Origin of the sequence: Empedobacter sp. R750, assembly GCF_030324345.1 — a bacterium.
In the GTDB taxonomy this organism is placed as follows: domain Bacteria; phylum Bacteroidota; class Bacteroidia; order Flavobacteriales; family Weeksellaceae; genus Empedobacter; species Empedobacter falsenii_C.
The window spans coordinates 55660-113057 of record NZ_JACAGF010000010.1; the positions used below are offsets into that span (position 1 = coordinate 55660).

62 protein-coding genes and 1 tRNA gene (1 of these 63 running past the window's edge) are annotated in these 57398 nt (G+C 31.3%); 32 read left to right on the top strand and 31 right to left on the bottom strand.

The features are described 5' to 3' along the window. The 12 genes from HXZ74_RS11265 to HXZ74_RS11320 all read left to right on the top strand — a co-directional run. Nucleotides 1-1712 carry the 3' portion of a SusC/RagA family TonB-linked outer membrane protein gene (locus HXZ74_RS11265; RefSeq protein ID WP_286475501.1) on the top strand. The gene continues 1492 nt to the left of window position 1, outside the view, so the window shows 1712 of its 3204 coding nt (coding positions 1493-3204); its start codon lies off the left edge, out of view; it ends in the stop codon at nt 1710-1712. A gap of 23 nt (nt 1713-1735) precedes the next feature. After that, the gene (locus HXZ74_RS11270; protein ID WP_280037062.1) at nt 1736-3187 is read left to right on the top strand and encodes a SusD/RagB family nutrient-binding outer membrane lipoprotein; all 1452 of its coding nucleotides are present in this window, start codon (nt 1736-1738) and stop codon (nt 3185-3187) included. A gap of 83 nt (nt 3188-3270) precedes the next feature. Further along, entirely contained in the window at nt 3271-3624 is a 354-nt protein-coding gene (locus HXZ74_RS11275; RefSeq protein ID WP_038333636.1) for an MmcQ/YjbR family DNA-binding protein, read from the top strand. A gap of 182 nt (nt 3625-3806) precedes the next feature. Then, on the top strand, nt 3807-4394 hold the full coding sequence (gene pnuC / locus HXZ74_RS11280) for a nicotinamide riboside transporter PnuC (protein ID WP_286475566.1): 588 nt from the start codon (nt 3807-3809) through the stop codon (nt 4392-4394). After that, on the top strand, nt 4387-5403 hold the full coding sequence (locus HXZ74_RS11285; protein WP_286475503.1) for an acyl-CoA dehydrogenase family protein: 1017 nt from the start codon (nt 4387-4389) through the stop codon (nt 5401-5403). Before pnuC ends, HXZ74_RS11285 begins: the two co-directional genes overlap by 8 nt. A 28-nt stretch (nt 5404-5431) precedes the next feature. Further along, a tRNA-Arg gene (locus HXZ74_RS11290) sits at nt 5432-5503 on the top strand. A 71-nt stretch (nt 5504-5574) separates the two neighbouring features. Continuing rightward, a complete protein-coding gene (locus HXZ74_RS11295; protein WP_286475505.1) occupies nt 5575-6891 on the top strand; it encodes a beta propeller repeat protein in 1317 nt (438 codons plus the stop codon). A gap of 81 nt (nt 6892-6972) precedes the next feature. Further along, nucleotides 6973-7740 (top strand): sulfite exporter TauE/SafE family protein, encoded by a 768-nt coding sequence (locus HXZ74_RS11300; protein WP_114999905.1) that lies wholly within the window; start codon nt 6973-6975, stop codon nt 7738-7740. Then, nucleotides 7740-8531, top strand: coding sequence for a hypothetical protein (locus tag HXZ74_RS11305; protein WP_286475507.1), 792 nt, complete (start codon nt 7740-7742; stop codon nt 8529-8531). Before HXZ74_RS11300 ends, HXZ74_RS11305 begins: the two co-directional genes overlap by 1 nt. 190 nt (nt 8532-8721) lie before the next feature. Next, the gene (locus tag HXZ74_RS11310; protein ID WP_038333632.1) at nt 8722-9336 is read left to right on the top strand and encodes a deoxynucleoside kinase; all 615 of its coding nucleotides are present in this window, start codon (nt 8722-8724) and stop codon (nt 9334-9336) included. Between the two features lie 71 nt (nt 9337-9407). Then, complete coding sequence (locus HXZ74_RS11315; RefSeq protein WP_286475509.1) at nt 9408-10361, top strand: EamA family transporter; 954 nt, start codon at nt 9408-9410, stop codon at nt 10359-10361. Nucleotides 10362-10443: 82 nt separating this feature from the next. Continuing rightward, nucleotides 10444-10836, top strand: coding sequence for a GIY-YIG nuclease family protein (locus HXZ74_RS11320; RefSeq protein ID WP_286475512.1), 393 nt, complete (start codon nt 10444-10446; stop codon nt 10834-10836). Between the two features lie 52 nt (nt 10837-10888). Here HXZ74_RS11320 and HXZ74_RS11325 read toward each other — a convergent pair whose 3' ends face one another. The 6 genes from HXZ74_RS11325 to HXZ74_RS11350 all read right to left on the bottom strand — a co-directional run bounded on the left by HXZ74_RS11325 (nt 10889) and on the right by HXZ74_RS11350 (nt 18850). After that, nucleotides 10889-12157, bottom strand: a complete 1269-nt coding sequence (locus HXZ74_RS11325) for an alkaline phosphatase family protein (RefSeq protein WP_286475514.1) — start codon at nt 12155-12157, stop codon at nt 10889-10891. Nucleotides 12158-12264: 107 nt separating this feature from the next. Continuing rightward, nucleotides 12265-12819, bottom strand: coding sequence for a biliverdin-producing heme oxygenase (locus HXZ74_RS11330; protein ID WP_286475516.1), 555 nt, complete (start codon nt 12817-12819; stop codon nt 12265-12267). A 12-nt stretch (nt 12820-12831) separates the two neighbouring features. Further along, the gene (locus tag HXZ74_RS11335) at nt 12832-15000 is read right to left on the bottom strand and encodes an ATP-binding protein (RefSeq protein ID WP_286475517.1); all 2169 of its coding nucleotides are present in this window, start codon (nt 14998-15000) and stop codon (nt 12832-12834) included. Between the two features lie 60 nt (nt 15001-15060). Next, a complete protein-coding gene (locus HXZ74_RS11340; protein WP_114999896.1) occupies nt 15061-15762 on the bottom strand; it encodes a hypothetical protein in 702 nt (233 codons plus the stop codon). 177 nt (nt 15763-15939) lie between these two features. Then, nucleotides 15940-17826, bottom strand: a complete 1887-nt coding sequence (locus HXZ74_RS11345) for a S9 family peptidase (protein ID WP_181816291.1) — start codon at nt 17824-17826, stop codon at nt 15940-15942. A 184-nt stretch (nt 17827-18010) separates the two neighbouring features. Beyond that, nucleotides 18011-18850 carry a hypothetical protein gene (locus HXZ74_RS11350; protein WP_236688191.1) on the bottom strand — a complete coding sequence of 280 codons (840 nt, stop codon included), beginning with the start codon at nt 18848-18850 and terminating at the stop codon, nt 18011-18013. Nucleotides 18851-19039: 189 nt separating this feature from the next. Here HXZ74_RS11350 and HXZ74_RS11355 point away from each other — a divergent pair, with 189 nt between their 5' ends. The 3 genes from HXZ74_RS11355 (at nt 19040) to HXZ74_RS11365 (ending at nt 21734) form a co-directional block, all read left to right on the top strand. Continuing rightward, nucleotides 19040-19399 (top strand): hypothetical protein, encoded by a 360-nt coding sequence (locus HXZ74_RS11355; protein ID WP_180906316.1) that lies wholly within the window; start codon nt 19040-19042, stop codon nt 19397-19399. Nucleotides 19400-19503: 104 nt separating this feature from the next. Continuing rightward, nucleotides 19504-21048: a SulP family inorganic anion transporter gene (locus tag HXZ74_RS11360; protein ID WP_286475519.1), complete on the top strand. Its 1545-nt coding sequence runs from the start codon at nt 19504-19506 to the stop codon at nt 21046-21048. A 50-nt stretch (nt 21049-21098) separates the two neighbouring features. After that, nucleotides 21099-21734, top strand: coding sequence for a carbonic anhydrase (locus HXZ74_RS11365; RefSeq protein ID WP_280051755.1), 636 nt, complete (start codon nt 21099-21101; stop codon nt 21732-21734). A 60-nt stretch (nt 21735-21794) separates the two neighbouring features. Here HXZ74_RS11365 and HXZ74_RS11370 read toward each other — a convergent pair whose 3' ends face one another. From HXZ74_RS11370 to HXZ74_RS11380, 3 genes are read right to left on the bottom strand one after another with little or no spacing between them, the layout of a single operon-like run. Continuing rightward, entirely contained in the window at nt 21795-22211 is a 417-nt protein-coding gene (locus tag HXZ74_RS11370; RefSeq protein ID WP_038333623.1) for a hypothetical protein, read from the bottom strand. A 20-nt stretch (nt 22212-22231) separates the two neighbouring features. Next, nucleotides 22232-22996: a hypothetical protein gene (locus tag HXZ74_RS11375; RefSeq protein ID WP_286475521.1), complete on the bottom strand. Its 765-nt coding sequence runs from the start codon at nt 22994-22996 to the stop codon at nt 22232-22234. Nucleotides 22997-23056: 60 nt separating this feature from the next. After that, on the bottom strand, nt 23057-23509 hold the full coding sequence (locus tag HXZ74_RS11380) for a type I restriction enzyme HsdR N-terminal domain-containing protein (protein ID WP_038333621.1): 453 nt from the start codon (nt 23507-23509) through the stop codon (nt 23057-23059). A gap of 3 nt (nt 23510-23512) precedes the next feature. Between HXZ74_RS11380 and holA the strand changes: the two genes are divergently transcribed. Further along, a complete protein-coding gene (gene holA, locus HXZ74_RS11385) occupies nt 23513-24523 on the top strand; it encodes a DNA polymerase III subunit delta (protein ID WP_038333619.1) in 1011 nt (336 codons plus the stop codon). 71 nt (nt 24524-24594) lie between these two features. Then, the gene (gene trxB / locus HXZ74_RS11390) at nt 24595-25542 is read left to right on the top strand and encodes a thioredoxin-disulfide reductase (protein WP_038333617.1); all 948 of its coding nucleotides are present in this window, start codon (nt 24595-24597) and stop codon (nt 25540-25542) included. Nucleotides 25543-25599: 57 nt separating this feature from the next. Here the strand turns inward: trxB and HXZ74_RS11395 are convergent, their stop codons facing one another. From HXZ74_RS11395 to HXZ74_RS11410, 4 genes are all read right to left on the bottom strand, one after another. After that, a complete protein-coding gene (locus HXZ74_RS11395) occupies nt 25600-26682 on the bottom strand; it encodes a DUF695 domain-containing protein (RefSeq protein WP_038333616.1) in 1083 nt (360 codons plus the stop codon). A 130-nt stretch (nt 26683-26812) separates the two neighbouring features. Further along, entirely contained in the window at nt 26813-27460 is a 648-nt protein-coding gene (locus HXZ74_RS11400; protein WP_038333614.1) for a 2OG-Fe(II) oxygenase, read from the bottom strand. A gap of 124 nt (nt 27461-27584) precedes the next feature. After that, nucleotides 27585-28121, bottom strand: coding sequence for a GNAT family N-acetyltransferase (locus HXZ74_RS11405; protein WP_353619256.1), 537 nt, complete (start codon nt 28119-28121; stop codon nt 27585-27587). Next, the gene (locus tag HXZ74_RS11410) at nt 28122-29078 is read right to left on the bottom strand and encodes a hypothetical protein (protein WP_236688190.1); all 957 of its coding nucleotides are present in this window, start codon (nt 29076-29078) and stop codon (nt 28122-28124) included. Between the two features lie 43 nt (nt 29079-29121). On the opposite strand from HXZ74_RS11410, the gene HXZ74_RS11415 reads away from it, so the two are divergent. Both HXZ74_RS11415 and HXZ74_RS11420 read left to right on the top strand, forming a co-directional pair. Then, nucleotides 29122-29733: an NADPH-dependent FMN reductase gene (locus tag HXZ74_RS11415; protein WP_236688189.1), complete on the top strand. Its 612-nt coding sequence runs from the start codon at nt 29122-29124 to the stop codon at nt 29731-29733. 54 nt (nt 29734-29787) lie between these two features. Continuing rightward, nucleotides 29788-30243, top strand: a complete 456-nt coding sequence (locus HXZ74_RS11420) for a DUF1569 domain-containing protein (RefSeq protein WP_038333609.1) — start codon at nt 29788-29790, stop codon at nt 30241-30243. Nucleotides 30244-30284: 41 nt separating this feature from the next. Here the strand turns inward: HXZ74_RS11420 and HXZ74_RS11425 are convergent, their stop codons facing one another. Beyond that, a complete protein-coding gene (locus HXZ74_RS11425; RefSeq protein WP_038333607.1) occupies nt 30285-30797 on the bottom strand; it encodes a gamma carbonic anhydrase family protein in 513 nt (170 codons plus the stop codon). Between the two features lie 59 nt (nt 30798-30856). Between HXZ74_RS11425 and HXZ74_RS11430 the strand changes: the two genes are divergently transcribed. Next, a complete protein-coding gene (locus tag HXZ74_RS11430) occupies nt 30857-31738 on the top strand; it encodes a NifU family protein (protein WP_038333605.1) in 882 nt (293 codons plus the stop codon). A gap of 64 nt (nt 31739-31802) precedes the next feature. Here the strand turns inward: HXZ74_RS11430 and HXZ74_RS11435 are convergent, their stop codons facing one another. After that, on the bottom strand, nt 31803-34199 hold the full coding sequence (locus HXZ74_RS11435; protein ID WP_286475523.1) for a TonB-dependent receptor: 2397 nt from the start codon (nt 34197-34199) through the stop codon (nt 31803-31805). Between the two features lie 125 nt (nt 34200-34324). Between HXZ74_RS11435 and HXZ74_RS11440 the strand changes: the two genes are divergently transcribed. Continuing rightward, on the top strand, nt 34325-34930 hold the full coding sequence (locus HXZ74_RS11440; RefSeq protein WP_114999893.1) for an N-acetylmuramoyl-L-alanine amidase: 606 nt from the start codon (nt 34325-34327) through the stop codon (nt 34928-34930). Nucleotides 34931-34986: 56 nt separating this feature from the next. Here the strand turns inward: HXZ74_RS11440 and HXZ74_RS11445 are convergent, their stop codons facing one another. Then, nucleotides 34987-35676 (bottom strand): DsbA family oxidoreductase, encoded by a 690-nt coding sequence (locus tag HXZ74_RS11445; protein ID WP_286475525.1) that lies wholly within the window; start codon nt 35674-35676, stop codon nt 34987-34989. 229 nt (nt 35677-35905) lie between these two features. On the opposite strand from HXZ74_RS11445, the gene HXZ74_RS11450 reads away from it, so the two are divergent. The 4 genes from HXZ74_RS11450 (at nt 35906) to HXZ74_RS11465 (ending at nt 40713) form a co-directional block, all read left to right on the top strand. After that, on the top strand, nt 35906-37195 hold the full coding sequence (locus HXZ74_RS11450) for an adenylosuccinate synthase (RefSeq protein ID WP_114999889.1): 1290 nt from the start codon (nt 35906-35908) through the stop codon (nt 37193-37195). Between the two features lie 58 nt (nt 37196-37253). Next, nucleotides 37254-38108, top strand: coding sequence for a fructosamine kinase family protein (locus tag HXZ74_RS11455; protein WP_114999887.1), 855 nt, complete (start codon nt 37254-37256; stop codon nt 38106-38108). A gap of 21 nt (nt 38109-38129) precedes the next feature. Next, the gene (gene purB / locus HXZ74_RS11460) at nt 38130-39557 is read left to right on the top strand and encodes an adenylosuccinate lyase (RefSeq protein WP_038333596.1); all 1428 of its coding nucleotides are present in this window, start codon (nt 38130-38132) and stop codon (nt 39555-39557) included. Between the two features lie 88 nt (nt 39558-39645). Beyond that, the gene (locus HXZ74_RS11465) at nt 39646-40713 is read left to right on the top strand and encodes an SGNH/GDSL hydrolase family protein (protein WP_286475527.1); all 1068 of its coding nucleotides are present in this window, start codon (nt 39646-39648) and stop codon (nt 40711-40713) included. A gap of 1 nt (nt 40714) precedes the next feature. Here the strand turns inward: HXZ74_RS11465 and HXZ74_RS11470 are convergent, their stop codons facing one another. Next, the gene (locus HXZ74_RS11470) at nt 40715-41188 is read right to left on the bottom strand and encodes an Mpo1 family 2-hydroxy fatty acid dioxygenase (RefSeq protein ID WP_280062011.1); all 474 of its coding nucleotides are present in this window, start codon (nt 41186-41188) and stop codon (nt 40715-40717) included. Nucleotides 41189-41316: 128 nt separating this feature from the next. Between HXZ74_RS11470 and HXZ74_RS11475 the strand changes: the two genes are divergently transcribed. Beyond that, on the top strand, nt 41317-41784 hold the full coding sequence (locus HXZ74_RS11475; RefSeq protein ID WP_286475528.1) for a GNAT family N-acetyltransferase: 468 nt from the start codon (nt 41317-41319) through the stop codon (nt 41782-41784). 108 nt (nt 41785-41892) lie between these two features. Here the strand turns inward: HXZ74_RS11475 and HXZ74_RS11480 are convergent, their stop codons facing one another. The 3 genes from HXZ74_RS11480 to dnaA are packed head-to-tail and all read right to left on the bottom strand — an operon-like array spanning nt 41893 to nt 44502. Continuing rightward, a complete protein-coding gene (locus HXZ74_RS11480) occupies nt 41893-42600 on the bottom strand; it encodes an SAM-dependent methyltransferase (protein WP_280045733.1) in 708 nt (235 codons plus the stop codon). Nucleotides 42601-42609: 9 nt separating this feature from the next. Beyond that, a complete protein-coding gene (locus tag HXZ74_RS11485) occupies nt 42610-43056 on the bottom strand; it encodes a low molecular weight protein-tyrosine-phosphatase (RefSeq protein ID WP_280045732.1) in 447 nt (148 codons plus the stop codon). Nucleotides 43057-43074: 18 nt separating this feature from the next. Continuing rightward, nucleotides 43075-44502, bottom strand: coding sequence for a chromosomal replication initiator protein DnaA (gene dnaA, locus HXZ74_RS11490; protein WP_038333589.1), 1428 nt, complete (start codon nt 44500-44502; stop codon nt 43075-43077). Nucleotides 44503-44757: 255 nt separating this feature from the next. Here dnaA and HXZ74_RS11495 point away from each other — a divergent pair, with 255 nt between their 5' ends. From HXZ74_RS11495 to HXZ74_RS11505, 3 genes are all read left to right on the top strand, one after another. Continuing rightward, entirely contained in the window at nt 44758-45018 is a 261-nt protein-coding gene (locus HXZ74_RS11495) for a hypothetical protein (RefSeq protein WP_114999876.1), read from the top strand. 84 nt (nt 45019-45102) lie between these two features. After that, the gene (locus HXZ74_RS11500; RefSeq protein ID WP_114999874.1) at nt 45103-45531 is read left to right on the top strand and encodes an acyl-CoA thioesterase; all 429 of its coding nucleotides are present in this window, start codon (nt 45103-45105) and stop codon (nt 45529-45531) included. Between the two features lie 93 nt (nt 45532-45624). Next, on the top strand, nt 45625-46155 hold the full coding sequence (locus HXZ74_RS11505; RefSeq protein ID WP_114999872.1) for an adenine phosphoribosyltransferase: 531 nt from the start codon (nt 45625-45627) through the stop codon (nt 46153-46155). A 37-nt stretch (nt 46156-46192) separates the two neighbouring features. Here the strand turns inward: HXZ74_RS11505 and HXZ74_RS11510 are convergent, their stop codons facing one another. Further along, nucleotides 46193-46840: a SanA/YdcF family protein gene (locus HXZ74_RS11510; protein WP_147279974.1), complete on the bottom strand. Its 648-nt coding sequence runs from the start codon at nt 46838-46840 to the stop codon at nt 46193-46195. A gap of 109 nt (nt 46841-46949) precedes the next feature. Here HXZ74_RS11510 and HXZ74_RS11515 point away from each other — a divergent pair, with 109 nt between their 5' ends. The 3 genes from HXZ74_RS11515 (at nt 46950) to HXZ74_RS11525 (ending at nt 48509) form a co-directional block, all read left to right on the top strand. After that, the gene (locus HXZ74_RS11515) at nt 46950-47741 is read left to right on the top strand and encodes a HipA family kinase (RefSeq protein WP_286475530.1); all 792 of its coding nucleotides are present in this window, start codon (nt 46950-46952) and stop codon (nt 47739-47741) included. Then, entirely contained in the window at nt 47719-48102 is a 384-nt protein-coding gene (locus HXZ74_RS11520; RefSeq protein WP_038333583.1) for a DUF3037 domain-containing protein, read from the top strand. The genes HXZ74_RS11515 and HXZ74_RS11520 overlap by 23 nt, the downstream gene beginning before the upstream one ends. 80 nt (nt 48103-48182) lie before the next feature. Then, on the top strand, nt 48183-48509 hold the full coding sequence (locus tag HXZ74_RS11525) for a single-stranded DNA-binding protein (RefSeq protein ID WP_038333582.1): 327 nt from the start codon (nt 48183-48185) through the stop codon (nt 48507-48509). Between the two features lie 55 nt (nt 48510-48564). Here the strand turns inward: HXZ74_RS11525 and HXZ74_RS11530 are convergent, their stop codons facing one another. The 10 genes from HXZ74_RS11530 to trpS all read right to left on the bottom strand — a co-directional run bounded on the left by HXZ74_RS11530 (nt 48565) and on the right by trpS (nt 57386). Continuing rightward, nucleotides 48565-49356 carry a DUF3667 domain-containing protein gene (locus tag HXZ74_RS11530; protein WP_180906277.1) on the bottom strand — a complete coding sequence of 264 codons (792 nt, stop codon included), beginning with the start codon at nt 49354-49356 and terminating at the stop codon, nt 48565-48567. 14 nt (nt 49357-49370) lie between these two features. Next, on the bottom strand, nt 49371-49619 hold the full coding sequence (locus tag HXZ74_RS11535; protein WP_114999861.1) for a hypothetical protein: 249 nt from the start codon (nt 49617-49619) through the stop codon (nt 49371-49373). 81 nt (nt 49620-49700) lie between these two features. Further along, entirely contained in the window at nt 49701-50924 is a 1224-nt protein-coding gene (locus HXZ74_RS11540) for an aminotransferase class V-fold PLP-dependent enzyme (protein WP_038333581.1), read from the bottom strand. A 136-nt stretch (nt 50925-51060) separates the two neighbouring features. Next, the gene (sufD, locus tag HXZ74_RS11545; RefSeq protein ID WP_181816290.1) at nt 51061-52380 is read right to left on the bottom strand and encodes a Fe-S cluster assembly protein SufD; all 1320 of its coding nucleotides are present in this window, start codon (nt 52378-52380) and stop codon (nt 51061-51063) included. A 78-nt stretch (nt 52381-52458) separates the two neighbouring features. Continuing rightward, complete coding sequence (sufC, locus tag HXZ74_RS11550) at nt 52459-53214, bottom strand: Fe-S cluster assembly ATPase SufC (RefSeq protein WP_038333580.1); 756 nt, start codon at nt 53212-53214, stop codon at nt 52459-52461. Nucleotides 53215-53253: 39 nt separating this feature from the next. Next, on the bottom strand, nt 53254-53598 hold the full coding sequence (locus HXZ74_RS11555) for a four helix bundle protein (protein WP_114999859.1): 345 nt from the start codon (nt 53596-53598) through the stop codon (nt 53254-53256). Nucleotides 53599-53647: 49 nt separating this feature from the next. Further along, on the bottom strand, nt 53648-55105 hold the full coding sequence (sufB, locus tag HXZ74_RS11560; RefSeq protein WP_038333579.1) for a Fe-S cluster assembly protein SufB: 1458 nt from the start codon (nt 55103-55105) through the stop codon (nt 53648-53650). 4 nt (nt 55106-55109) lie between these two features. Next, entirely contained in the window at nt 55110-55964 is an 855-nt protein-coding gene (locus HXZ74_RS11565; RefSeq protein WP_280062490.1) for a hypothetical protein, read from the bottom strand. A gap of 1 nt (nt 55965) precedes the next feature. Further along, complete coding sequence (locus HXZ74_RS11570) at nt 55966-56295, bottom strand: HesB/IscA family protein (protein ID WP_114999854.1); 330 nt, start codon at nt 56293-56295, stop codon at nt 55966-55968. Between the two features lie 119 nt (nt 56296-56414). After that, entirely contained in the window at nt 56415-57386 is a 972-nt protein-coding gene (gene trpS, locus HXZ74_RS11575; RefSeq protein ID WP_286475531.1) for a tryptophan--tRNA ligase, read from the bottom strand. Nucleotides 57387-57398: the final 12 nt, after the last annotated feature.

A 57398-nucleotide genomic window follows, 5' to 3' on the forward strand; every position in this document is an offset into this window, starting at 1 on the left:
CGGTTAATCCAATGAGTAGTAATCAGATTGTTGGAAATATTAGAGCAGATTTTAAATTAAGCAATAAATTAAGCTTAATGTTACGTCCTGCAATTAATACCTATACACAATTGCGCGAACAAAAACGTCCATTTGATATGAATCGTACGCCGAATGGATATTACAAAAGACAAGACATTTCTAAAACTGAAACAAATATCGATTTCTTATTGACTTATACAGATAAATGGGGCGATTTTGGTTTCAATGCAAATGTTGGAGGTAATAGAAAAAATTATGAATACAGAAATTTAACGGCTTGGGTAAATGGTTTAGCTTCGCCTGGAGTTTATAAACTTTCGAATGGATTAACTTCTCCTTTTGCAAGAACGTATGACTCTAATTTAAAAGAAAATTCATTATATGGAATGGCTTCGTTTGGTTGGAAAGATATGATTTTCGTTGATTTTACAGGTCGTAACGACTGGAATTCTTCTGTTGCAGTAAAATATAGTTCATTCTTTTATCCTTCAGTTTCTTCTAGTTTTATACTGTCAGATTTATTCAAAATAAAAGGACCTATTAATTACTTAAAATACCGTTTATCATTTGCAAAAGTTGGTAACGGAGGTACAACAGGTTGGACAAATAGATATTACGATCAAAGCGATTTTACAGCTTCTGCAGTAGTACCTGGAAGATTATTTAATCCTGATATTAAACCTGAATCTACAACATCATGGGAAACTGGTTTCGAGGCTTTATTATTTAAGAAAAGATTAAGCTTAGATTTTACAGTTTATCAACAAAGTACAAAAAATCAAATCTTCGAATTACCAAATGATATCACAACTGGCTATTCAAGAAGAGTTGTAAATGGAGGAGAAATTGAAAACCGTGGAATTGAAATAGCAGCTACGTATTCTCCAATTAAAAGTAAAGATTTTGAATGGAAAATGATTGGAACTTGGGCTAAAAACGAAAACAAAGTAAAATCTTTAGTCGAAGGAATAGAAGGTGATCAAATGATTCTTGGTCAATCTGGAACAGTTTATCAAATTGCAAAAGTTGGCGGTTCTTCTACAGCTCTATATGGTGAAAAATTTGTAAGAAACGAAGCGGGACAAATCATTTATGATGCAAAAACAGGTGTTCCACTTAAAAATGGATTAATAGAATATGTTGGAGACGCAACACCTAAATGGAGAGCAGGTTTCACAAATGAAATCAAATTCAAAACATTGCGTTTCAGTTTTACATTAGACGGACAATATGGTGGAATTGTCTATTCACAAACTTATCACAAAATGATGGAGCAAGGAAAATTGGCAGATTCTTTACCTGGTCGAGAAGATGGTTACATCATTGGAAATGGTGTTGTATTGAATGCTGACGGAACTTATTCTCCAAATACAACAAAAGCTGATGTGGCAACTTATTATGCTGAATATAATCGTCGTGCTAATGTAGAATCTAATTCATTCGAAGCTTCATATTTAAAATTAAGAGATGTGAGTTTAACATTTGATTTTCCTAAAAGATTATTATCAAAGACAGGTTTACAAGCGTTGTCATTAACAGTTTACGGACGCGATTTATTCACGATTAGTGATTTTCCTTTATACGATCCAGAAACAGCATCATTAAATGGAAACACTTATGTACCTGGAGTTGAAATGGGACAAATGCCATCAACAGCAACGTATGGAGTAACCTTAAAAGCTTCATTATAATTTACAACATTCAATTTATTAAAATGAAAAAGATTTCAATTCAACTATTTTTTGCCTTCACTATAATTTCAACTGTTTTCTCTTGTACAAACGATTTTGAGAAAGCGAATGAAGATCCAAACTTAATCACAGAAATTAATTCTGGTTCAGTTTTAAACCCTGTTCTTTATGATTTGGCTGAAAATAATGTTTTAAAAAACTACGATATTACCGCTCAACTGATGCAAGTTCATATTCCTTATCCAAGTAATGCTATGGGACTTCATCGTTATGATGTAACAACAGGAACGGGAAATTCTACTTGGAATAATGCCTACACAAATCTTGTTAATTTGGAGGAAATGCTAAAAGTTTCGCAAAAAGCTGGAGATGTCAATTATCAAGCAATTGCATTAACGCTTCGTTCTTTAGTTATTTCAAATTTGACTGATATGTTTGGCGATGTTCCTTTTTCTCAAGCAGCCAAAGCAGAAGAAGGAATTACAAAACCAAAATTTGATACGCAACAAGATATTTATAAGCAATTATTAAATGATTTAGAAAAAGCAAATCAATTATATGTAACTAATTTAGGTCTAAAATATGGTACAGATATTTTATTCCCAAGTAGTGAAAAAAACATCAATATAACACGTTGGAAAAAATTCACAAATTCTCTTAAAATGAGATTATTATTAAGAATTTCGAATCGTGATGCATCTGCCTTAACAGAACTTAAAAAAATAATTGATAATCCGACAACTTATCCTATTTTCGAAAGTGAATCAGAATCTGCTATTTTACAAATTTCTGGTTTAGCACCAAGTTTATCTCCTTGGCCAAGAGCACAAGATTATAGAGATAGCAGAACATTCACAACATTTTTTATAGATAAAATGAATGAAACGAATGATCCTCGTTTACCAATTTTAGTCAATAAAGCTTCTAATTTGGATGGTTCTTCATTAGGTTACAAAGGAGTTCCTGCAGCTTACGAAGGAAATAGTTCTGATTACAAATTCAATCCGTCATCTCCTAACAATGCAATTGTTGTCGCTCCAATGAAAATTCCATTAATGACTTATGCAGAAGTTGAGTTTATAAAAGCTGAAATGGCTCAAAAAGGTTTAGTTGGTGATGCAAAAACTCATTATGATAAAGCTGTAAAAGCCGCAATACAATTATGGACGAATATCGAGCCAACTGCTGAATTTATGGAGCAAGAAAAAATTAAATACAACAATACGTTAGAACGTATCATCGATCAAAAATATTTTGCTTTATTCTTTACAGATTACCAACAATGGTTTGAATATAAAAGAACTGGTTTTCCAAAATTACCGACAACTTCTACCATGTTGAATGATAAAAAAATGCCTCGTCGTATGCTTTATCCAACAAGTGTTAGAAATTATAATCCAGAAGGCTATCAAAATGCACTTCAACAAATGGGACCAGATAACATCAACACGCGTGTTTGGTGGGATGTAAATTAATTGCATACATTCCACATTTAATAGAAAACGACCTTGTAATTAAGGTCGTTTTCGTTTTATTTGTATCTTCACTAAAAATATTTATGCATATCGAAGAGTTAAGAGAGTTTTGTTTAGGACTTCCATTAGTCGAAGAAAAATTTCCTTTTGATCAAACTACTTTGGTTTTTTATATCGCTGGAAAAATGTTTTGCCTTTGTGATATTGACGATTTTGATTCTGTAAATATCAAATGTGATCCAGATAACGCAATCGAATTACGTGCAACTTTCGAAGCTGTAATTCCTGGTTATCACATGAACAAAAAGCATTGGAATACCGTTAAAATTCATCAAGATGTAAAAGACGTTCAAATCAAAGAATGGATAAAAGATTCTTACAATTTAGTCATCTTAACTTTACCAAAATCCAAACGTCCTGAGTTACTTAAAGAATAATTTAAACTTAATTCTTAATATTTTTAGGTTATTTATATAGATATTATCATCTTTGTCTTTCAATGGGGTGCTAAAAAGCTGAGAATATACCCAAGAACAATTTTGTTCTATACCTGATCCAGATAATGCTGGCGGAGGAATTGATGTTAGCAATAACTTCTATCTCCTCATCAAAACAAATTATGATGAAGGAAATTATTTTACAAACAACTTGGCTCGAATGGCTGGGTGTCACTTTTTCTATTTTTCAAGTCGTATTGGCGAGATTCAACAATCCAAAAAATTATTTATTTGGAATTGCAGGAATTACATTATCGCTTTTCGTCATGTTCAATTCTAAGCTATATGCCGAATTCACACTCAATATTTATTATTTAGTAATGAGCATTTATGGCTGGTTGTATTGGAAATTTGGACAACAAAAACACGAAATTGAAATTACGAAAACCAACAAAAAAGAATGGGGAATTGTCACAGGAATTGTCTTAAGTAGTTTTACCATTTTTTATTTAGCACTCACACATTTCACCGATTCTGACGTTCCTATTTGGGATTCAGTTGTAAGCGCATTTGCTTGGGCAGGTATGTGGTTAATGGCAAAACGTAAACTCGAAAATTGGATTTTGTTGAATATTAGTAACATTATTTCAATTCCATTAATGATTCACAAAGATTTGTATCTATACGCTATTTTATCGTTGATTTTATTCTGCGTTGCGATTTCTGGATACTTTAATTGGAGAAAAATTTTGAACGAAAACAATGCTTGATATTCCCAAACTTAGACAAGAATTATTGAATAAAGAATCCTTTAATCAAGTAGTTCTCGATCATATTTACACTCAAAATTGGTTGAATATTTGGGTTCCTAAACAATACAATGGACTTGGTTTACATTTTTCCGAAGGATTAAAAGTTTTACAATCTGTTGCTAAAATTGACGGAAGTTTAGGTTGGTTTATAACGCTTTGTAGTGGTGCAAATTATTTTTCTCGAAATCTAAAACCTGATGTTGCTTCTAATTTATTCTCTTCACAAAAAACGTGTTTTGGAGGAAGCGGAATGCTTGGTGGAACTGCTGAAAAAGTTGGAGATAAATATATCATAAACGGTTTGTGGCATTATGCAACTGGCGCTCCTTATCTCACTCATTTTACATTAAATGCGAAAATAATCGAAGATGGAAAAGAGATTTTGGATGAAAATGGTGAACCAAAGTTTTTGTCATTTATTTTAAATCAATCTCAAGTTAAATTAATTTCAACTTGGAAATCAATGGGAATGGTTGCAACATCTTCTCATAGTTTTGAAGTAGAAAATGAAATCGTTCATCAAGATTATAGTTTCATTTATAATGAATTTTATAGTGATGATTTGGTCGAAAAAATACCTTTCCGAATTTTTGCTGATTTAACTCTGTTGGTAAATTATCTTGGAATGGCTGAACATTTTATCGAAAAAAGTTTAGAGATTATTCATTACCAAAAACAAACAGATTTTGAGAGTTTCGTAAAAAAATCTACTTCAAAAACTATTGAATTTGCTAAAATTATCGAAAATTTATTAGCAAATAATTCTCCTATTTCAGAAGAAATCGAAACTGAAATTCATTCATTTGGAATCGAAACTGTTGAAAAAATTACTCAATTTATCATTGAAATTTATCCACAACTAGGAATTAAAGCTTCAAAAATCAATGAAGAAATCAATCAAATTTTCAGAGATTATTTTACCGCAACTCAACACCGAAATTTTAGACAAAATATTCAGCTCAAATAGTCTATTTATCTATATTTGCAAAACTTTTGGCTGCGTAATTTAATGGATAGAATATCAGATTCCGGTTCTGACAGTAAGGGTTCGAATCCCTTCGTGGTCACTATTTTATTTTTTTTTGCAATTTTTTTTTCATAGTTTAGCATATCACTAATTATTAATTAACACGTTATTATGAGAAAAAAATTACTATCTCTTTTATCGATAGCAGCAGTAGCTGTATCTTTTGGTCAAACTTATACAACACAAAATAGTGGTATTCCATTACAATCTTTTGGAGCAAGAGAATACTCTATTGTAGATCCTAATACAGCATGGATTACTTATTTTGATGGGGCTGGTACTCAAACATATCCTAAATATGTAGGGGTAACTACTAATGGAGGATCAACTTGGAAAGCTAATTTAGTATCTAATTTACCTTCAAATGCTTTAATATCAGATGTTGGAGCTGTAAATGGTACAACAGCATTTATTGTAACAGCTCCTGCGTCAGGTTCTGGAGCTGCAAATGGTTTATGGAAAACAACAAATAGCGGAACATCATGGACTAAAGTTTCAGGAGTATTTGGAACTAGTTCTTTCGGAAATATCATCCATTTCTTTGATGCAAATAATGGCTTGGTTATTGGAGATCCTATTAATGGTAAATACGAAATGTACAAAACTACAGATGGAGGAAATACTTGGAGCACATTAGGCACTGCTCCTTCAACTTTAGTTAGTACTGAATATGGATACGTAGCTGGTAGAGTATTTTTAGGTGAAGATTTATGGTTAACTTCAAATACTGGTAGAATTTTACATACAAATGATAGAGGAGCTACTTGGAAATCTTACTTTTCTCCAGTTGACGATTTTTCTGGTGAAGACTCAAGTGCTAGTATGTCCTTTTCTTCATCTAAATATGGATTGTTAGTAGATAATACAGCTGTATTATGGTTCACTGAAGATAGTGGAGCTAACTGGGATGTTATGTCATCAAATAGTTATTATGATGGAGATATTTCATATATCCCTGGATCTAATGGAATTTTCCTTTCAACAGGATTTAGCTCAGCTTCAGAATTAGGTGTAGGATCTGCTTATTCTAAAGATAATGGTAAAACTTGGACTAAGATTGATGATGGTCAACAAAGACTATTTATCGGAGCTTATGATTGTAAATCTGTTTGGGTAGGTCATTACACTTCTGATACAAAAGGAACAGGTGGAGTTTTAAAATTAAATGATATTCCAGGCTGTTCATTAGCGACGACAGAACAAACAGCAACAAAAGTTGAATTAAAAGCTGTTGTAAATGGTGGTACACTTAATGTTATTTCAAACAAAGAAATAAAAAGCGTATTGGTTGGAGATTTAACAGGAAGAAAACTTTCAGAAGTACAATCTAAAGATGTTAATATTTCTGCATTAAAAGCTGGTGTATACTATGCTCGCGTAGCTTATGCTGATGGTGCTTATGGAACAGTGAAGTTTATTGTAAAATAATTTACATCCTATAAAATTTAGAAAGGACAAAACCAAGGTTTTGTCCTTTTCTATTTCTACATTTGCCAAAATTTTTCAGTTTTGGAAATCGAGATTTTATTCTATTTATGCATGGCAGCTTTTTGCGCTGGCTTCATCGACTCTATTGTTGGTGGTGGAGGATTAATACAAACGCCATTATCACTTGCTTTTTTACCCAATTTACCTGTTTCAACTGTTATTGGAACGCTAAAAATTCCAGCATTTAGTGGAACAGCTTTAGCAACTTCACAATATCTTAAAAAAGTAAAAATAGATTGTAAACTTTTTGCGATTATGGCGATATGTGCTTTTGTTTCCGCTTTTTTAGGATCGCAATTGTTAACGGTTATCAATAATGATTTTATGAAGCCTGTTTTGTTAATCATTTTGATTGTTTTAGCCATCTACACCATTTTCAAGAAAGATTTTGGACAAGCTACCGAACGTAAAATCCCTTATCACATTGCGATTATCAATGGTTGTATTGTGAGTATTGCAGTTGGCTTTTACGATGGTTTTATTGGTCCTGCAACTGGAACTTTCTTTATTTTGGGATTCGTAACACTTCTTGGTATGGATTTTTTAAAAGCTAATACCAATGCAAAACTGATTAATTTAGCGACTAATTTTGGTTCGATTTGTTTGTTTTTGATTAAAGGGCAAATTATCTGGAAAATAGCTTTGCCAATGGCTGTTTGCAACGCTTTAGGAGGTTTTATTGGAGCAAAATTAGCCATCAACAAAGGGAATAAATTTATTCGATACATATTTATTTTGGTAATCCTACTCTCAATTTGTAGATTTGGTTATGAAGTAATTTTCAAGTAATGAAAACCATTTTTTCAATCATTTTTGTTTCGATATTTATCACTGTTTTTGCTCAAAAGTTTGAGTTAAAAGATTCAGTTTTGATTGAAAATAAGACAATCAAATCAATTGATACTGATCTAAATAATTCGATTTATTTGATTTCAGATACAAGAATTGAAAAAATATTTCAGTCGAAAAAGAACAAAAGTATTGATCTTAAAAATATCATTACTTCGGTTGATATCAATAATCCACTTCGAGCTTATGTGTATTCAAATTTTAATCAACTCACTATTTTAGATGAAGATTTGAATCCTATTCAGGATGTTGTAAAGATTAAATCAAACGATTTTATCCCTGCTGCGTTAAAAGTTGTTGATACACAGTTTTGTTGGTTTTATGATTTGATTGGGAATAAAATTGTGTACTATAATTATCAGTTGCAAAAACCAATTCTGACGTCAAAACAAATCTATTTAAAACACAATGATCAATCAATCGATAAAATACATGTATACAAAAATTTGGTGTATTTAAAAGGTCAAAAAACGATTTATGTTTACGATGATTATGGAAATTTCAAATCTAATTTTGAATTTGACACCAATCATCAACCTTTTTATTTTTATAAAGATGTTATTTTCTATATAAATGACAATAAGCTAATATCAAAAAATATTATCAATCAAAATTTGACAAATTTTATTGATTTAGAAAATGTAAAAAGTTTTGCGCTTAACGAAAAAAATCTTTATACTTTAGTCGAAAATAAAATTTACACTTACTCTATTTTAAATACAAATAATTAATAACAAACTATTTAATCAATTAAAATTAATTACTAATCCTTATTTATTTTTAATTTATAATTGAATAAAAAATCATAAATCAATCGGAATAATTTTTTTCTAAAAAAAGATTTTTCTATGAGTCGCTTGCTTAGATTTTGTTTTGAAAATTAAGCTTTAGTATATTTGCAAACGTTAAAATAATTGGAAAATGCATATCGCCATAGCCGGAAATATTGGAGCAGGTAAAACTACTCTAACAAACCTTTTAGCAAAACAATACAACTGGACAGCTCAGTTTGAAGATGTAGAAATGAATCCGTATTTGGATGATTTTTACAACGACATGGAAAAATGGGCATTCAATCTTCAGATTTATTTCTTAGGAAGCCGTTTTAATCAAGTAAAAGAGATTAGAGAAAGTGGAAAAGACATTATTCAGGATCGTACAATTTACGAAGATGCGCATATTTTCGCGAGTAACTTGAACGATATGGGATTATTGTCTACAAGAGATTACAACAACTATTTGCGTGTTTTTAATTTGATGACAAGCTTTGTGGAGGCACCAGATTTATTGATTTATCTTAAAGCTTCAATTCCTACATTGGTTTCGCAAATTCAGAAACGTGGTCGCGATTACGAAAACTCGATTAGTATTGATTATTTGAATCGTCTAAACGAGAAATACGACAAGTGGATTTCGAATTATAAAGAAGGAAAAGTGTTGGTAATCGACGTGGATAATTTAGATTTTGTTGAAAATAAAGAAGATTTAGGATTCATTTTCAATAAAATAGAAGGAGAAATTAACGGACTTTTTTAGTTAGAAAAAATAAAGTAACTTGCACGGCTTGATTTTAAATTTAATCAGGCCGTTTTTTTGCGTAAAAAATTATGGAAAATAAAAGTATTTTGAAGGGAGTTTTGTTCGTTGCAATGGGCGCCAGCTTCTACGGAATGTTAGCAACATTTGTAAAAATTGCATACGATCAAGGCTATACGACTGCCGAGGTAACGACCTCGCAGTTTGTTTTAGGAATTTTGATTTTGGGAATCATCAACTTATTTATGATGAGTAAAAAAGATTTACCAAAGATTGAACAAAAAGATAAAAAAAGGTTGGTTCTTGCCGGAACTTCTTTAGGTTTCACAAGTTTATTTTACTATCTAGCGGTACAATATATCAATGTGTCAATCGCAATTGTATTGTTGATGCAAACGGTTTGGATTAGTATTTTGGTTGAGAGTATTTTGGGTAAACAATTTCCTTCTGCCAAAAAATTAATTGCAATGGTTTTGGTATTATTTGGAACTGTTTTGGCGACAAATTTAATCAATCAAGAAGTCGAATTAAATCCTAAAGGATTGTTTTGGGGATTTTTAGCAGCTTGTTCTTTTACAGCTACTATGTTTACATCTAATAGTTTAGCCAATTACTTGCCAGCTTACAAAAAAAGTTTGTGGATGCTTTTTGGTGGTTCTATTATTGTGTCTTTATTTTTGTTTTTTAGCCAAATCGGACCTTATTACTTTGATGGTTTAATGAGCTTTTACAACAATTTTTCGAGTGATGTAAATGGAATTCATGCATTCAATTTTAGCATTTTTTACACTTGGGGATTACCGTTGGCAATTTTCGGAACTGTGTTACCTCCTATTCTTTTAAACAAAGGTTTTCCGCACACAGGATTAGGTTTGGGAAGTATTGTTTCTTCGTTAGAATTACCCGTTTCCGTAACTATGGCTTTTGTCCTTTTACACGAGCAAGTTCTCGCGATACAATGGACAGGAATAGCTGTTATTATTTTTGCGATTATTATATCAAATCTGAATTTCAAGAAAAAATAAATTCAAAATCCTCAACATTTGTTGGGGATTTTTTTATTAAATATCCTTAATTTGTAAAATACAATAACTAATTTACATAAAAATGGGAGTAACTCTTTCTCAAAATATCATAGATCAATTATTAAAAGATTCATTAGAAGATTTAAAAAAATCTATATTTTATAATAAAATAGATATAAATTCTCTAAAAATTAATCGTACAAATGGAATTATCTATTTTATTTACATAAAAAAGAATAATGAATATATTTTAAAATATATAGGGAAAAGTAACGGAAAATATTTTAAATCAAGACTTAAAGCTCATTTTTTTGGTATTGGAAAAGGAACTCAATCTAAATTTGAACGAATAAAATTAGAAGATGATGTTTACTTCAAATATATAGAAACAACTCCTAACTCTTTAAGAAATTTAATAGAAGAACTTCTTATCGAGAAATATCAATCTCAAAACTTATGGAATTATAAATCATAACAAAAAAAGCCAACTCGTAATAAGTTGGCTTTATATTTTGCGTAAATCTAAATTATTTCACCAAAATTTTATTCGCTAATTGATTTGTTCCATCAATTTTTTCTTGAATTGGTAAACCTAATATCTTCGCAAGCATTGGATAGATTTCTGTATTTGGAAAAACTTTAATCTCTTTACCAGACTTAATATTTGGTCCCCAAGCCATAAAAGTCGCTTTCATTTCTAGCGTTTCTTTTACATAAAAACCATGCGAACCTTTCGGCGCATTCTTGTTTGAAAAATAGTTTGGCGAATGTGCAATCAAAATAATATCTCCAATGCGATTATATCGATCATTCTTTTTATCAAAATGATATTTAGATGGAACATTTGTTGTTTTATACACTTCGAACGTATTATTCTGAACCGCTTTTATTTCTTTGTAAATTGATTCGATATCATTTTTATCTTTTACAAAAAGACTTACATAAGAACCATTCGAAGCAACTTGTACTTTTGATTCATCAATTTTAATTGGCAATTTCAATGGATTTTCGTCATCAATTCTTGTCATTCCGTGATCAGAAACAAACACAAAATTCACTTTCAAACCTGTTTTTGCAACCTCATCATTCAATTTCTTGATTGATTGATCTACAAACTGTACAGCTTCCTTTGTTTCAGGCGCATCAGGTCCAAAAGAATGTCCTGCGTGATCTACTTCCGGAAAATAAAACGTAATCAAATGTGGACGTTTTTCAGCTGGTAATTCTAACCAATTAACCACTTGCTGAATACGATAATCAATTGGTGATTTCTCCGAATACTTGTACGAATACGTTGGAAACATACCATTAATAGGCGCTTCCGAACCTGGCCAATAGTAACAAGCAGCTAACATTTTGTTCTGCTCTGCAAGATTCCAAATTGGCGTTCCTCCGTACCATTTCGGATTGATAACTGCATTCCTATTTCCCAATGAATAACGATCACCAACTTCTCTATCTAACATATTATTACCTACCAAACCATGATGAATAGGTGTTAAACCTGTTACGATTGTGTAGTGATTTGGAAACGTAACCGATGGAAAAGAGGGATACATAGCATCGGCTTTCACTCCATTTTTAGCCAAAGCTAATAGATTTTTAGCTTCATGTTTTTGAGCATAATCATAACGAAAACCATCTGCCGAAATCAAGATAACATAAGGTTTATCTTGTTGTTTAGCATCATTCACACGATTTTCGATTACGATTTGTTCTTCGATTTCTTGTGCATTTGCTGTAATTGAGAACGTTAAAACAATTGCAGAAAATAAACTAAGTATTGATTTTTTCATGCCTCAAATTTAGAAAGTTTTATACTTAGAATGAATTAAAAAAATGTCAAATCTTCATGAAAAACCATAAAAAAACTGATTTATAAATAAACCAGTTTCATAATATGTTAAGCAAAACTTATCAAATCTTCGTAGGCTTTTTTAGCACCTTCAAAAACTTGTTGTTGCTCTTCTTCTGTTGTAAATTCTTGATTGATATAACCAATAAAAGTTTTCCAGATTTGACCAAGGTTTTCACCATAATGTCCAAAGTAATTGAAACCTTTATTCTCTAAAAAAGGGTATTTTTTCAGTGTTTTTGCAATTACATTTCCGCCAAGCATAGAACCTTCTATCACATACAAAGCTCCAATTGCTTCGGCTCTATTTTGTAATTCAAATTGTTTTGGTACATTCAATTCTTCTAAACCCAACTCGTTAATATCTTGTTCAATCAAAGACAATTTATTGAGTTTTGTTAAGGCTAAATTTTCTAAGTCTTTTTCATTCAAAAATTCTTTAATAGAATCTTCATACGATTTTAGAAAAATATGATTAACCTGCAACATTTTATAATAATTTTTATCTGTAAATGTGCTGTTAAACAATTTATTCGATTCTAATTTATCTTCAATTTCTTTGTGATAAACCGCTGTTTTTTCTTTTAAATAATCAGATAGCATTCGTTAGATTTTTTAAAATGTTAATATAAAAGTTGTTCCTTCTCCTACTTTACTTTCAAAAGATATACCACCATTCATTCTATCCATCATTCTGTGCGCAATAGAAAGCCCTACACCATTTCCAGAGATATTTCCTGTGTTAGACATTCTGCTAAATAGCTTAAACATCTTGTTGTAATCTTCCTGTTTTATTCCGATTCTGTTATCTTTTACTTTAAAAATAACCTCCTCTTCATTCAATTCGGACCATATTTTTATGATTGGATGTTCTTCTTGGGAAGAATATTTTATTGCATTTCCAATAATATTCAAAAAAACCTCATAAAACATTGTTTTATCTCCCAAAACATTATGCACATCTTCTATAACAACTTGTGTATCATTAGTTTTATAATACAATAAAACATCGTGCACAATCTTCTCTATAATTGGCTTAGTTTCGATTATAGACAAAACAATTTCAGATTTTTTTGCTTTACTCAGCGCCAAAAGATCTTGCATCATTTGCGTCATTCGATCTATTTCATCTATAACACTTTTTAATCGATCACTTTTAATTTCGTCATGTTCTAACGTACGCTGAATCATTTGACAATTCAATTTCATCACTGATAAAGGTGTACGTAAATCGTGAGAAACAGTATACGAAAATGAGTCTAATTCGTCATTTATTTCCTTTAATTGTTCATATAAACTATGAATTTTGAATGATTGTAAATGAAGTGTTTCTATAATTAACTTTATTACTTCTTTGGCAACATATTTTTCTTTATCTAACCAAATAAATGATTTATTCTTAATATTTTCTTGCCAAATCTTGAAAGAAGTTCGAGGCGAAAAACTAAGTATTTCATCTCCATCTACAATTTCTACATGTTTTATTTTATTAGGTTCTCCAGCCCAATTTAGAGTTTGAACTTGTTCTTTTTTGAACCAAATAATAAAATGTTCGTACGTTTGATTTAGAAAACAAAACATTACTCCTGCCGAATTTGGACTAAGATTAAGTTCTTGTCCATAATCTAAATAAAAAGTATTTGAAGTGAATAAACGTGCCGAGTTTCTTTTAAATGCCCACTCTTTTATACGTAAAATCTCATCTTTATCTGGTGTCTCTCCTTCCACAAAAACATCATCAAAATTAACCAATGCAATTCCATTTGCCTTTGTAAGGTTAAGAACCTCTTTTAGATTATTGTTCATTGATTGCTGAAGATTCTCTTCTGTTAAAAGATTTTCTTTCAGCTTGATTGCAGTTTCATTAAAATAATTTTGAAACTTTAATCGTTCAGTTGCTTTAAAATTTACGTAAGTTAATCTAGCTTGACGCGTCAAAAGTTCGGTTTGCAAACGAACCTGATTTGGAATAAATTTTGGTTCAGAATTCTGACACGCTACAATTCCCCACAATTTTTCATTAATCACAATAGAAATAGAGAAACTTGCAGCACAATTTGCATTGCGTAAATATTGTAGATGTATCGGGGAAAGTGCTCTAACAGAAGAGTACATCAAGTTTATTTTTTGATGATTCGTCGCAATTAAAGAAATTCTATTGCTGTTAACATCTGCTACCAAACGACTTTTTTTCTCTAAATACAATTGGCGCGCTTGTTTGGGAATATCAAATTCTGGAAATCGTAAGCCCAAATAAGAGTCTAATCCATTATCAATTTCTTCCGCAATTACGACTCCACTTCCATCCTCCAAAAACTTATACAACATGACTCTGTCGTAATTAATTAATTTTTTTATAGATGAAATCAACCTATCCCAAGTTGCGTCTATCGATTTGGAATAAAGAATTTGTTCCGAAAAATTATAATAAGCTAATCTGTTTTCTAAAATAATCAATTCTTCCAACTCCAAATAAATCAGCTCATCAAAATGATAAGAAGTTAAATGATATGTTTTCGAATTAATTTTTAGGTGAGTTCTACAAAATTCGCCTTGATCTAAATTCAAAACTTCGTCAAAATCAAGCTCAAAATTATAAAGTTGATTGATGTCTTGATTTAAAACATTTTCTGCCGAAATTTGAAATAATTCATCAATATTTTGAGAATAAAATTCAATTTGATGCGAATTTTTATGAATTCCGATCAAATAGCCAAAAGGTTGAATTTCGTTGAGAAACTGAATTTCTTCGTCTTCACAATTTTTGATGATTTGGTTGATCATATAATGGGTGCTTAGAGTATAATAAAATTAATATAAAAATCGAAGTAATTTAAAATTATTTTACTCTTCTTGTCTTTTAATTTTCAGAATATAATTTTCCAACTCTAATTCATCGGTATCCACTAATTCGAAATCATTAAAATGAGTTAAACGATTCTCAAAAAACGCTGTAACTTTTTCTTTTTCTAACGATGGATGAACCTTGATTCCGTTGAATTTTATGTTCTTCATGTAGACATAAAAATCGTAATCAAAATCGGTTTCTCCCAAATATGTATTGGCAATTTTTCCTTTCCATTTGATGTCAAAAACACCAAATTCTTCTGTGTCTAAAAACGTAATTTCGTGCTGAGCAACCGTGTCATTTCCTAACATCGAAATACCAAAAGCAAGATTTTCTGACTCGTCAAGATTTACTGGAAGAGGATCAATTTCGAATGTTTTTTTATTGAGTTGATTAAAATCTAATTGCGCATCATTTTCGATCTTTATTCCTTTATTGTTCCAATATGTACTTGAGATAATTGCGTGATCATAATTAATCCAAAGTTGCTTTTCGGCATTCTCTTCAGAAATGTCATCTATTTCATCCAAATCATCTTTATATTCTTCTTCTTCGTCATAATTATCTGACTCTAAATGAAGATCCATCCAAAGGTCAAAATTTTCATCAAGGCGAGCACTCCAAACAAAATCTATTACTTTGTGTCCGTTTGTAAATGGGCTATTCGAAAAATATATTTTGTTATTATCCTTACTCATAAATTGGGTTTTGACTTATGTTTTGAATTTACAACGATTATTCTACTCTACAAAATTTTAAAAAATAATTGGTTCGTTTATTAGATATTGTCATTGATTTTCAAAGAAATAAAAAAAGTGCAATTTCTATAGAAATTGCACTTTTAAATTATAGTTATGATTTATAAATCAATTTAATTACAAGGTTTCTTTTAACCACTTGAAAAATTCTGTATGCCAAATCACAGAATTTTGTGGTTTTAACACCCAATGATTTTCTTCAGGGAAATAAATGAAACGAGATTTGATTCCTTTCAATTGTAAAATTTGATAAGCCTCTTGTCCTTGTCCCATTGGCACGCGATAATCGTGACCTCCAACATAAATTAACATTGGCGTATTCCATTTATTTACTAATTCTGTACTACTTGGATCAAATTTAGAATACGTTTTTTGCGCAGCTTTGTTATTTGTTTCCCACCAAGCTCCACCAGCATCCCAGTTTGTAAAGAAAATTTCTTCTGTAGTTCCGTACATCGATTTCAAATCGAAAACACCATTATGTGCAATAAAAGATTTGAAACGACCTTCGTGAATACCTGCTAAATAATAAACAGAATATCCTCCGTAAGATGCACCAACAGCACCACGACGATCTTTATCTACATAAGATTCTTTCGAAATATCATCAATCGCAGCCAAATAATCTTGCATTACTTGTCCTCCCCAATCTTTCGAGATTTGCTCATTCCACTCTACTCCATGACCTGGCATTCCACGACGGTTTGGTGCAATTACAATATACCCTTGCGCTGCCATTAATTGAAAATTCCAACGAGGAGAATAAAATTGAGTTAAAGCAGATTGTGGTCCACCTTGACAATATAATAAAGTTGGGTATTTTTTATTCGGATCGAAATTTGGCGGATAAATTACCCACGCATGCATTTCTTTTCCGTCTGTAGTTTTAATTTTACGTGCTTTTACATCACTCAACGCAATGTTATCGAAGATGTCTTTGTTTTCGTTTGTTAATTGCGTTAATGCTCCAGATTTTAAATCAACTACATAAATTTCTGCAGCGTGATTGATATCTGTTTTTGTAACAATTGCTTTATTACCAACAATTTCTTTGATGTCTGCAATGTCAAAATCACCTTTTGTAATTTGTTTGATAAAAGGCATTTTTCTCATTTTGAAGTTTACATCAACCTCAAATAATTGAATTGTTCCTCCTACTGGCGCATTGAAATAAATTTTGTTACCATCATTGCTCCATTTATAACCTTGTACGGTTCCATCCCAATGTTTTGTAATATTCATTTCGATATCACCACGACGAACGATTAAGTCATTTTTATCTGCCTCGTAACCATCGCGCTCCATGCTCAAAAACGCAAAATCTCCTTGAGAAGAAAAACTTGGTGTATTGTCATAACCCATTTTTCCTTCTGTGATATTTTTCGTCGTTTTCGTTGCTAAATCATATTGATAAATATCTGTATTTGTGCTTAATGCGTAATCTGTTCCGAATTTCTTCTTAGAAACATACAAAACTTTTGTTCCATCTGGCGTCCAAACAAATTCTGAAACTGAATATGGTTCGTCTTTTAAAACATCAATTTTAGTCGAACCTTCTTTATTTTCTGATACAAATAAATGATCGTAATTACCATCATTCCAAGTATCCCAATGTCTGTAATTTAATTCGTTATAAATCTGCACATTTGATTTATCCATTTCTGGATAATAATCAGAACCAAAAACCTTTTGTAATTTAACTTTATCAGTTTCTGCTTTATATTGTTGAGATTTATTCAACGATTCATCAGCCAAAAGCGTTTTATAATCTTCGATTTCCGAAGCTTTTCCTCCTGCCAACGAAATCATATACGTTTTCGATGTGTCTTCTTGTGTTTTTACGTTAGTAGAAGTTACTTTGTAAATCAGATTTTTTTGATCTTTCGTTACTCCAACTGGAGCTACTTTTTTTACTTGCCAAAGAAGTTCTGGCGTCATTACTTTTTGTCCCATTGCTGTTGTCGATATCAAGATACTTGCGACTAATACAGAAAATCTATTCATGTTAATTTCAAATCTAAATAATTGTAAAAGTAACAATTCTTTATGGAGAAAGGTAAAATTTATAAATAAAAAAAGACATCATCCAGTACAAATTGTACTTAAATGATGTCTCCGCTAATAATTTTTTCAAATCGTCTAATCGATTCTTAAATTTAGGCTATATATTTTATATTAAACCACTTAATTAAAAGTTTAACTTATTTTTATGAGTAAAAACTGGAATAATTGCTCCAAAAACTAAATTTTGTTGAGAGAATACAATATCCTGTTTTGCTTTATCCGCTTTGTTTGCAGTTGTACGAATATCACTCAAATTAGCATATCCACCTTTTAATTCGGCTTGTACAAAGAAATAATCCCAAAAAGTAAAGTTGATCCCAACCATTGCAGCTGTAGCAAAACCTGCTAAGTGAAACTCATCATAACGTTCGTTACCCATCAATTTTACGTTAGAACGTGGATATAAAATCCCTGCTCCCAAACCAGCTGTTACGTTAACATCGATTCCTTTTCCGTTTTTTGTAATTGGAAAATGTTGAATATTATCAAAACGACGAACCTCTAAATTAGCATAGTTCAAACCATCTGTATGTTCAAATGTTAAGAAATCTTCTGTTAATTTTTGATCAACATTATTATATGTTCCATCGTAATCTGAACCTGTATTGATGTGACCATTCATTTTTACAACTTGGTCTTGATCCATCACATATTTCATGTGATCAATCCCAAAAGAGATATTCCAATTATCCGAAACAAAGTAACCTAAACGGAAGTTATATTGCGGAATCGTCATAGAACTTGGATTGAAATACTTGATTCCAAAAGAAGTTTGACGGTCATGAGCTGCTACATTATCTAATGTAAAATCGTATCCATCTCCTTTGAACTGAATATCTGATTTTGTATACTGCGCGTGATTCCAACCCCAATAAACATAAAATTTACCTTTATTATTTTTTCCTTGCCCGAAAGTAGTTGCAACCAAAGCAACTAAAAACATTACACTTATATACTTTCTCAAAATTTAACTTTTTGCAAATTTATTCTTAAAAAAATTGAGTAAAAATGATTTATGATATCAATTTTATATCTAGACAATATTTAAAATCAATAAACATTGTTAAGCGTCATAAAATAAAATGATAAATATTTATTAAAAATGATGTTCTCTATTTTGTAATTAAAAATTAAAATATATTTTTGTGACATAATGAAAGACTACCTGATAAAACATAGCATTGGAATTTTTTTCACGCTTCTTTTGGTGTTCAGTACGAACATGCAAGGGTTGGCGGGTTATGTAGATTATCAGATGAGAATGGAGCAACAAGACAAAAAAGATTCTTCTGACAATGATCAAAAAGCTTTGTTTTCTCAAACTTCAACTGAAGAAGAAAATAATCAGAAAAATTCTTCGAGCGAAATCACAGAAAAAATACATTATTTCCACGAAATAAAATTGTTTACATTTTTTAATGTGAAACAAACTACACATTCGGATTTTCATCATTCTAATGCATATGCGTCTTTAGACAATGGTGTGACAACTCCACCTCCAGAATTAGTTTAATTTTTTAATTGATTTTTTGCATCATTCTATTCAAATCTATTGAATGGAACAGCAAATTTATTTTTATCATTTTAAATTATTAAATAATTCATTTTAAAACTATTATGAATCTTTTTCAAAATTGGAAAAAGGACATACCTGCGAGTATTGTTGTCTTTTTCGTTGCATTACCTTTATGTTTAGGTGTTGCGTTGGCCAGTGGTGCGCCTTTATTTGCCGGAATTATTGCGGGAATTGTAGGAGGAATTGTTGTTGGTCTTATTTCTAAATCTCAAATTGGTGTTTCTGGTCCAGCTGCTGGTTTGGTCGTTATTGTATTAACTGCTATTACAGATTTGGGCGCTTACGAACTCTTTTTAGTGGCGGTTGTTATCGCCGGAATTTTTCAGATATTACTAGGTATTCTAAAAGCCGGAGTTATTGGTTATTACTTTCCTTCTTCGGTGATTAAAGGAATGTTGTGCGCAATTGGTATTTCAATTTTCTTGAAACAAATTCCGTTAGCGTTAGGCTATACAGAAGCATTTAGTTTTAGTAATTTTAGTTTAGATTTTATCACGCCAGGAGCGATTATTATTACAGCAATCTCTTTATTTATCTTGATTGTTTGGGATAATATTTTAGGAAAAAAATCAAACTTTTTCAAATTATTACCAGGATCATTAGTCGCTGTATTAGTGGGTATTTTGTACCAAGTTACAATTGGTGATACCAACCACGAAGTATTTTCTATCGACCACAATTTATTAGTAAAAGTTCCTGTTCCTGAAAGTGTTTCAGATTTCTTAGGACAATTTACTATGCCCGATTTCGCCTCTGGATTAACAAATCCTATGGTTTGGCAAGTTGCATTTACCATCGCAATTGTAGCATCATTAGAAACTTTATTATCTGTAGAAGCAACTGATAAATTAGATCCTTTAAAGCGTCAAACACCTACAAATCGAGAATTGATTGCACAAGGTGTCGGAAACTCTTTAGCTGGTTTAATTGGAGGTTTACCTGTTACACAAGTTATTGTACGTTCGTCTGCAAATGCAATGAGTGGCGGACTTACAAAACTTTCGACAATTACGCACGGTGTTTTATTATTAGTGAGTGTAATTTCTATTCCAATGTTTTTAAATTTAATTCCAAATGCGGTTTTAGCCTCTATCCTATTGGTTATTGGATACAAATTAGGTAATCCGAAACAATTCTTGGACATGAAAAAATTAGGAAAAGATCAGTTAATTCCGTTCGCAGTAACAGTTATTGCAATTTTGGCAACAGATTTATTAAAGGGTATCATCATTGGTCTTATTGTTGGTGTAGTGGTTTCGTTAATCAAATCGTACAACAACTCGCACGTAATGTTGGTGAAAGAAGGAAATGTTTTCCATATGAATTTTGCTGAGGAGGTAACGTTTGTAAACCGCGGTGCAATTGTAAAAGAATTAGATGGTTTGAAACCTGGTTCTAATCTTGAATTAGATGTTCGTAAAACACGAATTTTAGATTATGATATTATTGAATATTTAGATGAATTTAAAGTCAAAGCAAAAAATAATAACATTAATATTCGACTAATTTCCGAACGTGGAACAGTCGATAATCCCCCATCATTCAGAGAGTTTTTTGGTTACGTCTTAGTTGCTGGAGCTCATTAATCTGTAAAAAACATATAAAAATTAAAACACCCACAATAAAATTAAATATAATGAAAGCACATACATCAGAAACTCAAGCAACAACAACTCCAGATAAAGCGTTAGAATTTTTAAAAGAAGGAAATGCAAGATTTGTTCAAAACTTAAAAGCGAACAGAGATTTACTTTCGCAAGTGAATGACACAAGAGAGGGACAATGGCCGTTTGCGGTTGTTTTGAGTTGTATTGATAGCCGTACTTCTGCGGAACTTATTTTCGATCAAGGTTTAGGAGATATTTTTAGTGTACGAATTGCTGGTAATTTCGTTAATCAAGATATTTTAGGTTCGATGGAATTTGGAACAAATGTGGCTGGCTCTAAATTGATTGTTGTCTTAGGACACTCTAAATGTGGCGCTTTGAAAGGCGGATTAGATGCTGAAGCAATTCACAAAACTGGTATGAATAATTTGTGTCATTTGGTTGATCATTTCAATCCAATTATCGACGAGATTATAAAAGATGGTGAAGAACGCTCTTCTAAAAATGCAGATTTATTAGAAAGATTAAATCACCAAAACGTTATACAAACAATAGAAGATATTCGTAACCAAAGTACAACCTTGAACACCTTAGAAAAAGAAGGGAAAATCAAGATAATAGGTGCAAACTACTGTGTAGATTCAGGCGTTGTAACTTGGTTATAAAACAATTAATTCTTTAGATATTTTTTAGTAATGTAAAAGCCACTCTGCGAGTGGCTTTTGTTATTTAATTAAATCTATAGTTTCTATTTTATAACCATCATAAAATATTTTATAATTATTTAATTTGTTTTTAATAATCCATTTAACATCATTCAAAACAAAATTATCTTCTAAAGCTCTAATAATATATCTATCATCAATATTAATTTCTAAAAATTTATCATCAAATAGTTTAACATTCGAAATATCCAATGACACTAATTCAAATAATTCATTATTATCAATATTAAAATTTGTAATCTTATTAAATATTTTACATCCAGATACAAATTCTATTATTACTTCATCAATTTTATCATAATAAATTGATTTATTACTAATTGAAAACTTAAACGATAATATACCCGAATATTCAATTGAATACAAACTTGCATTCAATAATAATTTATTTAATATAGATTCTACTTTTTCATTCATTATTAAATTGGCTTTTGTCTTTATAATGGTTTAAATGGTATCACTCCTTTTTTAATCAGCTCGGATTTTATTTTATCTGCGTAATTATTCGCAAACTTTTCTTTTTCCTCTTTCGGAAGATTTACATGAATATCAGTTCGTTTCTCCCATTCATCAAATTCTTCATCAATATGACCTGGTTTTTCTACTTGCTCTAAATAATGCACATAATGTCCAAACTCATGTAATAATGTTCTATACAACTGTGTATTTCTTGCAAAATCAGGTTCTATTTTAGATGTAAAATATTTATTACTTTCTTCAAATATATGTCCGTCATTTTTAAGTCTTTCAAATTCTTTTCGTTCATCAACTGATAGCTTTTTACTCCAAATTAATTGTGAATCTTTATCTATAGATTCTAAAATAATAGCAGGAAAATCTTCTTTCTCGAATTCGTATAAATAAACTAATCTTCCCCAAACACTCGAAATAATTTGCTCCTTTCGCTTTGGTTGTCTCAAAACTATAAATTTTAATTCTCCATAATCCTCAACAGGTATATTTGAAATAATTTTTACAATATCATTTATTGAACATGCGTGAACAGAATTTGGTCTTGTATCTTCCACTACAAACACAAATTCATGATTATTAATAATCCTGCTCTCTTTTTTATAAGTTGTTAATTTTTCATAAAAAGATTGGTAACTACCATACGGCGTAGAAATCGTCAGTTTATTATTCTGACTAAAACCCTGTTTGACAGTACCTATATCTCTATTTCTTCTTGAAGGATTAAACATATTATCTCTTTCTTTAAAAATTAGCTCATTAATAAATCAACACATTAGCTCATTTTCAAATTATCCTTTCTTCGGCAACTCTTTCAAGAAGTTATATCTTTTTTGAACAAAATCCATCATACAATAAAAATGATTCAAACCATTTGTTACCATCAACAATTGAGAACCTAACACAATATTGTAACGCGCAATTTGATCAAAAGTTGCTTGCGAAATTGCAATATGCGGCGCTTTACATTCCACCATAATAAATGGTTTTTCTTGCTGATAAACGACAATATCTGCACGTTTTCGCATTCCTGTAATATCAATTGCAACTTCCAACGCAATCGCCGAAGTTGAATAACCCAAATCGTTGATTAAATAATTCAGAACGTGTTGCCTAACCCATTCTTCTGGCGTATAGACCAACCATTTTTTTCGAATCAAACAAAAGATATACAATTTATCTTGGGCTTGTTTCAATCTTATTTGGTATTTTTCGGAAAAATTTAATTGTACTAATTCAGTCATTGTATGAGTCCTGTAGAATCTTTGATCAAAGATATAAAAAACAAAAACTATAAACCGATTTACTTCTTAGCGGGCGACGAGCCGTTTTTCATCGATCAGGTAACTGATTTATTGGAGGCGAATATTTTACCAGAAGAAGAAAAAGGTTTTAATCAAACAATAGTTTATGGACAAGATGTAGAAGTTGGACAATTGATTGGAATGGCCCGTCAATACCCGATGGGGGCAGAAAAATCTGTAGTGATTGTAAAAGAAGCACAACATCTTAGCCGTTCGATAGATCAGTTGGAAATGTATGCAAATCAAGTACAAGATTCAACGGTTTTAATCATCAATTACAAAGGAAATTCACTTGATAAACGCAAGAAAATCTATAAAATTCTGAATGAAAAAGGGTATTACCACGAATTCAAAAGGATTTATGAAAGCGAACTACCTGCTTGGATAGAACAGAAAGTTGCAGCTAATCAATTTAAGATTGAACCAAAAGCAAAGTTTCTGTTGACGGAATATGTAGGTGCAGATTTATCTCGTTTGAACAATGAATTAGAAAAACTCTTTACAATTGTTGGTGCGGATAAAACCATCACACCAAATCATATTGAGGAACATATTGGGATTAGTAAAGATTATAATGTTTTTGAACTTCGCAATGCAATCGAAACGAAGAACATCGAAAAAGCATTCAAAATCATTAAATATTTCGAAAAAAATCCGAAGGATAATCCGTACGTCGTTTCAATCACAACAATTTTTAATCTGTTTACAAACATCATTCAAATACATGTTACGCCTGATAAATCAAAACAAAATTTGGCAAAAGTATTAGGAATTAATCCCTACTTTGTACAAGGAATGATGACCGCTGCGAGTAATTATCCGCTAAAAAAAGCTACGAGAATTATCTCATTTATTCGTGAATATGATTTGAAAGGAAAAGGTGTTGGAACTACTGGAAATGTGACACCAAGCCAATTATTAATTGAATTAGTGTATAAAATTATGAATCTATAGTTTTCATCTATTTATAGAATCGAGAAAACTAAATAAGAAATACTAAATTTGTAAAAAAATAAAACAACACAATGGAAAATAACGTAAGAGATGTTATCATAATAGGATCTGGACCTGCAGGTTATACAGCGGGAATTTATGCAGCACGCGCGAACATGAATCCTTTGATTTTAACTGGAATGGAGCCAGGTGGACAATTAACAACAACAACGGATGTTGAGAATTTCCCAGGTTATCCAGAAGCAGTTACAGGACCAGAATTGATGGCTGATTTACAAAAACAAGCAGAGCGTTTTGGAACTGAAATAAAATACGAATATGTAACGGAAGTAACTTTTGGAGAAAAAGAAGGTGATGTACATACTGTAAAATCAAACAACGGAACTTACCAAGCGCGTTCTATCATTATTTCGACTGGTGCAACAGCGAAATATTTAGGTTTAGATGATGAAACTAAATACGCTGGTAGTGGAGTTTCAGCTTGTGCAACTTGCGATGGTTTCTTTTACCGCGGTAAAGATGTTGCGGTAGTTGGTGGTGGTGATACCGCTGCTGAAGAAGCAACTTACTTATCAAAACTTTGTAACAAGGTTTATTTATTGGTTCGTAAAGAAGAAATGCGCGCGTCTAAAGCGATGCAAGATCGTGTTGCAAATACACATAATTTAGAGGTTTTATATAACCACGAATTAATTGGTTTGGAAGGAAACAATGTTGTTGAAAAAGCGAAAATCATCAACAATATTACAAACGAAGAAAAAGAATTAATCGTTGATGGAGTTTTTATCGCGATTGGACATAAACCAAATACAGAATTATTCCAAGGGAAATTGGATATGGACGAAACAGGATATTTAATCACTCAAGATCGTTCGTACAAAACAAATGTACCAGGTGTTTTTGCTGCTGGTGATGTACAAGATTCTGTTTACAGACAAGCAATTACTGCTGCTGGATCTGGTTGTGCTGCTGCATTAGACGCAGAACGTTATGTTGCAGAATTCTTTGACGAAGTATAATATCGTTTAGCATATATAAGAAAAAAGAAAAGCTCAACCATTGGTTGAGCTTTTCTTTTATTGTCTATATCGTTCGAATTGATGCCAATATTTATCTTTGTAAACTGTAAATGAAATCTCAAAAACGTCTTTATACTTTTGTTCGGTTTCATAGAAAATTTTAGATGGTTTTCTAAAATCTTTACACGCAAAATAAATTTCTCTTTCGCCTTCAGTAGTTTCTCTTCCTACGTTCAAATAACCATCTTCATCTTTCAATGTTTCCATTAATTCGTCTTCTATTGCATTCAATAATTCATAATCCCTAGAATTTGGCATTCCATTCGTTTCGCTACCATCATATTTAATAATCAATGTCGCCAACCACGGATGAGAAGGTTTTGAATCCCAATTCAATAAATTCGTATTAATCACTGCCAATAACATATTTCCGCTTTCTAGCTGCGCTTCTAGCATAGAATAACTATCATTTTCAGTTTCGTATCTTGTTGCTTGATATTGCTCGACAAATTCCTTTTCTCGCCAAGTCAAATAATCCTTCAACTTATTCATCGGAATTAGCTCTTGCTCAGCATCATCTTTCGCAATTACAGATAGATTGTCAATAATTGTAACGGTATTCAATTCGCCTAAATAATTATCTAAAAAGATATAAACTCCATTCAGAATTTGGTTTTTATCTTCTTCTTTATACTCATCGAAAGCAATTACAATATCAATTTCGTCAGGATAATTTTCGTGATTAATGGAATAAAAAGATAGTTTATCTTCATCAAAACTATAATCTCCCATATTCAATCCCATATTTCCAGTTGCAGGCTTTAGAGCAGTAAATTTCCAATTCGGTAAATTTGGAGCAGCTGCCACAAGCTCTTCTACAAAAACGATATTTTTAATAATTCCGTCTGGAGTGAAAATTAGTTCAGCCGTGTTATCATCAGCCATTCCAGTCAAAAAATAAAGCTCACTTTTAACACGATCCAATTGAGGCGATAATTTATCAAAAAAATTAGCTTCTATATTTCGTTGATTTTTTACAGCTTCATAAAATTTTTGTTCATTCTCTTGAAACCATTTCCAGAAAGATTCATAAGAATCAACCTTCTCTTTTTTATTGAAAATATTCTTAAAAAAATTCATAGTTATTTAGTTGTAGTTTAATTTGTAATTAATCAAATATAGAGCTTATTGCTCATCAAATAAATTAATTCTTACTACAATAATCCTACAACCAAATTTCTAAAGTGACTACAAAACGACTACAGATTTTTTACAAATATGTCAATATATTTCCTCTAGTTTTCAACCAACCTGTAATACTATATCTTGGTCGATTAACGGTTTTTACTTCGTGCGGAATACTTTTACTATCAAAAACAGCCAAACGACCAGCAAGAGGTAAAATATCTAATTCCTTTTCAGCCTTATTCTCATCTGCCAAATACAAGGTCAATTGTCCGCCAAATTCATCTTTCCATTCTTCATCATTCAAATACAACACAATCGAAAGTGTGCGTCTATCATCATTCTTGAAAGCATCAACATGTTTTTGATAAAATGTCCCTTCGGGATAAATGGCATAATGAAACTCACTTTCCTCAATGCCCATGTAGCATGTTAGATTGAGATACTCAATAAAATCATTGATTTTTGAGAAAAAAATTTCTTCCGTTTCTGTTTTATTTTCTTCATCAATCCATCTGATTTTATCGCCTCTGATTGATTTTACAATTTGTTCGTTAACCGAACTTCCGACGGCTGCTTGATGAAAATCTTTTTTATTTTCTTTTCGAATTATTGCTTCGCGAAGTTGCTTTGTTTCCTCTGTTGAGAAAAAAAAGTCTGAAATAGAGTATTTTTGATTTGATAAGTCATCAATAATCTTTTCATAAATTGGGTTTAATGTAATATTACTCATTCATTATTATGAAAACTTCAGTAAAAGTATATTTTATTACGAAAAACATAATCATATTTTTGAGTTTTTTTCAAAAAAAAGAACAGAAAAAAATCTGTCCTCAAAAAATAGTTTTAATTATCAATTACTTAAACCAGTCAACTTTATTCAACTGATAAATAAAATTTAATTTTGGCTCTTCTCCAAAATATTCAATTTGCTCTTCTTTCACTTTTTTGCAACCCAATCGCTCTACTGCAATTTGCGAACGTATATTATCAGCGCCAACATGCAAATAAATTTTGTCAACAAACTGAAAAATATAATCAAACATCAATTTCTTAACAGATGGATTAAAACCTTTTCCCCAACAATTGGTCGAATAAAATGTATAACCAACCAAAATAGATGAATCTTGCTCATCATAATCGTAAAAACGAGAACTACCAACAACTTGATTTGTCTGTTTATCAATAATCTTGAAAGCGCCTTTACTTTGAATTGCACCTTCGAAAAAATTCATAAAAACATCTCTTTTCCAACGATTTTTATTTGGATGTTGTTCCCAAACTTTAGGGTCCGAAGCAGCTAAATAAAGCGCTTCAAAATCATTTTCATTGAGCGGTTGAAGTTCTACCAAATCATTCTCTAAACTGGGCTGAATATTTATCATTTGTTTCATTTAATACAACACTAATTTATCTAAATCTAACAACAAATAATTAATATTTTGATTAATTGTTCGCGTTGCAGACTGCATTTGATTGAGCATTGATGTACGATTATGTAAATCATCTGCACGATATTCGCCTCCATTCTGAAAGTTAACCGATTGATTTGCTGCATTTATATTATTATCAAAATTGAGTTGCAACCAACGCTTCTTTATATTTTCGATAATCGACAATCCTCCTGTATAATTTGAAAACTTTTTCTCTGTGTACATATACCAAACAAACGGTGGAAAATTCTCTGATTCTAGTTTTTGATTCCAAACATCTCGAAGCAAATTTCGCTCATGAACAAATTCTACTTTTTTTCCTTTGGGATTTAAAGTTGCAAAGCCCAAACCAGCTCCCAAAACTCCACCAGAAATATCGACAGCACTACCCCAACCATCACTTTTTATAATTCCGCTTGCTACAGAAGCTGCTGCACCAGCTACAATCGAGTAAATAATCAATTTATTATTTTTATTATCATTAAGATTATCCACATAATTTGCCATCTGCGCTACACGCTCGCCTTCGCAATCAAATTCGGCAGCAACAGCGTCCAATTCGGTTAGTGCAATTGTAATTTTACTGTTAATCGAATTCTTCAATTCGAGCACTTTCACGCGAGATTCTAAAGATGAATCTTTCTTTAATTCGACAATTTTCTCCACCTCATCTATCGTTCCAAGCGCATTAAGAATCAATATACTTTGATCGGAAAAATTATGTTTTAAATCTTTGTTCGTTTCCAAAATTGAGTCAGAGTTATAAGAAGGTAATTTTTTATCATAATTATAATGATATGGCGCCTTGCAATAACTATTTTTAAGCGAAAGAATATTTTCCTGAATATTTTTATTGTGCTGAGAAACGCACGCGCTAAGGAAAACAAATAAAAAAAGATAGGACAGATTTTTTATCATAAAGTAGGTTTAGAATACAAATTTAAGCTTAAAACCTATCAAAATGAAATCAAAATATTTAACTTTAGTAAAAACAAAAACCAATAAAATTATGACTCAAAAAACGATTGGACTTTTTATAGGAAGTTTACGAAAGGAAGCTAATTCCAGAAAAATTGCTAAAAATTTAATAAAAATGACACCCGAGGGATTTACCTTTAAGATAATTGAAATTGGACAATTAGAATTTTATAACCAAGATTTTGATGACCATAATCAAGTTCCTGATTCTTACACTGCTTTTCGTAAAGAAGTTTCTGAATTGGATGGCCTAATTTTTATCACACCAGAATATAATCGATCTATGCCAGCGGTTCTAAAAAATGCTTTAGATGTTGCTTCTCGTCCTTTCGGAAAAAATGTTTGGAATAATAAACCTGGTGCTGTTATTAGCAGTTCTACTGGTGCTATAGGTGGTTTTGGAGCGAATCATCATTTGAGACAATCCTTAACTTTTTTGAATATTCCGACTATGCAACAACCCGAAATTTATTTAGGACAACTAAAACCAGATGTGTTTGATGAAAATGGATATTTTAATAACGAAAAAACAACAAGTTTCATTCAGAATTTTGTAGATGCGTATGTAAAATGGTATGAGCAACTAACAAAATAAATCTAGAATTTTATTGATTATTACTGTACGACTAACTAACTTCACAGAAAAAATATGTTTTTAAATTTTGAAGATAAAGCTAATCTTATTTCGAAACTAAAAAGTTTGAAAGTAGATCAACAGCCAGAATGGGGAATTATGACACCTCAACATATGGTTGAGCATTTGATTGTTTCTACAAAAATGTCTAATGGCGGATTGAATATTCCTTGCCGAGTTCTTGCAGAACAAATTCCGCAATACAAAGCATTTTTATTAGAATCTGACCAAGAAATGCAAAAAGGGATAAAAGCAAACGGAATGGAAGGTTTACTGGATTTACGTTACCCTTCTTTAGAAGCTTCTATAGAAAAGTTGGAGCAAGAAATTGATAAATTCAATTCTTATTTCACAGAAAATCCTGATGCAAAAATTGTCAATCCAGTTTTAAATGAGATTGGATACGAAGATTGGAAAGCATTTCATAAAAAACATTTTACACATCATTTCAAACAGTTTGGTTTGATGTAATTCAGATAAAATAAAAGCTCAGTTATAAACTGAGCTTTATTTTATTTATACCAACTACTATACATCAAATAATTATTGGCGATTCTTTCTATTTCACCTTCTTTCAATTCTTTTGGAACATCTTTAATTTTTTTAGCAGGAATTCCACCCCATAATTCTCCTTCTTTTACATGCGTTCCTTTGGTTAAAATTGCACCAGCAGCAATCAAAGAATTAGATTCAACAATGCAATCATCCATCACAATTGCGCCCATTCCAACCAAAACATTATCGTGTATTGTACAACCATGTACAATCGCATTATGTCCTATCGAAACATTATTTCCAATTGTTGTTGGCGATTTTTGATACGTCGCATGTATTGTTGCATTATCCTGAATATTTACTTTATTTCCCATTTTGATATAATGTACATCTCCACGCACAACTGCAGAAAACCAAATTGAGCAATCGTTTCCCATTTCTACCTCTCCTACAACTACCGCATTATCCGCTAAAAAGCAGTTTTCACCGAACTTTGGTGTGTGCCCATTTAATTCTTTAATTATTGCCATAACAAAATCTATAATTCTAATGATAAAGATACATTTTTATAGCGTATTTTTGTACAACTATGAGAGTATACGAAGAAATTACACCAAATAATAACGTGATGAAGTTCGTTTGTGACGAGACTTTAACACAAGGTGGCGTGGAATTCGATAAAGAATCTACAGCTACCGAATCTCCTTTAGCGCAAGTTTTATTGACTATACCATTTATTCAAAAAATATTTATCACAGCGAATTTTGTTGCGATAGAAAAAATAGATGCAGTTGATTGGGCTGATGTGACAGAAGATTTGAAAGAAATTATCAATGAACATTTAGAAGAAAACGCAATTTTAGCGCCAATGAAAAAGGCTCCTATTTCTATTTATGCAGAAATGACGCCTAACCCTGCTGCGATGAAATTCGTTTCAAATTCTATGTTAGCGCCAGAAATCATCGAAATAAAATCGAGAGAAAAAGCTGCTGGAGTTCCATTAGCTGTTGCGATTTACAAAGAATATCCTTTTGTAGAAGAAGTTTTTATTGTTGATAATTATGTTTCTTTAACAAAAAACGAAACAGAAGATTGGTCACTTTGGGCGATGGATGTTCGTTCGTTTATTACGAATTATTTACAAGCTGGAGGTCCAGTTTTTGATGAATTTTACGAATTCACAACAGAAGCTCCTGAACATGTTGTGGTAAAATCTGCTGAAGAATTTTCTTCTGTTGAGCAACAAATCAAAGCTATTTTAGATGAATATGTTCAGCCAGCAGTTGCAAATGATGGTGGTAATATCGAATTAATTGAATTTGATGAAGAAACACGAACAGCTAAAATGTTATTACAAGGAGCTTGTTCTGGTTGTCCGTCTTCTACAGCCACGCTTAAAAATGGTATTGAAGGAATTTTAAAACAAATGATGCCTGATGTTGTTGACAACGTTGAAGCTGTAAATGGATAAGATTAAAAATATTTTTATTTAAAAAATCTCAGAGCAAAATGCTCTGAGATTTTTTGTTTTTTCTCTATTTTCCTCCACTTCTATTTGCTTCTTCTGCATTAGACGTTTGACGTTTACTCACATTGATTTTTGAGTTACCAAATTTATAAGAAACTGAAAAACGTATCGATTTCGAATCATAATATTGTCTAAACGATTGCGGAATATTTTGCACATTTGTCGACAATGTTGAAAGATCTGTTTTGAAAATATCATACGCCATCAACGACAACGTTAATTTCTTATCCAGCGCCAAATATTTAAAACCTATATCTAACGATGAACTTGAACTATAATTAAATTCTCTGTTTTTTCCTTTTGGTGTAAATGTATAATTAGCTTGAGCCGTAAATGTTTTTTTAGGATTTAAATTCAGGTTATTATAAACCGAAAAATTAGCTCCATTTCCTGTATATTCTTTATCTAACACATCAATTTCATTGATTGATTTATTAAATCCAAAATTAAATTCAAGATTAGATTCCCACCATTTATAAGGTTTTAAAGTTGATGATAAACTAATTCCGTAATTAGACATTTTATAATAATTTAGTCGCTTAAATATTTGTGTTTGTGTCAATTCCCCATCCAATTCTTGTTCTTGATGAAAGGCAATTTGACCAAAACCATCTTGTATATTTTGATAATAAACTTTTGCTTGTAAATAATCTTTGAATCCATAACTTAACTCGAAATTATACACAAAAGCTGGCTGCATAAAAGGATTTCCTTCTGTGTAAGAAATAGGATTACTGTACAATTTATTTGGATTTAATTCCCAAAAAGCTGGTCGTTGAATTCTTCGCCCAAAATTAAAATTGAACGAATGATCTTCTGTTGGTTGATATTGAATATAAAATGTTGGAAATAATTTGAAATATTCTTTTTCAGTAACTGTATTTGTGGTAATCGAATTGGCTTTAGATTGCATAAATTCTCCTCTAAGTCCAATTTTTGTTGACCATTTATCTGATAATTTTCGTTGATACGATAAATATAAACTTTCTACATTTTCGGTATAATTAAAATGATCATTTTGAGTCATCAAATTCTCATTGGTATTGATATCTGTAAAAACTGAATTTAATTTATAATCAGATTCTGTAGAACTTACTTTTGAACCAAATTCCCACGTTCCCTTTTTGTATGGAAAATAAAAATCAATTTTCCCCGAAATATTCTGAATATCCTTATCATTTATATTATTTGCTAAAATTGTTTTGCGCTCTTTCTTGAAATACATATCCGAAATAAAATCATTTTCATTAGCTCCAGTATTCGACATATAATCTAAATCAACAGAAAATTTCTTTCCAATTGTATCAAACTTGTGAGTAAAATTTAAGTTCAAATTATAGTTATCTCCATCTCCACCTGTACGAGAATTGGTAGAAAAATCTTTAATAATCTGACCATTTTGATTACTAATTGTTCTTGTTCTTTCTTTTCCTCCATTGTAATTATGACCTCCATTAAACTGAATTCCAACTGTATTTTTGTCATTTATCTTATAACTTAACGTTGTCAAACCAGATAAACCGCGGTATATTTTTTTATTTCTTACCTTTTGATTCCAATGCTCAGTTGGATAATCATAATTCATATCATTGGTATAAATATTATTTCCTGTATAATGCGATAAATCAACCAACGCAGAAAATTTATCTTTAGAATATGAAAAATTAATTCCATCATTCAGAATCCCATAAATACCTTGCGTATACGAACTTCTCAACGTTGTACTCCACGCATTTTGCTTTGCTTCTTTCAATACAATATTGATTAATCCACTATTTCCCTCAGCTTCATATTTTGCAGGAGGATTTGTTATCACTTCAATCTTTTTGATATTTGCAGATGGAATACTTTTGAGATAATTTGTTAAATCATTTCCACTCATCTGAACAATTCTATCATTCACCAAAACATTCACCGTACTTTTTCCAACAATAGAAATTTGATCATCTTTAATTTTGACAGAAGGTGTATTTTTCAAAGCATCTAAAGCATCTCCACCAATTGCCGCAATAGAATTTTCAACATTAAAAACCAAACGGTCAACTAATCGCTCATACGTCTTCGCTTTTCCTTGCACCAAAACTTCTTTCAAACCTAATTGTTGACTCGTAATCGCAATATTTCCTACATCCAAATCATTGTTTACAGCTATTTTTCGCTGTTCTACAACTTTTCCCATTTCTTCTATCAATAATTCTACTTCTCCTTTTGGAGTTTTAAGAAGAAAAGTTCCATCTGTATTTGTTGTAATAAAATCTATAATAGAATCATTTTGAATGATAGAAACATCTAAAAATTCGACAGGTTGATTTTCTTGGTTAACAATTTTACCTTTTATAGAATATTGAGCAGACAAAAAATTCTGGAGTAAAAAAAGCGTTAGAATGGATGCGTAAAATTTCATTTGTGTTAATTTTTATACCTTATAGACGCTTGAATCGCTAAAATGTTACATCTTTTTTTAGTCTAAAATGTTATCTTTTATAAATAATTGATTATGTTTATATTAATTAAATCATTACGACTATTATGAAAAAGAAACTATATCTATTTGCTATTGCAAGTTTATTTGCAACATCTACCATGTTTGCGCAAACTTCTAAAACTTTTGTCATAGATGCTGGACATGGCGGTTTTGATAAAGGTTCAAATAATGGAAATATTGTAGAAAGTGAATATTCTTTAGAATTGGCTCAAAAAATTCAACAATTAGCTAAAAAGAAAAATATCAATGTTATTTTAACGAGAGATGGGAATGATTTTCTTGATTTACAATCTCGTGTTGATAAAATGCATGAATTGAATCCTGAATTGATTATCTCTTTACATTTGAACAACGCGATGAATAATAGCTTGAAAGGTGCCGAAGTTTTCATTAAAAAAGATAATACAGACTCTCATACAGAGAAAATTGGAACTGAATTAGCACAATTAGTTAGTATCAATTCAATCGAAAATAGAGGCTTGAAAAAGGCTAACTTTAAAATATTAAGAGATTCTAAAGTACCAACTTTTCTAATCGAATTAGGTTTCGCAAGTAATCCTACTGATGCCGAAACTTTGAAAAGTGCTTATCATAAAAATCAATTAGCAGAAAAAATTGTACAATTTTTAGAGAATTATCAATCGATATAAAACGAAAAAAAGGACTTCAAATTGAAGTCCTTTTTTATATTTATTTTCAAATTATTTTAATCACAATTTCCGTCTACATCACAAGAAGCACCATTTTGCAGTTGATCCAAATGATCTTTTTCGTAAGCCTGTGTCAAAGCAGAAACGAAATACTCGACAGGTTGAGCACCAGAAAGTGCATATTTACGGTCAATTACGAAAAACGGAACGCCAGAAACACCAATATTACGTGCATCTAAAATATCCGAAGCAACTTCAAAAACATTTGCATCAGAATTTAGCATTTCGAGAACTTCGGTTTTGTTCAAACCAATTTCTTCACCCAATTCAGCCAAAACTTCATAATCAGCTACATTTTTACCTTCAGTAAAATACGCTTTAAAAAGTCTTTCTTCTGCTTCCGAACCTTTTCCATTCGCTTGCGCAAAATGAATCAATCGATGAGCATCTCCTGTATTGACAACTTTAGAATTTTGTTGTTGAAAATCAATTCCAACAGCTTTTCCCATTTCAGCCAATTGATTATTCATTGCCGAAACTTGTTCTTCCGAAATTCCTTTTGCTTCGATCAAATAATCATTCACAGAAGTAATTTCAGTTTTTGATAAATCAGGATTTAACTGAAAACTTTTCCATTCAACCTGTATTTTATCTTGATAAGGAATTTGCGTTAGAGCTTGTTCAAAATGTTTTTTTCCGATGTAACAGAACGGACACATTACATCCGACCAGATTTCAATTTTCATATGGAAATTTTTGGTGTAAAAGTTTGTAAAAATACGCTTTTTATTTGAATGGATTCGGTTATTTTTCGGTTAATTTAATCTTGAAAAATTATTAACAAAATCTTGAAAAATAATCGTGCTAAATTGAGTTTTAAATTTGTTTAAGACAAGGTTTAAATTACCTTTGCAGTGAACCAAGATAAGATGATTAGTTTCATTTTTATTCCAAAACAAATAACGAACAAACAATATGTCAACACACGTAGTAGTCGGTCTTCAATGGGGTGACGAGGGAAAAGGAAAAATTACAGATGTATTAGCCGAAAAATCGGATTATGTTGTACGCTACCAAGGTGGTAACAACGCTGGTCATACGGTATATGTAGGCGATGATAAATTTGTCTTACACTTATTACCTTCTGGAGTTTTACAATGCAAAGGAAAATGTATTATTGCGAATGGTGTCGTAGTAAATCCTGAAGCTTTTTTTGCAGAAACTGAACAATTAGAAGCAAAAGGTTATTCTACAGATCACGTTTTTATCTCGAGAAGAGCGCATATCATTATGCCTTATCACATTTTGTTAGACGAATATCGTGAAGAATTTGCAGGAAAAGATAGTCAAATTGGTACAACAAAACGCGGAATTGGTCCTTGTTATGAAGATAAAGTAGCTCGTGTTGGTATTCGTGCAATTGATTTATTAAATCCTGAGGTTTTAGCAGAAAAAATCAAAGAAAATTTAGTGGTTAAAAATGCTTTATTCGAAAAATTATTCAATAAAGAGCCATTAAAATTCGAAGATATTTACGAAAAATATTTAGCTTACGGAGAGCGTTTGAAAGAACGTATCATGGATTCTGAATTAGAAATCAATCATGCGATTGACGAAGGTAAAAATGTATTATTCGAGGGTGCACAAGCATTAATGTTAGACATCGATTTTGGTACATATCCATTCGTTACATCATCTTCTCCTACAACTGGTGGAGTTTGCGTTGGTGCTGGAGTTCCTCCTACAAAATTGAAAAATTTGATCGGAGTTTCGAAAGCATATTGTACACGCGTTGGTAACGGTCCTTTCCCTACAGAATTGGACAACGAATTAGGAGAACAAATTCGTCAAGTTGGTCACGAATTCGGAGCTTCAACAGGTCGTCCACGCCGCACAGGTTGGTTAGATTTAGTAGCATTGAAACACGCTTGTATGATTAACGGAATTACACATTTAGTGATTACTAAATTAGATGTAATGTCGAATATTGATACAGTAAAAGTTTGTACAGGTTACAAAACAGAAGATAGAAAAATCATTGATTATTTTACTTCTTCTACAACTAAATTAGCTGATTACGAAGCACAATACGACGAATTACCAGGATGGAAAGAAGATATTACGAACGTAAAATCTTTTGATGAGTTACCGAAGACAGCGCAAGACTACATCCACTATATTGAGAAATACTTAGGAATCGAAGTTTATTTAGTTTCGGTTGGACCAGAGCGTTCTCAAAACATTATTAGAACAACTTTATTTTAATAAATTAAATAGTATAGCCTGACTTTTTTGTTGGGCTATAACTTTATGAGATATTTTTATGAACGAAATTTTAGAACGATTAAAACAATTGAATTTAGGTATAGATTCTATCGTCCCAATAAAAGGTGGTGATATTAACGATGCTTTTCGATTAGAATCGTTTGATAAAAAATATTTTTTAAAGGTAAATTCCGCAAACAACTTTCCTCATCTTTTCAAGAAAGAAGCACGTGCTTTAGAAGCCATCAAAAAGACCAAAACATTTTCGGTTCCGAAAGTGGTAAATGTTGGCGAAGCTGGAAAAGATTTTCAATATTTATTATTAGAATGGATGGAAACCTCTACTCCAACTGTTGTAAATTGGGAAAACTTAGGAAAAAATTTAGCAAAACTTCATCAAAATACAAGTAAACAATTTGGTTGGTCAGAAGATAATTACATTGCAATTGTCGTTCAGCCAAATAGTTTAACAGATTCTTGGAGCGAATTTTATGCAAAAAATCGCATCATACCAATGATGAAACTACTGCAAAACAAACAATTAATCAATTCAAAACAAATAAAATCTGCAGAGAATTTATGTAAACAATTGAATTCGATATTTCCAGAAGAAAAGCCAGCTTTATTGCATGGAGATTTTTGGAACGGAAATATTTTAGCCAACAAAAAAGGTGAATTCTCGGTTATAGATCCTGCAATTTATTATGGTCATCGCGAAATGGATTTGGCTATTGCAAAGCTTTTTGGAGGATTTGATGATGTATTTTTTGATGCTTATCACGAAAATAATCCTTTAGCACCAAATTTCGAAGAGCGTTTACCGATTGCACAATTATTTCCATTGCTGATACACGCTTACCTTTTCGAAGGTTATTATGTGAAAGATGTGCAAACCATTTTGAAAAAATTTTAAAAAACAAAACAAACAAATACAATGAACAAGTATCAAAATCCTTTAGAATCGAGATATTGTAGCGACGAAATGCTATATATCTTTTCTCCTGAGAAAAAATTTACAACATGGAGACAGCTTTGGATTGCTTTAGCAGAAATTGAAAAGGAACTTGGATTAGATATTACAGACGAACAAATTCAAGAGTTAAAAGATAACGCAACTAATATTGATTATGATGTTGCTGCGGCTTACGAAAAGAAATTTCGTCACGATGTAATGGCTCACGTGCACACGTACGGAGATGTTGCACCAAGTGCAAAAGCGATTATTCACTTAGGTGCTACTTCAGCTTTTGTTGGCGATAACACAGATTTGATTCAGATTCGTGATGGATTTCAACACGTAAAAGGACAATTAATCAATGTGATTGATGGTTTAGCGAAATTTGCACGTCAATACAAAGATTTACCAACTTTAGGATTTACACATTTCCAACCAGCACAATTAACAACAGTTGGAAAACGTGCAACACTTTGGTTACAATCTGTTTTATTAGATTTAGAAGAATTAGAATTCAGAATAGATACATTACGTTTTCGTGGAGTAAAAGGAACAACTGGTACAGCGGCTTCTTTCAAAGAATTATTTGATGGAGATTACCAAAAAGTAAAAACATTAGACAAAAAATTGTCTGAACGATTCGGATTCAAAAATGTTTTTGCAGTTTCTGGACAAACTTACGATCGTAAAATTGATGCACAAGCATTAGAATTATTATCAAACATTGCTCAATCTGCACATAAATTCACAAACGACTTACGTTTATTACAAAATTTAAAAGAGATTGAAGAACCTTTCGAGAAAAATCAAATTGGATCTTCTGCAATGGCATATAAACGCAACCCTATGCGTTCTGAGCGTATAGCTTCTTTAGCGAAATACGTGATGTCTTTGGCAACTTCTCCTGCAATGGTTGCGTCTACGCAATGGTTCGAAAGAACGTTAGATGATTCTGCCAACAAACGTTTAGCGGTTCCTCAAGCTTTCTTAGCGATTGATGCAATTTTAATCATTTGGAACAATATTTTAGATGGTTTAGTCGTTTATCCTAAAATCATCGAGAAGCATATCGCAGAGGAATTACCATTTATGGCAACTGAATACATCATTATGGAAGGTGTTAAAAATGGTGGAGATCGTCAAGAATTACACGAAATTATTCGTACACACTCTATGGAAGCTGCAAAACAAGTGAAAATGGAAGGAAAATCTAACGATTTGATTGAGCGTATTATTGCTGATGATAATGTGAAGATTGATAAAGAAAAATTAGTCGAATTATTAGATCCGAAAAACTTTACAGGATTTGCTTCTGAGCAAACAGAAGAGTTCTTAAAAGATTTGGTTGATCCAATTATCGAAGAAAATAAAGCACTTTTAGGCGCTCATACAGACCTTAAAGTGTAAACACGCTTAAGACAAACACATGAAACAAAAAAAAGACTTCCGAATTGGAAGTCTTTTTTTAATTTTAACCTTTAATCAATTTCAATCAATGAGAAAATTCTTTCTGCTTTTTGCACTTATTTGTTCTTTTCAACTATTTGGACAAATCAAATATATTACGAATAAAGAATTTACTGTACAAGGAAAAGCCTTTGATAATACGCCTTTTTATCATAGAATCGATACCAACAAATACACAAATCTTCCCGAAAAAGTAAAAGGTTTATTTACTGCTCCCGCTGGATTATATGTTACATTCAAATCGAATACATCGCAAATAAAACTAGATTGGACAACTCGTTCTACTTATTTGGGTGCGAATACAACTGGAATTATGGCGCGTGGATTGGATTTGTATATCAAAGAAAACGGAAAGTGGGTTTTTGCGGGTGCGGCTTTACCAAATCAGCAAAATATCAAAAGTGAATATGATATTGTCAAGAATTTATCTAAAACAGAAAAGGAATTCATGCTTTATTTACCACTTTGGAACGAAATTACAGACTTAAAAATAGGAATTGATGCATCTGCTAATTTTATCAATCAACCGATTGTATATAAAAAGAAAATCGTGGTTTATGGTTCGAGCATTGTGCAAGGTGCGTCGGCAAGTCGTCCTGGAATGAATTATCCATCAATTTTAACACGAAAAACTGGTTATGAATTCATTAATCTTGGTTTGAGTGGAAATGCTAAAATTGAAATTGAATTAGCTGAAATGATTAAAGATATTCAAGGGGTTGATTTGTTTATCTTAGATTGTGTTCCGAATAGTTCACCCGAAGAAATCAAAAGTAGAACAATTCCATTCGTCAAATTACTCCGAAAATATCATCCAAAAACACCTATTTTGATGGTAGAAAGCTTGATTCGACCAATGAGTAAATTTGATTTAACAGCTCACGAAAATATGACAAGACAAAATCAAACCTATCGCGCCCAATACGATGCATTGATAAAAGAAGGTGTAAAAGATTTATATTTATTGAAAGGTGATAATTTAATTGGTTCGGATAACGAAGGTTCTACAGACGGAATTCATCCAAATGATTTAGGTTTTAGCAGATTATCAGAAGCAATTGAGAAAAAAGTAAATGAGATTTTGAGTAAGAAATAGATCAATACTTAACTCCGATTTTACGTAAAATAAAACCTAACAACCAAATTGGTCCGACCAACAGAAATTGTAAATCCTTAAGAAAACTTGGCTTCTTCCCTTCTATTTTGTGACCTACAAATTGCAGAATCCATGTAATGATAAAAACTACTAAATAAACTATCCAAGATTTTGTACCGAATTGAAGATTGCACAACGAAATAAAATATTCCATAATCAACATTAGAAAAATCATAATAATACCAACGACAACCGATAATCTAAAATAAAAGATTGAAACAATTACCAACGCAATAATTGACGCAATGCTCATATAACCAAAGTTCTGTACATACAAATGCGGTGTTGGAATGTAGGAAATAAAACCAAGAATCGTCCAAAAGATGAGTGGAACACAAATCCAATGAATGGTTTTGTTTGTCCCATTTTGATGACTTTCTCCATATTCACTAAAAAGTTCTTCTATTTTTCTCATTTTGGATGATTTTATATTAAATATAAATTAAAATTAGATAAGATCTAAAAATTATAAATAAGTTTAATAACTCAATATAGTAATTCATATATTTGAAAGCAATATTCAAAATAGAATTTTAATAAAATATGATTATCAGAACTGATGAAAAATTAAAACTTGAAGTTAAAAAAATTTTCATTGATAAGTGGAAGACAGATTATATGATTTCAAAATATAAAATTCATTATGTCGATAATTTGGAATCATTTGTTTATTTAGAAAATAACACAATTGTAGGGCTTTTAACTTTTGTTATTGAAAATAATGAAATAGAAATTGTTTCATTAGATAGCTTTAAAGAAAATAATGGAATTGGTTCTCTTTTAATTAACGAAATAATAAAATATTATAAGATTAATAATTTTAAAAAAGTTTGGTTAGTAACTACAAATGATAATTTACATGCATTGAAATTTTATCAAAAAAGAAATTTCAATATTTCTAATATTTACTTAAATGCAGTTAATAAAGCAAGAGAGATTAAACCCTCTATACCTAAAAATGGCTATGATGACATTCCTATCTTACACGAAATCGAATTAACTTATTTATAAAATGATTTTATACGAGAAAGCCAACATCTAGATGTTGGCTTTCTCGTATACTTTGGAGCAACGACTCGTGAAAAGAAACACGAAGTGTTGATCTATATTATAAAAATTTTAAGCTTGCATGACAAAAATTGCGGGACGTTTATGAAAATCATACTTTTCATTTTTCCACTCTTTGATAGATAACGTGCGGATATCTTCGTCCTCTAATGTAATGTGACACGCAACACAAATTTTAGTTTCAGCACGAAGAATTTTCGTTAAATCGTCAACCATTTGATTGTTGCGATACGGCGTTTCCATAAAAATTTGAGCAATTCCTGTTTTCGCACTTTCAGCTTCTAAATGTGCCAATTTCTTTTTACGTTCCGTTTTATCGATTGGTAAATAACCGTGAAAAGCAAAGTTTTGACCATTCATTCCAGAAGCCATCAACGCCAACAAAATAGACGACGGACCAATCAAAGGCACTACCTTAATGCGTTTCTGTTGCGCAACTTTTACCAACTGCGCACCTGGATCTGCAACCGCAGGCAAACCAGCTTCGGAAATAATTCCGATTGTTTTGTTTTGATCCAATAATTTGATCAAATCTAACATTTCTTCTGGCTCTGTATCTTTGTTTAGAATATAAATATCTAAATCGGCTTGAACTTTTTCGGGGCAAACTTGTTTGATAAATTTACGTGCAGATTTTTCATTTTCTACCACAAACGTATCAATTGCTCGAATAACGTCAAGATTGTATAAAGGCAATACTCTACTGTGTTCGCTTTCACCTAAAAGTGAAGGGATCAAATAAACTTTAGCCGTTTTCATTGTATAATTTTAAAGATTGTATTTTTTGATGACTCCGTCTGTGGCTTCATCTAATAATTGATAAACATGCTCGAAAGCATCTTCACCATCGTAGTAAGGATCAGGCACATTTTGCGTTTGCCCTATTCCATCTTTCAAAATCAATTTAATTTTGCTTTGCTCCTCTTCACTTCGAGCTAATTGTTGCAAATCGATTAAATTTTGTTCATCCATTGCAAAGATTAAATCAAACTCATCGAAAAAAACTGGATTGAAATGCATCGCACGTTGATCAGAAATATCAACACCATATTTTTTAGCAACCGCAACCGAGCGTCTATCTGGCTGTTCTCCAACATGCCAATCGCCTGTACCAGCAGAATCTACCAAATGATTGTCACCAACCTTTGTTTGTAAAATTCCTTCTGCCAACGGAGAACGACAAATATTACCTAAACAAACCATCAGAATTTTCATTGAAAAAGTATTTATAGATTAATCTGCAATTTTACGTGAAATATCTTCGATATAACCACGGAATTGCTTATCCGTTTCTTGTAAATTTTTCACTGTTTTACAAGCATGTAAAACTGTTGCGTGATCACGTTTACCTATTTGCGTACCAATACTTGCCAACGACGCTTTTGTATATTGTTTTGCAAAATACATTGCTAATTGACGCGCTTGTACCACATCACGTTTACGTGTTTTTGACTGAATATCTTCAATCTTCACTTTAAAGTATTCACAAACTGTTTTCTGAATGTAATCAATCGAGATTTCTTTGCGAGCTGTTTGTACTAATTTTGATAACGTACGTGCTGTTAAATCTAACGTAATTTCACGTTTATTCAATGTTGCTTGCGCAATGATTGAATTTAATGAACCTTCTAATTCACGCACATTTGTATCAATATTTTGTGCGATATAATCCATTACTTCATCAGGGAATTCGATACCATCGTTTTCTAATTTTTGTTTCAGAATAGAAAGACGTGTATTGTAATCAGGATTTTGTAAATCGGCTGATAATCCCCATTTGAAACGAGAAATCAAACGATCTTCCATATCTTGAATATCTGCTGGAGATTTATCCGAAGTCAAAATAATCTGATTTCCTCTTTGATGTAAATGGTTAAATATATGAAAGAAAACTTCTTGCGTTTTTGCTTTTCCAGATAAAAACTGAATATCATCCATAATCAAAACGTCAATCATTTGATAAAAGTGAATGAAATCATTTTGATTATTATTTTTTACAGCTTCTATAAATTGTTGTGTAAATTTCTCAGTTGAAACATACAAAACAGTTTTCTCTGGATGTAAATCTTTTACTTCTAAACCTATCGCATGCACCAAATGAGTTTTTCCTAATCCTACTCCACCATAGATGAATAGAGGATTGAACGAAGTCCCTCCTGGGCGTTTGGCAATCGCACGACCAGCCGCACGAGCTAATCGATTTGATTCTCCTTCGATAAAATTATTGAATGTATAATTATGATTTAATTGCGAATCAATTTTTAATTTTTGCAATCCTGGAATAACGAAAGGATTCATCATTTTACCAGCTTGCAAATTAATTGGCGCTTCTACCTCTTGTGGGCGAGGTTTTTCTTTGTTCGAACTTGGAATACGTACCGTAAATGGCTCACGTCCTTGCGACTTTTGATCCATCAAAATACTGTATACCAATTTTGCATCAGAACCTAATTCTTTTTGTAAGGCACTTTTTAAAATTTTGATATAATGCTCCTCTAACCATTCGTAAAAAAATTTACTTGGTACTTGTATTGTTAAAACATTATTATTTAGTTTGCCCGGACGTATCGGTACAAACCAAGTATTGAAGGCATCTTCCGCAATGTTGTCTTTTATAAAAGACAAGCATTTTTCCCACACAGAATTTGCAGTTATCGTCATAATATTGTCCAAAAGTGCTTAAGTTTTAATGTAAATTACTGAAAGTCAATGTTAAATTTTCATCAACCCTTCTCTACAAAATTGTGAACAAATTTTGAATAAAAAAAATGATTTAGGTATTGATATATTAAAAAATACTTTGTATAATTCAAAAATATCAATAAGTAGTTTTAGATAAAATAAAAGTACTACAAAGATAATCTTTTCGGACATATTTTGGCTTATAAAACTAATAATTCATATTTTTGTATCACTATGGAAATTACACAAGAAAAAATTGACTTCGCAATTATCAAAGTAGAAAATCATTTAAATGATTTGGGCATCAAAAATAATTTTTCTCTTTTACGAATTGAACAAGGTGAAGAAGAAAATGTAAGGACTTTTTATTATGAAATAGCAAATCCTACTTTCAAAACGATTATTCAAATTCAATACGATTTCTTAAAAGAAGAGCAAAAAGATTCTTCGCAAACTTCTTTTAGTTGGATGGATTACAAAAAAATTACTGAATAGACTTTTTCATTTTTTATATAATTAATGATAAAGTCTTTTTTTTGTTCTCTACTTTTGAAGATTAAAATGATGTTTTAGAAAATTATGGAGAAGATAGAACAAACCGAACAATTAAATGTTTTTCGCACCAAAACTCGTATTCTGTATAAACACACCGATCAAATGAAAGTGGTTTATTACGGAAACTATCCTGAGTTTTATGAAATTGGTCGTGTAGAATTGATGCGTGAGCGTGGTTTTCCTTATGCCGAATTGGAAGCAATGGGAATTCAGATGCCAATTATCGAAATGCATACTAAATATATTGGTAGTGCTTTGTACGATGAATTAATCGAAATTGAAACTACAGTTCATGAGCGTGACAAAGGTGTTCGCATTCGATTTGATTACAATATATATAATGAAGCGGAAAAAATAATTAATCAAGGATACACTATTTTATGTTGTATTGATGCCGAAACTCGTCGTCCTGTTCGTATTCCAGAACGTATTTGGACAAGTTTAGGTTTATAATATTATTTAGAATGATTAATTATTCGTTAAAACAAATTCTTGCACATGATTTCTCATTAAATTTGTTCCTTAACAAAACATGATTAAAAACGAATGTCAACACTTCAAGAAAAAATCAATCAAACGATTGTAGACGTTATCGATTTTCCAAAAGAAGGAATTGTCTACAAAGACATTACTCCATTGTTCTTAAATCCTGAACTTTCGGACGAAATTGTAGACGCTTTTGTAGAAAAAGCAAAAGGTAAAGTGGATATTGTTTGTGGAATTGAAAGCCGAGGATTTTTATACGGAATTCAGATTGCACAAAAATTAAAAGTCCCTTTTGTATTAATTCGTAAAGCTGGTAAATTACCTCCTCCAACAATTAGTCAATCGTATGATTTGGAATATGGACAAGCAACGATAGAAGTAAATTCGAATTACATCAAAGATGGTGCGCGAGTTTTAATTCACGATGATGTTTTGGCAACTGGTGGAACTGCCGAAGCTTGTGCTAAATTGGTAGAAAAATGTGGCGGAAAAACAACACAATTTTCTTTTATTGTTGATTTGACTTTCTTAAACGGAAAAGATAAATTAACCTCTTTTACAACTGATATTGTTACTTTAACAGAATATTAAACTAAAAACTCCGTTCAAAATTTTTGAGCGGAGTTTTTTATTTTTTAGGCGCTATAATCACTTCTGGTGCTCTTTCATTCCCGATATCCAACAAAGCTTTTATATTCGCTAAAATCTCTCTAAAACTCTGTTTACCTTCCGTTTTATAAGGTCCGCTATCTGCATTATATCCAATACAATCTAATCCGAAAACTTTTCCTAAGAAAAGCGCTCTTTTGAGATGATAAGATTGAGAAATTAAAATCACTTTATCAAATTGATAAATATTTTTGGTTCTATAAATCGTGCTATACGTGTCCAAACCTGCCCCATCGAGATAAGTATCTTCAATTTTGACACCTCTATCCAACAAGTATTTTTCCATCACGTCAATTTCATTAAAATTCTCGTGAAGTTTTTCTCCAGAAAGTAAAATTACATCCACTTGATCTTCTTTGTAAAGTCGAATTGCAGCATCCAAACGATCTTTCAAAAAACGAGTTGGTTGTCCATTAGCTTGAACTTTTGCACCAAAAACAACTGCCACACGATAATCTGACGGAATATTTCCTTGATAATTGTAAATGTAATACGAAGTAAAAATCTGAATAATCAATGCAACAATCAAAGTAAAAACCGCTATTAATCCAACGATAAACATACTTTTACGCATTACAAATCTTCCTATTTTTACAAGTTTACTCAACTATCTTTTGCTTTAAAAAATTTTAACATTCAAAAGTCTATAAGTTTAGTGATATTTAAAAATTATAAATGTGAAAATTATTTTAAATTTTTCATCGTAATTTTAGAGAATGAATGAGATTGAGTTAAGAACAGTTACCGTTGAACGCTATTTGCAACCTTTGCGCGAAGATGGTTCTTTGCCTGCACTAGCTGATGCAGATGACGGTTTTAAATATGTTTTGAAATTTAAAGGTGCTGGTCATGGCCCTCGCATGCTGATTTCTGAATTGTTAGGAGGAGAAATTGCACGTGTTTTAGGATTTAAAGTTCCTGAATTAGTTTTTGCAAATTTGGACGAATATTTTGGTCAATCCGAAGCTGATGAAGAAATTCAGGATTTGTTAAAATTTAGCGAAGGAACTAATTTGGCTTTGCATTATTTATCTGGTGCAATCAATTATGATCCTGCTGTGATGAAAATTGATGATAAATTATCTTCGCAAATCGTTTGGTTAGATGCATTTTTGACGAATGTAGATCGTACTTTTCGTAATACAAATATGTTGATGTGGTACAAAGAATTGTGGTTGATAGATCATGGTGCATCTTATTATTTTCATCATTCGTGGGACAATTGGGAAAAAGCGGCTCTTGCTCCTTTTACACCAATTAAAGACCATGTTTTATTGAAAAATACGACAAAACTTGAAGAAGTTGATGCAGAATTTAAAGCGATTTTGAATGATGAAATAATTGATAGAATTGTCGATTTGATTCCTGATGAATGGTTAGAAACAGAAGTTACACATTCTACTCACGAAGAAATGAGAACGGTTTACAAAACATTTATCAAAACACGATTACAACACACCGAACTTTTTATAAACGAAGCGAACAATGCCAGAAAAAATCTTATATGAGTATGCAATTCTTCGTTTAGTTCCGAAAGTTGAACGCGAAGAATTTATCAATGTTGGAGTGATTTTATTTTCTAAAAAAGAAGATTATTTGAAAGTAAAATATTTTATTAATGATAATAGAATTAATGCTTTTTGCCACGAATTAGACCTTGATTTTATTGACAGTAATTTGAATGCTTTGTCTAAAATTGCCGAAGGAATTCATCCCGAATCTGCTGTCTCTAATTTCGAAACGCCAGAACGTTTTCGCTGGTTAACAGCTGTCAGAAGTTCGTCTATTCAAAGTTCTCGTCCGCATCCAGGTAAAACAACAAACCTTGATAAAACCTTGGATCGATTATTTAAAGAACATGTTTTGTAAAAGTTAAATACTTAAAAACGAATGTTTTAAAAATATTTTCTTAAATTTGGTTATACATTAATTTTAAATTATTTATCGCCATGAGTACATTAAGAAACAAAGTTCAGCTAATTGGGAATGTTGGTAGCAATCCTGAAGTTAAGACATTAGAAAACGAAAAGAAGCTTGCAAAATTTAGTCTAGCAACAAACGAAAGCTACACAAATAGCAAAAGTGAGAAAGTGCAGCAAACGACGTGGCACAATTTAGTTGCTTACGGACCAATTGTAAATGTGATCGAAAAACACGTAGAAAAAGGAAAACAACTTGCTGTAGAAGGCAAATTGACTTACCGAGATTATCAAGATAAAGATGGTCAACAAAAAACGATTACAGAAATTATAATTGATGAAATTGTACTTCTTTAACGTTTAAGATAAAAGGGAAACGAATTAGTTCGTTTCCCTTTTATTGTTTTATTAATTAACTTTTTCTAAAATAGTTTCCAAACTCTGGATTTATTACAATCATTAAACCTACTATTAGACTAAATATGATTATTAAAACGATATATGAAAGTATCATTAACAAAAAAATTAAAAAGATTTTCCATATAATCAATTTTACTGATTTTGTTGGATAATAATTCTTATAAAAGAAGAATAAAATAAATGGAAGTAATAAAAAACTTAATGATGTAATTTTAAAAATAATTTCCAAATCATTTTTAAAAAAATACATTAGTGGATAAATTATTAATATTGAACTTATTGTATAAAATGATAAAATAAATGAATTCATCACTACATGTTCATAATAATTTTCACCCCATTTTCTAAAAACAATTTTTGTAAGTATCGCAAAAAATGGAAGTAATGCTAACATCAATAATGCATTATTACTAGCTAAGAAGGCAATTATATCATTTGAAAACTCATTATTAAGTCCCATAGACTTATAAGTCTCTTTAAAAATGTCATTTAAACCAATTACTTGATAACTTAAAAATGATGCAATACCAGAAAGTGCTAGAGCAAACATTAAAGGCTTATAATGATTAACACGGCTTCCTTCAATAAATTCCCTTGCAGTTTTACCAGGATTTATTGCGGTTTTCTTTAATGTATAGTAAAAACCTTTGTTTGTATGCGCATACAAATCTTGCAATTCATCCAATATATAAGTTTTATTAATTCTCTTATTTTTACGTTGACCACAATTTCCACAGAAATTTTCTGTAATCAAATTACCACAAGTCATACATTTATCACTCATAAAAATCTTAAGAATTAATTATTTCTATTTTTTAATTCTTGGTTGATTTGATTTAAACCTGTAACAAATGGAATAAAAATGACAGATAAAGAAACAAAAACGACATTTATAGGTTTTAAATAATTTGCAAAAACTCCAAGAGTAAGTGAAATAGAAATTATAAGTAATATAATTTGAATCGTAATTGTTAGTTTATTAACTTTTTTATGTTTAGTCTGTAATTCATCTAATGTTAGTTCTGATAATTTATTTTTAGTTTGCATGAGTTTTTAGTATTAATTACATCAAAAATAAAAAATTAAATGAAACAAAAAAGGATTTCAAAAAATGAAATCCTTTTAATATTATCCTAACATTCGAATCGCGGTTTTTAGACCTTCGATAAATGTATCTATTTCTTCTTTTGTATTATAAACAGCGAATGAAGCGCGTACCGTTCCCGGAATATTGAAATGATGCATAATTGGTTGCGCACAATGATGACCAGTACGAACCGCAATTCCTTTTTTGTCTAAAATCATTCCGACATCTGATGAATGAACACCATCAAATTTTAAGTTGAAAGAAACAGCACCAGAATGCTCTGCATCTTTTGCATAAATCTCCACTTCATCAAATTCTGATAAACGTTGAATGGTATAATCTACCAATTCTTTTTCGTAATCATGAATCGTTTGCATTCCGATAGAATTGATAAAATCTACCGCAGCTCCAAGTCCGATAATTCCTGCAATATCTGGTGTACCTGCCTCAAATTTGAAAGGTAAGCAAGCATAAGTCGAAACTTCCATCGTTACATCTTTTATCATCTCTCCTCCTCCATGAAAAGGTGGTAATTCATTCAAGATATCTTCTTTTCCATACAAAATACCGATTCCAGTTGGACCATACATTTTGTGTCCAGAAAAAACCAAGAAATCACAATCCATTGCTTGTACATCAATAACCGTATGTGGAGCAGATTGCGCCGCATCAATCAAAACCCAAGCACCTTTTGCATGCACTTTTTCGATAATTGTTTCAATCGGATTTACAACACCTAAAGCATTCGAAACTTGATTAACACAAACTAATTTGGTTTTATCTGTCAATAAATCATCCAACTTCTCAATATCCAAAATACCTTCTGCAGTTAACGGAATATATTTCAGTTTTGCACCAGTTCGTTGACACAACAATTGCCAAGGAACGATGTTAGAATGATGTTCGATTTCGGTAATAATAATTTCGTCATCTGCTGTTAAAACATTACGAAGTGAATTCGAAACTAAGTTAATTCCTTCCGTTGTTCCACGCGTGAAAATGATTTCATAATCGTGTTTCGCATTGATAAATTTTTGAATTTTACGACGCGATTCTTCCATCAAATCTGTTGCTTCTTGACTTAATGTATGAATTCCACGATGTACATTTGCATTGTACTTTTCGTAATATTCGTCTAAAACATCTAAAACAACTTTCGGTTTTTGAGAAGTTGCACCATTATCTAAATAAACCAATGGCTTTCCATTGACTTCTCTATTTAAAATTGGAAATTGACTTCTTATTTGTTGAATATCTATTGACATTTTTTTTAGTTTTGAGTAATGAGTTATGAGTGATGTGTAATAAAAAAGTAAGTATTCAAAATAGTTTCAAATACTTACTTTATATTTCAAAATAAGTTCAACTTAAAACTTATTACGTATAACTCAGAACTATATTTTATAATTCGAAATCTAAACTAACTCCTAATTTTTTTGCAATTATAGAGTTTACTCTATTTGAGATTTGTGGAATTTGTACATGGCGCAAAGCATCTGCAGCAAAGGCATACAATAACATTGCTTTCGCTTCTTTCTTCGGAATACCACGTTGTTGCATGTAGAATAAAGATTCTTCTTCTAATTGCCCAACTGTACATCCGTGCGAACATTTTACATCGTCAGCAAAAATCTCTAATTGAGGTTTTGTATTAATTGAAGCTCCATCAGATAATAAAACATTATTATTTTGTTGGAATGCATTCAATTTTTGTGCTTCTTTGTGTACATAGATTTTACCATTGAAAACTCCTTGCGCTTTCTCATCATAAATCCCTTTGTACAATTCGTGCGATTCACAATTTGGGAAATTATGCTCCACAAATGTATGATGATCGATATGTTGTTTACCATCAATCACCGTAATTCCGTCCATTACAGAGTTACAATTTTCTCCATTCTGGAAGAAATTCAAATTGTTACGTACAATTTTTCCTCCAAAAGCAAATGTAAATACATTGGCACGAGAATCTCTTTCTTGATTAATGTATGTATTGTCAACTAAAGAAGCATCGTTAGAATCATTTTGGAATTTGTACCAATGAATTTCAGAATTACGTCCAACATTCACCTCCGAAACAACATTTGTTAAGTTTGCTTTTTCGTCTAATGTTTGATGTCTTTCGATAATTTGAACTTGTGCATTATCTCCAACTACAACCAAATTACGTGGCTGGTACATTGCTTCTTGAGAAGCTCCTGTTGAGAAATAAACAATCTGAATTGGCTTAGATAAAATCACATTATTTGGAACATAAATATAAGCTCCATCTTTTGCAAAAGCTGTATTTAAAGCAACTAGACTTTCGTCTTTTTTCGCAATTTTTCCGTAATAATTCTCAATTACAGCTTGATGAGTTGTTTTATGCATTGCGCTTGACAAGACACAAATATCAGCTTCATCATGTGTTGTATTTGACAAAAACGAAGAATATTTTCCGTTAATGAATACGATTGTATATGTATCGATATCATTAATCAAATATTTCTTGATGTCTTTGTACTCTACTGCAACTTCGTCTTCTGGGAACAATTTGTAATCCACCTTCAACAAAGGAGCAAGATTTGTATATTTCCATTCTTCGTCTTTACGTGTCGGAAAACCTTTTTGATTAAAGATTTCGATAGCTTCTTGACGTAAACCTTCGACTCCTTTATTCACTTTATTTTTTTCGTTGAACACTAAATGACGAGAAACTAAATTTTCTTTTAAATCAATCATTTTAGATATTGTATTAATGTATTATGTAAGAAGTAAAAAGTACTTTGGACTTAATACATTTTACATTTTACAAAATGTTTAGATTCCTGCTTCTTCTTTTACCCAGTCGTAACCTTTTGCTTCTAATTCTAAAGCTAATTCTTTACCACCAGATTTAATGATTTTTCCGTCTGCTAAAACGTGTACAAAATCAGGAACGATATAGTCTAATAAACGTTGGTAGTGTGTAATTACTAACACTCCATTGTTTTCATTTTTGAATTCGTTTACACCATCCGCAACAATACGTAAAGCATCAATATCTAAACCAGAATCAGTTTCATCTAAAATCGCTAATTTTGGGTTTAACATTAACATTTGGAAAATTTCGTTACGTTTTTTCTCACCTCCAGAGAAACCTTCGTTAAGAGAACGAGATAAGAAATCTTTTTTGATTCCTAATAATTCTGCTTTTGCACGAATTTCTTTCAACATTTCTGAAGCTCCCATTTCTTCTAAACCTTGTGCTTTACGCGTTTCGTTGATAGAAGTTTTGATGAAGTTTGTTACAGAAACTCCAGGAATTTCGATTGGATATTGGAAAGACATAAAAATTCCTTTTTGTGCTCTTTCTTCTGGTGCTAATTCTAAGATTGATTCATTATCAAACTCGATATCACCATCCGTTACTTCGTATTCTTCTTTACCTGTAATAACGTTAGATAAAGTTGATTTTCCAGCACCATTAGGTCCCATAATCGCGTGAACTTCACCTGGATTAATTTGAAGGTTTAAACCTTTTAAAATTTCGCGCTCTTCGATACGAGCGTGTAAGTCTTTTATATTTAATAACATAATCTAATTTGTAAATTAGTTAATGTGATAATTTTCTAATTATCTTGATTTTGATGTACTTATTATTTTATTCACAATTTTAGAAATATTAACCAATTTTTCGGTTAAATACTCTGAATTGGGATAATTCTTTGATAATTGACATAATTCTAACCAATACATAGTTTCGTCAATTTCTTTTGCTGAAATTTTGAATTTATGAATAAAATCGTTCATACTCTCAGCATTTTGAGCTTCTCTAATATTAGCTCCGATAGAAGTTCCTGATTTTAATAATTGGTTTGAAATTACAAACTTTTTATTCATTTCAAGTTCTTCACAATATTCTATTATTAATAGTGAAAATTCTAAAGTTAATTTTAAAATGATATTATCTTTTTCCATCGTTAACACATTTATAATTAACTCATCAACACATTATCACATTAATAAACTATCCTACAGAACCTTCTAATGAGATTTCTAATAATTTTTTGGCTTCAACGGCAAATTCCATTGGTAATTTGTCTAATACTTCTCGGCTAAAACCATTTACGATTAATGCAATCGCTTTTTCTGTATCGATACCACGTTGATTACAATAGAACAATTGATCTTCACCAATTTTAGAAGTTGTTGCTTCGTGCTCTAATTGAGCCGATTTATTTTCAATCTCAATGTAAGGGAAAGTATGCGCACCACACTCGTTACCCATCAACAATGAATCACATTGTGAGAAGTTACGTGCTCCTTCAGCATTCTTCATTACTTTCACCAAACCACGGTAAGAGTTTTGAGATTTACCAGCAGAAATACCTTTCGAAATAATTGTCGATTTCGTATTCTTACCGATATGAATCATTTTTGTTCCTGTATCCGCTTGTTGATAATTATTTGTTACCGCAATTGAGTAAAACTCACCTACCGAATTATCTCCTTTTAAAATACAAGAAGGATATTTCCAAGTTACCGCAGAACCTGTTTCAACTTGCGTCCACGACACTTTTGCATTTTTCTCACAAACTGCACGTTTTGTTACAAAGTTGAAAACTCCACCTTTTCCTTTATCATCACCTGGATACCAGTTTTGTACTGTAGAATATTTGATTTCAGCATCATCCATAATGATTAACTCAACCACAGCAGCGTGTAATTGGTTTTCATCACGCATTGGGGCTGTACAACCTTCTAAATACGAAACATAAGAACCTTCGTCCGCAATTAATAGAGTACGCTCAAACTGTCCTGTTCCTGCGGAGTTGATACGGAAATACGTTGACAATTCCATTGGACAACGAACACCTTTTGGAATATAACAGAATGATCCATCCGAGAAAACTGCCGAGTTTAAAGCTGCATAAAAGTTATCTGTTGGCGGAACTACTTTACCAATGTATTTTTTAACCAATTCTGGATGCTCTTTGATTGCTTCCGAAATTGACATGAAAATAATTCCTTTTTCTGCTAAAGTTTCGCGGAAAGTTGTTTTTACTGAAACTGAATCAAAAACCACATCAATCGCAACTCCAGACAAACGTTTTTGTTCGTCTAAAGAGATTCCTAATTTCTCGAAAGTTTTTAATAATTCAGGATCAACTTCGTCTAAACTTGCTAATTCCTTCTTAGGTTTTGGAGCTGCATAATACTGAATAGCCTGAAAATCTGGCTTTTCGTAAGTTACGTTTGCCCATTCTGGTTCTTCCATCTTAACCCAAGCACGGTAAGCTTCCAAACGCCATTCCGTCATCCACTCAGGCTCCTCTTTTTTGGCTGAAATAGCACGCACGATATCTTCATTCAATCCAACTGGGAATTCTTCATATTCCATTTCAGTCGTCCAACCAAACTCATATTGCTTTTGGCTAGCAAGATCTTCACGTAGATCGTCTTCTGTATATTTTGTGTTACTCATCTTATTATTTATAAAATGTATAGGTAAAATTAAACTGTAAAGGTTGCTGCTTATCAGCTTTATTTCCTAAAAATTTGAATTCTTTTAATCGTTGATTTTGATCTAAAATAACCTCAAATTGTGGTTGATTATTTTTCGAAATCTGATATTTATTTTGAGCAATTAATTTAATTTCTGACCAAGGTCCTTCTACCAAATTAATTCTTTCTGTTTTTGGCGCAACATCTGGTGTATATTCTTTTATTTTGAATGGCACCTTAAATGTTGAACTGCTATAACAAATCTTATTAATGTCTTGACCTAATGATTTTGTAATTCTACAATCGTGCATTAATCGGTCTTCGAAACCAATTTTCTGATCCATATAGGTTTTCTTCAACATCACATCTCCTTCTAACCAAATGATATCAAAAAGTTTATTTCCGTTTTTGACATACATATTTTCTTGGTCGTAAAAGAATTGATTTGTTTTTGCTTCACTTCCTTTTCTTGCAATTGTTTCGACAGAAATTACACCATCTTTGTACGTATAACTTACTTTAGTTGGTGTTGCAACCTCATCAGTCAATTCAAAATCAAGAAGATTTCCTGTCACATCATAATTTGCTTTGTACGCAACTTTTTTGTTTGATGCATTGGTAATGGTGATTGTTTTGATTTTTGATTCGTCTAAATCCAACGCTTTTATAAAAGGTTTTACATTAAACAAACCGAAAAATAGTTGTTCTGAATAGACTTTATTCAATTTTTTTGAAGATTCGGTTGGTTGAAAAACCATCAAATCTTTTTCTACAATTGTATTTTGTCCAAAAGCAACAAAACCAATCAAAAACGTAACGAATAAAGCTATTTTTTTCATCTTAAACAGCAAAACTTTCTCCACAACCGCACGTGCGCGATGCATTTGGATTATTGAATACGAAACCTTTTCCATTCAATCCTCCCGAATATTCTAATGTCATTCCAACAAGATATAAGAATGATTTTTTGTCAACCAAAATTCTTACATTATTGTCATCGAATAATTTATCATCTGCACTTTGTTCTTTTGTAAACTCTAAATTATAGTTTAAACCTGAACATCCTCCACTTGTTACTCCTACACGTACAAAAGATTCTTCGATAGAAGTTCCTTCTTCTTGTAAAAGTGAAATTATTTTATTTTTTGCTGATTCTGAAACCTTAATCATTTTATTCTAATTTTATATTGCAAAGATACTTATTTAAAATGACTTCAAATAATGAACGATATAAATATTAACAATCACTTAAGTTATATTATTTATCGCCAACTTACAATTGGATCAAATTACTTCAATCCCAATTTGTTTCGTGTACGTTTCAATACTTTTTGTGCAACATCTCTTGCCTTCAATGCTCCATTTTCTAAAAATGCATCCAAAGTCGCTTTATCATTCATCAATTCATCAAACTTAGTACGCGCATCAGCATATTTCTCTAAAATCAATTCGTATAAAGCCTGTTTTGCATGACCATATCCGTAACCTCCATTCAAATAATTTTGACGCATTTCCTCTATTTGTTCTGGCGTTGCCAATAATTTGTATAAAGCAAAAACATTGTCTGTATCTGGATTTTTAGGATCTTCTAATGGAGTTGAATCCGTTTCAATCGACATTACTTGCTTGCGCAATTGTTTTTCTGGTAAGAAAATATTGATAAAATTATTTCTTGATTTAGACATTTTATTTCCATCAGTTCCAGGAATCAACATAATATTTTCGTCGATTGCTGCTTGCGGTAAAACAAAAGTTTCTCCCATTTGGTGATTGAATTTTTCGGCAACACTACGTGTAATTTCCAAATGTTGCAATTGATCTTTACCAACTGGTACAACTTCTGCATCATACAATAAAATATCCGCAGCCATCAAAATTGGATACGTAAATAATCCAGCATTTACATCTGCTAAATAATCCGCTTTATCCTTGAAAGAATGCGCTAAAGTAAGACGTTGAAATGGAAAGAAGTTCAATAAATACCATGTTAATTCTGTTGTTTCAGTCACATCAGATTGACGGTAAAAAACTACTTTCGAAGGATCTAAACCTAATGCCAGCCAAGTTGCAGCCACTTCGTACGTATTTTGTTTTAACACTTCCGCATCTTTTATTTGCGTTAAAGCGTGTAAATCAGCAATAAAAATGAAAGAGTCATTTCCTTCTTTCTCCGTTAATTCGATTGCGGGAGAAATTGCTCCTAAAATATTTCCTAAGTGCGGAGTTCCAGTAGCTTGAACTCCTGTAAGTATTCTTGGCATTTGTTTAAAAAT

Bases quoted from the DNA above. Each gene is read 5' to 3' on its own strand.
- HXZ74_RS11270 (WP_280037062.1), top strand. From the start codon at position 1,736: ATGAAAAAGATTTCAATTCAACTATTTTTTGCCTTCACTATAATTTCA.
- HXZ74_RS11275 (WP_038333636.1), top strand. From the start codon at position 3,271: ATGCATATCGAAGAGTTAAGAGAGTTTTGTTTAGGACTTCCATTAGTC.
- pnuC (WP_286475566.1), top strand. From the start codon at position 3,807: ATGATGAAGGAAATTATTTTACAAACAACTTGGCTCGAATGGCTGGGT.
- HXZ74_RS11285 (WP_286475503.1), top strand. From the start codon at position 4,387: ATGCTTGATATTCCCAAACTTAGACAAGAATTATTGAATAAAGAATCC.
- HXZ74_RS11295 (WP_286475505.1), top strand. From the start codon at position 5,575: ATGAGAAAAAAATTACTATCTCTTTTATCGATAGCAGCAGTAGCTGTA.
- HXZ74_RS11305 (WP_286475507.1), top strand. From the start codon at position 7,740: ATGAAAACCATTTTTTCAATCATTTTTGTTTCGATATTTATCACTGTT.
- HXZ74_RS11310 (WP_038333632.1), top strand. From the start codon at position 8,722: ATGCATATCGCCATAGCCGGAAATATTGGAGCAGGTAAAACTACTCTA.
- HXZ74_RS11315 (WP_286475509.1), top strand. From the start codon at position 9,408: ATGGAAAATAAAAGTATTTTGAAGGGAGTTTTGTTCGTTGCAATGGGC.
- HXZ74_RS11320 (WP_286475512.1), top strand. From the start codon at position 10,444: ATGGGAGTAACTCTTTCTCAAAATATCATAGATCAATTATTAAAAGAT.
- HXZ74_RS11325 (WP_286475514.1), bottom strand. From the start codon at position 12,157: ATGAAAAAATCAATACTTAGTTTATTTTCTGCAATTGTTTTAACGTTC.
- HXZ74_RS11330 (WP_286475516.1), bottom strand. From the start codon at position 12,819: ATGCTATCTGATTATTTAAAAGAAAAAACAGCGGTTTATCACAAAGAA.
- HXZ74_RS11335 (WP_286475517.1), bottom strand. From the start codon at position 15,000: ATGATCAACCAAATCATCAAAAATTGTGAAGACGAAGAAATTCAGTTT.
- HXZ74_RS11340 (WP_114999896.1), bottom strand. From the start codon at position 15,762: ATGAGTAAGGATAATAACAAAATATATTTTTCGAATAGCCCATTTACA.
- HXZ74_RS11345 (WP_181816291.1), bottom strand. From the start codon at position 17,826: ATGAATAGATTTTCTGTATTAGTCGCAAGTATCTTGATATCGACAACA.
- HXZ74_RS11355 (WP_180906316.1), top strand. From the start codon at position 19,040: ATGAAAGACTACCTGATAAAACATAGCATTGGAATTTTTTTCACGCTT.
- HXZ74_RS11360 (WP_286475519.1), top strand. From the start codon at position 19,504: ATGAATCTTTTTCAAAATTGGAAAAAGGACATACCTGCGAGTATTGTT.
- HXZ74_RS11365 (WP_280051755.1), top strand. From the start codon at position 21,099: ATGAAAGCACATACATCAGAAACTCAAGCAACAACAACTCCAGATAAA.
- HXZ74_RS11370 (WP_038333623.1), bottom strand. From the start codon at position 22,211: ATGAATGAAAAAGTAGAATCTATATTAAATAAATTATTATTGAATGCA.
- HXZ74_RS11375 (WP_286475521.1), bottom strand. From the start codon at position 22,996: ATGTTTAATCCTTCAAGAAGAAATAGAGATATAGGTACTGTCAAACAG.
- HXZ74_RS11380 (WP_038333621.1), bottom strand. From the start codon at position 23,509: ATGACTGAATTAGTACAATTAAATTTTTCCGAAAAATACCAAATAAGA.
- holA (WP_038333619.1), top strand. From the start codon at position 23,513: ATGAGTCCTGTAGAATCTTTGATCAAAGATATAAAAAACAAAAACTAT.
- trxB (WP_038333617.1), top strand. From the start codon at position 24,595: ATGGAAAATAACGTAAGAGATGTTATCATAATAGGATCTGGACCTGCA.
- HXZ74_RS11395 (WP_038333616.1), bottom strand. From the start codon at position 26,682: ATGAATTTTTTTAAGAATATTTTCAATAAAAAAGAGAAGGTTGATTCT.
- HXZ74_RS11400 (WP_038333614.1), bottom strand. From the start codon at position 27,460: ATGAGTAATATTACATTAAACCCAATTTATGAAAAGATTATTGATGAC.
- HXZ74_RS11405 (WP_353619256.1), bottom strand. From the start codon at position 28,121: ATGAAACAAATGATAAATATTCAGCCCAGTTTAGAGAATGATTTGGTA.
- HXZ74_RS11410 (WP_236688190.1), bottom strand. From the start codon at position 29,078: ATGATAAAAAATCTGTCCTATCTTTTTTTATTTGTTTTCCTTAGCGCG.
- HXZ74_RS11415 (WP_236688189.1), top strand. From the start codon at position 29,122: ATGAAATCAAAATATTTAACTTTAGTAAAAACAAAAACCAATAAAATT.
- HXZ74_RS11420 (WP_038333609.1), top strand. From the start codon at position 29,788: ATGTTTTTAAATTTTGAAGATAAAGCTAATCTTATTTCGAAACTAAAA.
- HXZ74_RS11425 (WP_038333607.1), bottom strand. From the start codon at position 30,797: ATGGCAATAATTAAAGAATTAAATGGGCACACACCAAAGTTCGGTGAA.
- HXZ74_RS11430 (WP_038333605.1), top strand. From the start codon at position 30,857: ATGAGAGTATACGAAGAAATTACACCAAATAATAACGTGATGAAGTTC.
- HXZ74_RS11435 (WP_286475523.1), bottom strand. From the start codon at position 34,199: ATGAAATTTTACGCATCCATTCTAACGCTTTTTTTACTCCAGAATTTT.
- HXZ74_RS11440 (WP_114999893.1), top strand. From the start codon at position 34,325: ATGAAAAAGAAACTATATCTATTTGCTATTGCAAGTTTATTTGCAACA.
- HXZ74_RS11445 (WP_286475525.1), bottom strand. From the start codon at position 35,676: ATGAAAATTGAAATCTGGTCGGATGTAATGTGTCCGTTCTGTTACATC.
- HXZ74_RS11450 (WP_114999889.1), top strand. From the start codon at position 35,906: ATGTCAACACACGTAGTAGTCGGTCTTCAATGGGGTGACGAGGGAAAA.
- HXZ74_RS11455 (WP_114999887.1), top strand. From the start codon at position 37,254: ATGAACGAAATTTTAGAACGATTAAAACAATTGAATTTAGGTATAGAT.
- purB (WP_038333596.1), top strand. From the start codon at position 38,130: ATGAACAAGTATCAAAATCCTTTAGAATCGAGATATTGTAGCGACGAA.
- HXZ74_RS11465 (WP_286475527.1), top strand. From the start codon at position 39,646: ATGAGAAAATTCTTTCTGCTTTTTGCACTTATTTGTTCTTTTCAACTA.
- HXZ74_RS11470 (WP_280062011.1), bottom strand. From the start codon at position 41,188: ATGAGAAAAATAGAAGAACTTTTTAGTGAATATGGAGAAAGTCATCAA.
- HXZ74_RS11475 (WP_286475528.1), top strand. From the start codon at position 41,317: ATGATTATCAGAACTGATGAAAAATTAAAACTTGAAGTTAAAAAAATT.
- HXZ74_RS11480 (WP_280045733.1), bottom strand. From the start codon at position 42,600: ATGAAAACGGCTAAAGTTTATTTGATCCCTTCACTTTTAGGTGAAAGC.
- HXZ74_RS11485 (WP_280045732.1), bottom strand. From the start codon at position 43,056: ATGAAAATTCTGATGGTTTGTTTAGGTAATATTTGTCGTTCTCCGTTG.
- dnaA (WP_038333589.1), bottom strand. From the start codon at position 44,502: ATGACGATAACTGCAAATTCTGTGTGGGAAAAATGCTTGTCTTTTATA.
- HXZ74_RS11495 (WP_114999876.1), top strand. From the start codon at position 44,758: ATGGAAATTACACAAGAAAAAATTGACTTCGCAATTATCAAAGTAGAA.
- HXZ74_RS11500 (WP_114999874.1), top strand. From the start codon at position 45,103: ATGGAGAAGATAGAACAAACCGAACAATTAAATGTTTTTCGCACCAAA.
- HXZ74_RS11505 (WP_114999872.1), top strand. From the start codon at position 45,625: ATGTCAACACTTCAAGAAAAAATCAATCAAACGATTGTAGACGTTATC.
- HXZ74_RS11515 (WP_286475530.1), top strand. From the start codon at position 46,950: ATGAATGAGATTGAGTTAAGAACAGTTACCGTTGAACGCTATTTGCAA.
- HXZ74_RS11520 (WP_038333583.1), top strand. From the start codon at position 47,719: ATGCCAGAAAAAATCTTATATGAGTATGCAATTCTTCGTTTAGTTCCG.
- HXZ74_RS11525 (WP_038333582.1), top strand. From the start codon at position 48,183: ATGAGTACATTAAGAAACAAAGTTCAGCTAATTGGGAATGTTGGTAGC.
- HXZ74_RS11530 (WP_180906277.1), bottom strand. From the start codon at position 49,356: ATGAGTGATAAATGTATGACTTGTGGTAATTTGATTACAGAAAATTTC.
- HXZ74_RS11535 (WP_114999861.1), bottom strand. From the start codon at position 49,619: ATGCAAACTAAAAATAAATTATCAGAACTAACATTAGATGAATTACAG.
- HXZ74_RS11540 (WP_038333581.1), bottom strand. From the start codon at position 50,924: ATGTCAATAGATATTCAACAAATAAGAAGTCAATTTCCAATTTTAAAT.
- sufD (WP_181816290.1), bottom strand. From the start codon at position 52,380: ATGATTGATTTAAAAGAAAATTTAGTTTCTCGTCATTTAGTGTTCAAC.
- sufC (WP_038333580.1), bottom strand. From the start codon at position 53,214: ATGTTATTAAATATAAAAGACTTACACGCTCGTATCGAAGAGCGCGAA.
- HXZ74_RS11555 (WP_114999859.1), bottom strand. From the start codon at position 53,598: ATGGAAAAAGATAATATCATTTTAAAATTAACTTTAGAATTTTCACTA.
- sufB (WP_038333579.1), bottom strand. From the start codon at position 55,105: ATGAGTAACACAAAATATACAGAAGACGATCTACGTGAAGATCTTGCT.
- HXZ74_RS11565 (WP_280062490.1), bottom strand. From the start codon at position 55,964: ATGAAAAAAATAGCTTTATTCGTTACGTTTTTGATTGGTTTTGTTGCT.
- HXZ74_RS11570 (WP_114999854.1), bottom strand. From the start codon at position 56,295: ATGATTAAGGTTTCAGAATCAGCAAAAAATAAAATAATTTCACTTTTA.
- trpS (WP_286475531.1), bottom strand. From the start codon at position 57,386: ATGCCAAGAATACTTACAGGAGTTCAAGCTACTGGAACTCCGCACTTA.